Origin of the sequence: Nonomuraea fuscirosea (assembly GCF_003001935.1) — a bacterium.
Taxonomy (GTDB): domain Bacteria; phylum Actinomycetota; class Actinomycetes; order Streptosporangiales; family Streptosporangiaceae; genus Nonomuraea; species Nonomuraea fuscirosea.
On sequence record NZ_PVNG01000010.1, the window covers coordinates 167,685 to 225,056 of the forward strand.

The 57,372-nt window shown below is 70.4% G+C and carries 51 protein-coding genes and 1 pseudogene (2 of these 52 running past the window's edge); 28 read left to right on the forward strand and 24 right to left on the reverse strand.

Annotated elements, in window-relative coordinates:
* From B0I32_RS23725 to B0I32_RS23765, 9 genes are all read left to right on the forward strand, one after another.
* Positions 1-91: the end of an organic hydroperoxide resistance protein gene (locus tag B0I32_RS23725; RefSeq protein ID WP_106243139.1), read on the forward strand. It extends 338 nt beyond the left edge of the window; 91 of the gene's 429 nt are visible here — the last part of the coding sequence; its start codon lies off the left edge, out of view; the stop codon is at positions 89-91.
* Between the two features lie 110 nt (positions 92-201).
* Positions 202-858 carry a TetR/AcrR family transcriptional regulator gene (locus tag B0I32_RS23730; protein WP_106243573.1) on the forward strand — a complete coding sequence of 219 codons (657 nt, stop codon included), beginning with the start codon at positions 202-204 and terminating at the stop codon, positions 856-858.
* Positions 859-949: 91 nt separating this feature from the next.
* Positions 950-1,765 (forward strand): alpha/beta fold hydrolase, encoded by an 816-nt coding sequence (locus B0I32_RS23735; protein ID WP_106243141.1) that lies wholly within the window; start codon positions 950-952, stop codon positions 1,763-1,765.
* A gap of 5 nt (positions 1,766-1,770) precedes the next feature.
* The gene (locus tag B0I32_RS23740; RefSeq protein ID WP_106243144.1) at positions 1,771-2,637 is read left to right on the forward strand and encodes a VOC family protein; all 867 of its coding nucleotides are present in this window, start codon (positions 1,771-1,773) and stop codon (positions 2,635-2,637) included.
* Positions 2,638-2,887: 250 nt separating this feature from the next.
* Positions 2,888-4,210, forward strand: coding sequence for an MFS transporter (locus B0I32_RS23745; RefSeq protein WP_219911983.1), 1,323 nt, complete (start codon positions 2,888-2,890; stop codon positions 4,208-4,210).
* Entirely contained in the window at positions 4,207-5,025 is an 819-nt protein-coding gene (locus tag B0I32_RS23750) for an alpha/beta fold hydrolase (RefSeq protein ID WP_219911984.1), read from the forward strand. Before B0I32_RS23745 ends, B0I32_RS23750 begins: the two co-directional genes overlap by 4 nt.
* The gene (locus B0I32_RS23755) at positions 5,022-6,653 is read left to right on the forward strand and encodes an FAD-dependent monooxygenase (protein ID WP_106243148.1); all 1,632 of its coding nucleotides are present in this window, start codon (positions 5,022-5,024) and stop codon (positions 6,651-6,653) included. The genes B0I32_RS23750 and B0I32_RS23755 overlap by 4 nt, the downstream gene beginning before the upstream one ends.
* 24 nt (positions 6,654-6,677) lie before the next feature.
* Positions 6,678-8,780, forward strand: coding sequence for a hydantoinase/oxoprolinase family protein (locus B0I32_RS23760; protein ID WP_106243151.1), 2,103 nt, complete (start codon positions 6,678-6,680; stop codon positions 8,778-8,780).
* An 11-nt stretch (positions 8,781-8,791) separates the two neighbouring features.
* The gene (locus tag B0I32_RS23765) at positions 8,792-11,116 is read left to right on the forward strand and encodes a hydantoinase B/oxoprolinase family protein (protein WP_106243153.1); all 2,325 of its coding nucleotides are present in this window, start codon (positions 8,792-8,794) and stop codon (positions 11,114-11,116) included.
* Between the two features lie 105 nt (positions 11,117-11,221).
* Here B0I32_RS23765 and B0I32_RS23770 read toward each other — a convergent pair whose 3' ends face one another.
* The 3 genes from B0I32_RS23770 to B0I32_RS23780 form a co-directional block, all read right to left on the reverse strand.
* Positions 11,222-11,665, reverse strand: a complete 444-nt coding sequence (locus B0I32_RS23770; protein ID WP_146178285.1) for a hypothetical protein — start codon at positions 11,663-11,665, stop codon at positions 11,222-11,224.
* A 62-nt stretch (positions 11,666-11,727) separates the two neighbouring features.
* Positions 11,728-12,018 (reverse strand): hypothetical protein, encoded by a 291-nt coding sequence (locus tag B0I32_RS23775; protein WP_106243157.1) that lies wholly within the window; start codon positions 12,016-12,018, stop codon positions 11,728-11,730.
* A 194-nt stretch (positions 12,019-12,212) separates the two neighbouring features.
* Positions 12,213-13,820: an N-acyl-D-amino-acid deacylase family protein gene (locus tag B0I32_RS23780; protein WP_106243159.1), complete on the reverse strand. Its 1,608-nt coding sequence runs from the start codon at positions 13,818-13,820 to the stop codon at positions 12,213-12,215.
* A 248-nt stretch (positions 13,821-14,068) separates the two neighbouring features.
* Between B0I32_RS23780 and B0I32_RS57815 the strand changes: the two genes are divergently transcribed.
* The gene (locus tag B0I32_RS57815; protein ID WP_181307700.1) at positions 14,069-15,499 is read left to right on the forward strand and encodes a hypothetical protein; all 1,431 of its coding nucleotides are present in this window, start codon (positions 14,069-14,071) and stop codon (positions 15,497-15,499) included.
* 20 nt (positions 15,500-15,519) lie between these two features.
* On the opposite strand, the gene B0I32_RS23790 is transcribed toward B0I32_RS57815, so the two are convergent.
* From B0I32_RS23790 to B0I32_RS23805, 4 genes are all read right to left on the reverse strand, one after another.
* Entirely contained in the window at positions 15,520-15,993 is a 474-nt protein-coding gene (locus B0I32_RS23790) for a hypothetical protein (RefSeq protein ID WP_106243161.1), read from the reverse strand.
* A 180-nt stretch (positions 15,994-16,173) separates the two neighbouring features.
* A complete protein-coding gene (locus tag B0I32_RS23795) occupies positions 16,174-16,521 on the reverse strand; it encodes a hypothetical protein (RefSeq protein WP_146178286.1) in 348 nt (115 codons plus the stop codon).
* On the reverse strand, positions 16,518-16,967 hold the full coding sequence (locus tag B0I32_RS23800) for a hypothetical protein (protein ID WP_106243165.1): 450 nt from the start codon (positions 16,965-16,967) through the stop codon (positions 16,518-16,520). The genes B0I32_RS23795 and B0I32_RS23800 overlap by 4 nt, the downstream gene beginning before the upstream one ends.
* A gap of 75 nt (positions 16,968-17,042) precedes the next feature.
* Positions 17,043-17,546, reverse strand: coding sequence for a cupin domain-containing protein (locus B0I32_RS23805; protein ID WP_106243168.1), 504 nt, complete (start codon positions 17,544-17,546; stop codon positions 17,043-17,045).
* 128 nt (positions 17,547-17,674) lie between these two features.
* On the opposite strand from B0I32_RS23805, the gene B0I32_RS23810 reads away from it, so the two are divergent.
* The gene (locus B0I32_RS23810; protein ID WP_106243169.1) at positions 17,675-18,727 is read left to right on the forward strand and encodes a helix-turn-helix transcriptional regulator; all 1,053 of its coding nucleotides are present in this window, start codon (positions 17,675-17,677) and stop codon (positions 18,725-18,727) included.
* 32 nt (positions 18,728-18,759) lie between these two features.
* Here the strand turns inward: B0I32_RS23810 and B0I32_RS23815 are convergent, their stop codons facing one another.
* A complete protein-coding gene (locus B0I32_RS23815) occupies positions 18,760-21,642 on the reverse strand; it encodes a helix-turn-helix transcriptional regulator (RefSeq protein ID WP_106243172.1) in 2,883 nt (960 codons plus the stop codon).
* A gap of 119 nt (positions 21,643-21,761) precedes the next feature.
* Between B0I32_RS23815 and B0I32_RS23820 the strand changes: the two genes are divergently transcribed.
* On the forward strand, positions 21,762-22,691 hold the full coding sequence (locus tag B0I32_RS23820) for an MBL fold metallo-hydrolase (RefSeq protein WP_106243174.1): 930 nt from the start codon (positions 21,762-21,764) through the stop codon (positions 22,689-22,691).
* Between the two features lie 9 nt (positions 22,692-22,700).
* Positions 22,701-24,194: a carboxylesterase/lipase family protein gene (locus B0I32_RS23825; RefSeq protein WP_106243176.1), complete on the forward strand. Its 1,494-nt coding sequence runs from the start codon at positions 22,701-22,703 to the stop codon at positions 24,192-24,194.
* 47 nt (positions 24,195-24,241) lie between these two features.
* Here the strand turns inward: B0I32_RS23825 and B0I32_RS23830 are convergent, their stop codons facing one another.
* The gene (locus tag B0I32_RS23830) at positions 24,242-25,570 is read right to left on the reverse strand and encodes an FAD-dependent oxidoreductase (protein ID WP_106243179.1); all 1,329 of its coding nucleotides are present in this window, start codon (positions 25,568-25,570) and stop codon (positions 24,242-24,244) included.
* Between the two features lie 75 nt (positions 25,571-25,645).
* Complete coding sequence (locus B0I32_RS23835; RefSeq protein ID WP_106243182.1) at positions 25,646-26,185, reverse strand: PadR family transcriptional regulator; 540 nt, start codon at positions 26,183-26,185, stop codon at positions 25,646-25,648.
* Positions 26,186-26,443: 258 nt separating this feature from the next.
* On the opposite strand from B0I32_RS23835, the gene B0I32_RS23840 reads away from it, so the two are divergent.
* From B0I32_RS23840 to B0I32_RS23865, 7 genes and pseudogenes are all read left to right on the forward strand, one after another.
* A complete protein-coding gene (locus B0I32_RS23840) occupies positions 26,444-28,129 on the forward strand; it encodes a serine/threonine-protein kinase (protein WP_146178287.1) in 1,686 nt (561 codons plus the stop codon).
* 443 nt (positions 28,130-28,572) lie between these two features.
* Positions 28,573-29,567, forward strand: a pseudogene (locus B0I32_RS23845) (winged helix DNA-binding domain-containing protein).
* Between the two features lie 75 nt (positions 29,568-29,642).
* The gene (locus B0I32_RS23850; protein ID WP_106243187.1) at positions 29,643-30,032 is read left to right on the forward strand and encodes a TraR/DksA family transcriptional regulator; all 390 of its coding nucleotides are present in this window, start codon (positions 29,643-29,645) and stop codon (positions 30,030-30,032) included.
* A gap of 262 nt (positions 30,033-30,294) precedes the next feature.
* Positions 30,295-31,533, forward strand: a complete 1,239-nt coding sequence (locus B0I32_RS23855; RefSeq protein ID WP_106243190.1) for a hypothetical protein — start codon at positions 30,295-30,297, stop codon at positions 31,531-31,533.
* On the forward strand, positions 31,534-31,974 hold the full coding sequence (locus tag B0I32_RS60035) for a Zn-binding domain-containing protein (RefSeq protein WP_245955991.1): 441 nt from the start codon (positions 31,534-31,536) through the stop codon (positions 31,972-31,974).
* A complete protein-coding gene (locus tag B0I32_RS60040) occupies positions 31,965-32,192 on the forward strand; it encodes a hypothetical protein (protein ID WP_245955992.1) in 228 nt (75 codons plus the stop codon). The genes B0I32_RS60035 and B0I32_RS60040 overlap by 10 nt, the downstream gene beginning before the upstream one ends.
* Positions 32,193-32,465: 273 nt before the next feature.
* On the forward strand, positions 32,466-33,038 hold the full coding sequence (locus B0I32_RS23865) for a hypothetical protein (protein ID WP_146178288.1): 573 nt from the start codon (positions 32,466-32,468) through the stop codon (positions 33,036-33,038).
* 100 nt (positions 33,039-33,138) lie between these two features.
* Here B0I32_RS23865 and B0I32_RS23870 read toward each other — a convergent pair whose 3' ends face one another.
* Both B0I32_RS23870 and B0I32_RS23875 read right to left on the reverse strand, forming a co-directional pair.
* Positions 33,139-34,758: a caspase, EACC1-associated type gene (locus B0I32_RS23870; RefSeq protein WP_106243195.1), complete on the reverse strand. Its 1,620-nt coding sequence runs from the start codon at positions 34,756-34,758 to the stop codon at positions 33,139-33,141.
* On the reverse strand, positions 34,745-35,128 hold the full coding sequence (locus tag B0I32_RS23875) for an effector-associated constant component EACC1 (protein ID WP_146178289.1): 384 nt from the start codon (positions 35,126-35,128) through the stop codon (positions 34,745-34,747). Before B0I32_RS23875 ends, B0I32_RS23870 begins: the two co-directional genes overlap by 14 nt.
* Positions 35,129-35,349: 221 nt before the next feature.
* Here B0I32_RS23875 and B0I32_RS23880 point away from each other — a divergent pair, with 221 nt between their 5' ends.
* Positions 35,350-35,742, forward strand: a complete 393-nt coding sequence (locus B0I32_RS23880) for a hypothetical protein (RefSeq protein WP_146178290.1) — start codon at positions 35,350-35,352, stop codon at positions 35,740-35,742.
* A gap of 25 nt (positions 35,743-35,767) precedes the next feature.
* On the opposite strand, the gene B0I32_RS23885 is transcribed toward B0I32_RS23880, so the two are convergent.
* Both B0I32_RS23885 and B0I32_RS57820 read right to left on the reverse strand, forming a co-directional pair.
* Positions 35,768-36,706 carry a cytochrome d ubiquinol oxidase subunit II gene (locus B0I32_RS23885; RefSeq protein WP_106243202.1) on the reverse strand — a complete coding sequence of 313 codons (939 nt, stop codon included), beginning with the start codon at positions 36,704-36,706 and terminating at the stop codon, positions 35,768-35,770.
* 53 nt (positions 36,707-36,759) lie between these two features.
* A complete protein-coding gene (locus B0I32_RS57820; RefSeq protein ID WP_181307702.1) occupies positions 36,760-37,971 on the reverse strand; it encodes a cytochrome ubiquinol oxidase subunit I in 1,212 nt (403 codons plus the stop codon).
* Positions 37,972-38,130: 159 nt separating this feature from the next.
* Here B0I32_RS57820 and B0I32_RS23895 point away from each other — a divergent pair, with 159 nt between their 5' ends.
* On the forward strand, positions 38,131-39,318 hold the full coding sequence (locus B0I32_RS23895) for a cytochrome P450 (RefSeq protein ID WP_106243204.1): 1,188 nt from the start codon (positions 38,131-38,133) through the stop codon (positions 39,316-39,318).
* Here the strand turns inward: B0I32_RS23895 and B0I32_RS23900 are convergent.
* From B0I32_RS23900 to B0I32_RS23910, 3 genes are read right to left on the reverse strand one after another with little or no spacing between them, the layout of a single operon-like run.
* Positions 39,308-40,411, reverse strand: a complete 1,104-nt coding sequence (locus B0I32_RS23900; protein ID WP_106243206.1) for a pyridoxal-phosphate-dependent aminotransferase family protein — start codon at positions 40,409-40,411, stop codon at positions 39,308-39,310. The two genes, B0I32_RS23895 and B0I32_RS23900, sit on opposite strands and share 11 nt — an antisense overlap.
* Entirely contained in the window at positions 40,408-40,719 is a 312-nt protein-coding gene (locus B0I32_RS23905) for an antibiotic biosynthesis monooxygenase family protein (RefSeq protein WP_106243209.1), read from the reverse strand. Before B0I32_RS23905 ends, B0I32_RS23900 begins: the two co-directional genes overlap by 4 nt.
* Positions 40,707-41,075, reverse strand: coding sequence for a TcmI family type II polyketide cyclase (locus B0I32_RS23910; RefSeq protein ID WP_106243211.1), 369 nt, complete (start codon positions 41,073-41,075; stop codon positions 40,707-40,709). Before B0I32_RS23910 ends, B0I32_RS23905 begins: the two co-directional genes overlap by 13 nt.
* 106 nt (positions 41,076-41,181) lie before the next feature.
* On the opposite strand from B0I32_RS23910, the gene B0I32_RS23915 reads away from it, so the two are divergent.
* The 3 genes from B0I32_RS23915 (at position 41,182) to B0I32_RS23925 (ending at position 45,260) form a co-directional block, all read left to right on the forward strand.
* Positions 41,182-42,354, forward strand: coding sequence for a sensor histidine kinase (locus B0I32_RS23915; RefSeq protein WP_146178292.1), 1,173 nt, complete (start codon positions 41,182-41,184; stop codon positions 42,352-42,354).
* Positions 42,351-43,007: a response regulator transcription factor gene (locus B0I32_RS23920; protein ID WP_106243580.1), complete on the forward strand. Its 657-nt coding sequence runs from the start codon at positions 42,351-42,353 to the stop codon at positions 43,005-43,007. The genes B0I32_RS23915 and B0I32_RS23920 overlap by 4 nt, the downstream gene beginning before the upstream one ends.
* A 129-nt stretch (positions 43,008-43,136) precedes the next feature.
* Positions 43,137-45,260 (forward strand): MMPL family transporter, encoded by a 2,124-nt coding sequence (locus B0I32_RS23925; protein ID WP_106243215.1) that lies wholly within the window; start codon positions 43,137-43,139, stop codon positions 45,258-45,260.
* A 7-nt stretch (positions 45,261-45,267) separates the two neighbouring features.
* Here the strand turns inward: B0I32_RS23925 and B0I32_RS23930 are convergent, their stop codons facing one another.
* The 6 genes from B0I32_RS23930 to asnB all read right to left on the reverse strand — a co-directional run bounded on the left by B0I32_RS23930 (position 45,268) and on the right by asnB (position 51,684).
* Positions 45,268-45,948, reverse strand: coding sequence for a hypothetical protein (locus tag B0I32_RS23930; protein ID WP_146178293.1), 681 nt, complete (start codon positions 45,946-45,948; stop codon positions 45,268-45,270).
* Positions 45,949-46,025: 77 nt separating this feature from the next.
* Positions 46,026-47,042, reverse strand: a complete 1,017-nt coding sequence (locus B0I32_RS23935) for a methyltransferase (RefSeq protein WP_146178294.1) — start codon at positions 47,040-47,042, stop codon at positions 46,026-46,028.
* Positions 47,043-47,052: 10 nt separating this feature from the next.
* Positions 47,053-48,063, reverse strand: coding sequence for a methyltransferase (locus B0I32_RS23940; RefSeq protein WP_106243223.1), 1,011 nt, complete (start codon positions 48,061-48,063; stop codon positions 47,053-47,055).
* Positions 48,064-48,077: 14 nt separating this feature from the next.
* Positions 48,078-48,848: an ABC transporter permease gene (locus tag B0I32_RS23945; protein ID WP_106243224.1), complete on the reverse strand. Its 771-nt coding sequence runs from the start codon at positions 48,846-48,848 to the stop codon at positions 48,078-48,080.
* Complete coding sequence (locus tag B0I32_RS23950; protein WP_106243227.1) at positions 48,845-49,834, reverse strand: ABC transporter ATP-binding protein; 990 nt, start codon at positions 49,832-49,834, stop codon at positions 48,845-48,847. Before B0I32_RS23950 ends, B0I32_RS23945 begins: the two co-directional genes overlap by 4 nt.
* Positions 49,834-51,684: an asparagine synthase (glutamine-hydrolyzing) gene (gene asnB, locus B0I32_RS23955; protein WP_181307704.1), complete on the reverse strand. Its 1,851-nt coding sequence runs from the start codon at positions 51,682-51,684 to the stop codon at positions 49,834-49,836. Before asnB ends, B0I32_RS23950 begins: the two co-directional genes overlap by 1 nt.
* Before the next feature lie 152 nt (positions 51,685-51,836).
* Between asnB and B0I32_RS23960 the strand changes: the two genes are divergently transcribed.
* The 3 genes from B0I32_RS23960 (at position 51,837) to B0I32_RS23970 (ending at position 56,022) form a co-directional block, all read left to right on the forward strand.
* Positions 51,837-52,772 carry an isocitrate lyase/phosphoenolpyruvate mutase family protein gene (locus tag B0I32_RS23960; RefSeq protein WP_106243232.1) on the forward strand — a complete coding sequence of 312 codons (936 nt, stop codon included), beginning with the start codon at positions 51,837-51,839 and terminating at the stop codon, positions 52,770-52,772.
* Positions 52,711-53,943: a phosphonopyruvate decarboxylase gene (gene aepY / locus B0I32_RS23965; protein WP_106243234.1), complete on the forward strand. Its 1,233-nt coding sequence runs from the start codon at positions 52,711-52,713 to the stop codon at positions 53,941-53,943. The genes B0I32_RS23960 and aepY overlap by 62 nt, the downstream gene beginning before the upstream one ends.
* Before the next feature lie 93 nt (positions 53,944-54,036).
* Positions 54,037-56,022, forward strand: a complete 1,986-nt coding sequence (locus B0I32_RS23970; protein WP_219911988.1) for a KedN5 family methylcobalamin-dependent radical SAM C-methyltransferase — start codon at positions 54,037-54,039, stop codon at positions 56,020-56,022.
* Positions 56,023-56,026: 4 nt separating this feature from the next.
* Here the strand turns inward: B0I32_RS23970 and B0I32_RS23975 are convergent, their stop codons facing one another.
* Positions 56,027-57,372: the 3' portion of an FAD-dependent monooxygenase gene (locus B0I32_RS23975; protein ID WP_106243236.1), read on the reverse strand. Its footprint extends 169 nt past the window's final position; 1,346 of the gene's 1,515 nt are visible here — the last part of the coding sequence; its start codon lies off the right edge, out of view — the gene reads right to left on this strand; its stop codon occupies positions 56,027-56,029.

The window sequence follows — 57,372 nt, forward strand, 5'->3', positions numbered from 1 at the left end:
CGCGCTCGTCGACGGCGCCCACGCGATGTGCCCCTACTCCAACGCGACGCGCGGCAACATCCCGGTCACCCTGGACGCGACCGTCGCATGAAACCCCGGTGGCCGGGCCGACGCGGACCCCGTCGGCCCGGCCACCGGCTCCACCCCGCACCCGGTGATCACCGTTGGGTGCCGCCGTCCGAGCGGATCTATCATGGCCGCATGGTCAGGGAATCCGGCTCCGCGCCGGCCGCTGCCGGTCTGAGCAGCCGCGAGGTCATCTTGAACGCGGCGCGCACCCTCATCGGCGAAAAAGGGTACGACGGCATGGCCATCTCCGACCTGTGCGCGCAGTCCGGGCTGCCGCCCAGCTCGATCTACTACCACTTCGGCAACAAGCTCGGCGTCCTGGCCGCACTCCTTGAGCGCACCTTCGACGAGTTGCACGCCCTTTTCCCCAACCCGTCCTCGTTCGACGACCTCGCGCCTTTGGAGCGGCTCGAAGCGTGGTTCTCGGCCGCGTGCCGTTCGCTCGACCGGCGGCCCGACTACCTCCGGCTGCTCGTCGCGATCAGCGTCGGGCCGCAGAAGGACGCCGAGGTGGTGCGCAGGACCGTGCGCCGCATCCGCGACTACGCCCACGCGTCCTGGGTCGACGCGCTCACGCCCATCTTCGCGCCCGAGGGCGGCGAGGCCGGCGAGGCCCTCGTGCAGCGGCTGGCCATTCTCGGCCGCGCCCTGACCGACGGTCTCTCGGTGACCAACAGCTTCGACGAGATGACCTACAGCTCGCAGGTCACGCCCTTCGTCGCCCTGGTCCGCGGCCTCGCGGAGCACCGCGACGGCGCGCAGCGGCTCTTCGGCGACGGCGAGGCCTGACCTCCGGAAATCGGTGGCGAAGTCACTCTTGATAACACCGCCGAAATTTGTATAGTGAACGCTACATACAGGCGGACAGATTGGAGGCGGAGTGACGAGCACGTTAGATGTCGGTGACCTGCGCCTGGCCTACACCGAGGCCGGCGCCGGCGCCCCGGTCGTGTGGCTGCACGGCTCGGGACCCGGCGCCACCGGTATGAGCAACTTCGGCGGGAACCTGCCCGCCTTCGCGGACTACCGCAACATCGTGATCGACCTGCCGGGCTGGGGCGACACCCCGCGGCCCGAGCTGGACGAGCCGCTGATCTTCCACGCCGCCGAACGGGTGTGCCGGGCGATGACGGCGCTGGGGATCGAGCGGGCCCACCTGGTCGGCAACTCCTACGGTGGCGCGGTGGCGATGCGGATCGCGATGCGCCATCCGGAGCGCGTGGACCGGCTCGTCCTCATGGCGCCGGGCGGAGTCCTCCCCGCGGACGCGCCGCCCTGGCCGGTCGGCCTGGACCGCCTCTTCGCCTACATGGCCGCGGCCAAGCCGTCGCGCGAGGCGATGGCGGAGTTCGTCCGTCTCATGGTCCACGACGAGAGCCTCGCGACCGAGGAGCTCATCGACGAGCGCTACGAGTCGAGCCTGCGCGCCCACCCCGAGCTGCCGATCCCGCCGAACTTCGGCGACCTGACCCCCGACCTGGGCCTCATTGCCGCCCCCACGCTGCTCGTGTGGGGCAGGGAGGACCAGACCGTCCCGCTGACCTGGGCGCCCAGGATCCTCGACGGGATCCCGGACGCGGAGCTGCGCGTGCTGCCGCACTGCCGGCACTGGGTCCAGTACGAGCGTGCGCCTGAGTTCAACCACATCGTCCGCGAGTTTCTGCAGGGCGGAGCAGCCGCCGCATCGGAGGAATGACACCCGTGGGTATCAGGAAGCTTGGCTACGTCGGCCTCAACGTCACCGACGTCGAGGCGTGGACCGACCTGCTCGGCCGTACGCTGGGGATCGGCGTCACCCTCGCCAAGTCCGGCACCGACGAGGTCGCCCTGGCCGAGCTCGACGAGTTCAAATACCGCGTGGCCCTCTACCCCTCCACCGAGGACAGCCCGCGCGAGCTGGGCTGGATCGTCGACACGCCGGCCGAGCTCGACCGGCTCACCCGGCGGCTCACGGACGCCGGCTTCACCGTCGCGGAGGGATCCGCGGAGGAGCGGGAACTGCGCGGCGCCACGTCGCTGCGCTGGTTCACCGACCCGGTCGGCTACCGCGTGGAACTCGCGGTCGGGGAGGCCAAGGTACGCACCGCCGCCGCCCGGCCGCCCGGCGGCCCCGGCACCACCGGCCTCGGACATTTCGTCCTGGCCGGTCCCAGGCTCCAGGAGATGCGCGAGCTGTACGAGTCGGTGCTGGAGTTCAAGCTGACCGACTACCGCGCCCCCGGCCTGTTCTTCTTCCGCTGCAACCGGACCCACCACAGCATCGCCCTGGCCGGCGCCGAGACGGCGTCGATCCACCACCTGGAGTTCGAGCACGGCTCCATCGACGACGTCGGCCGGGCCTACGACCGGGCCAAGGCGAACGACGTGCCGATCTCGATCAGCCTCGGCCGGCACATGAACGACAAGGCGATCTCCTTCTACGTCAAGAACCCCAGCGGCTTCCACCTGGAGATCGGCTGCGCGGGCATCGAGGTGGGCGAGGACTGGGTCCCGCACGACTTCGGCCGCCCGGACGTCTGGGGACACCACCACGCCGACGCCAATCCCTTCGCCGCACCGAAGTCGTGACCCGCACGGCCCCGAGCCGTCCGACATCCTGACCGCGACGCGGCCCGACGCTCATCCCCGCCGGTAGACCCGGACGCCCCTGACGTCCTCGGCAGAGCCGGCGCACCCCCACCGTTGTAGAGCGAACGCTACATACACAGCCTGAGGCGCCGTACGGGCGCCGGTCCAGGCTTACTCGGGGGCTTTTCGACCATCGCGCAACCAAGCGAGGTTTCCCTTGAACGTTCTCGAGCAGGTCAAGAACTCACCGATGAGTCCCGCCCAGATCAGGGCGGTCGCGCTGTGCCTCGTGATCAACCTGGTGGACGGGTTCGATCTCCTGGTGACCTCCTACGTCGGGCCGACGATCACCCGCGAGTGGGGCCTGTCCTCCTCGGACGTGGGCGTCCTGCTGAGCGGCGGGCTGGCCGGCATGGCCATCGGCGCGCTCTTCCTGGCGCCGCTCGCCGACCGCGTCGGCCGCCGCCGGCTCACCCTCGCCTGTCTCGCCCTGGCCTCGGCCGGCATGCTCGCCGCCGCCCTCACCCAGGACTTCGGCCAGCTGCTCGCCACCCGGCTGGTGACGGGCGCGGCGGTCGGCGCGATGGCGGCCAGCCTGCCGGTGCTCACCTCGGAATTCGCGAACAACCGGCGCAGAGGGCTGGTCGTCGCGCTGATCACCACCGGGTACGGCATCGGCTCGGTCATCGCCGGCGTCGCCTCCAGCCTGCTGATCGGCTCGTACGGCTGGCGCTCGGTCTTCGTCTTCGGCAGCGTCGTCACCGCCGTCCTCTTCCTGGTCGGCCTGCGTGCTCTGCCCGAGTCGATGGACTACCTCGTCGCCCGCCGCCCCGGCGACGCGCTGGAGCGGTTCAACCGGATCCTGGTGTCGATGGGACGCGCCCCCGTCGAGACCCTGCCGGAGCCCGCGTCCCCGACGAGGTCGCGCAAGGTGGCGCTCGACTCGCTGTTCCGCGGCCGCAACGCGGTCAGGACGGTGCTGGTCTGGCTGGCCTTCACCGCCGCCCAGCTGATCTTCTACTTCGCCAGTTCGTGGACGCCCGGCCTGCTGCTGGAGGCGGGGATGTCCAACCAGCAGGGGATCAGCGGCGGTGTGCTGTTCAGCCTCGGCGGCGTCACGGGTGCGATCCTGCTGGGGGTGCTGGCCTCCCGGGTCGAGCCGCGCCGGCTGACCGCGGCGTACTTCGTCGCCGGCGCGCTCATGCTCATCCTCTTCTCGGTGTCGCTCGGCACGCTGGCGAGCGCGCTGGTCGTGGCGGTGCTGGTCGGGCTGTTCCTCAACGGGACGGTGTCCGGGATCAACGTGATCGTGCCGAACCTCTACCCGGCCGAGTCCCGCGCGACGGCGCTCGGCCTGGCCGTCGCCGTGAGCAGGCTCGGGGCCGTGCTGGCGCCGCTGATCGCCGGGTTCCTGCTGCAGGCCGGCTGGACGCCCGGCTCGATGTTCCAGGTCTTCGCGATCCCGGCCGTGCTCGGCGCCGTCGCCACGATCCTGCTCACCCGGTTCGAACGTACGACGAGGGACGCCCCGGCCGAGCCGAGGCCCGTCGAGGGCGCGGCGGCCGAAGCATGACGCCGCAGGAGGCAGGCCGGTCCCGTCCGGGTCCCGTCCCCGGCACGATGCCGGAGGAGGGCGCGGGTCCCGTGCTCGTGCTGCTGCACGGCGGCGGGCCGGGTGTGGACGCCGCGAGCAACTGGGCGGCGGTGCGGACCAGGCTCTCGGCCCGGTTCCGCTGCCTGGCCCCCGACCTGCTCGGCTTCGGCACGCAGGTCGGCGGCGACGGCACGGCCGGCCTCCGGGGACCGCGGGCCTGGGCGGCGGCCCGCGCCCGGCAGGTCCTCATGCTGCTCGACCAGCACGGTCTCGACCGCGTGCACGTCGTCGGCAACTCGGCCGCGGGCGGCGCCGCGGCGCTGGCCCTGCTCGCCGCCGCGCCGGACCGGGTCGGGCGCGCGGTGCTCATGGGCGGCGCCGGCACGGGCCCGCTGCCGCGTACCGTCCCCTTCTACGACGAGCCGACGCGGGCGTCCATGCGCGCCACCCTCGGCCGGTTGGTCGCCGACGAGAGCGCGCACCGCGACCTCCTCGACGACCTGGCCGGCGTACGGCTGGCGCAGGCCCTGCGCCCCGGCGCCGAGGAGGCGTTCCGGTCGATGTTCGCCGAGGTCACGGACGGGACGCCGCCCGTCGATCCCGGTACTATCGCCACCCCGGTCCTCGCCCTGCACGGGGAGCGGGACCGGGTCCAACCGGTCGAGGTCTCCGAGCGGCTCGCCGCCGCCCTGCCCGACGGCCGCCTTGAGGTGGTGGCGGGGGCGGGGCACTGGATCCACGTCGACCGGCCGGATGAGTTCTGCACCCTGGTAGGGGAGTTCCTGAGCGCATGACACCGCAACCCACCACCCCCGGCGATCCGGCCGGCGTCCTCGTCGTCGGCGCCGGCCCCACCGGGCTGACCCTCGCCATCGACCTCGCCCAGCGCGGCGTGCCGTGCCACGTCGTGGAGGCCACGGAGGAGCGCGGCGCCAACCCCCGGTGCAACACCACCTCCGCCCGGTCGATGGAGATCTTCCGCCGGCTCGGGCTGGCCGGCGACATCCGCCGGGCCGGCCTGCCCGAGGACTACCCGACCTCGATCCAGTACCGGACCAGCCTGCGCGGCGAGCCGATCTTCCGCATCGACCTGCCGTCGGCCGGCGACGTGCTGGCCGGCGCCGGCCGGGACGGCTGGCCCACGCCGGAGCCGCAGCACCGCGTCTCGCAGCTGTTCCTCGAACCGATCCTGGAGCGGCACGCGAGCCGGCACCCCCTGATCACCCTCGACCGCGGCACCCGGCTGGTCGGGTTGCGGCAGGACGACGAGCACGTGGAAGCGGTCGTGGAGTCCGGCGGAGCCCGCCGCACCCTCCGCTGCGCGTACGTGGTCGGCTGCGACGGGGCACACAGCGCCGTCCGGCGCGCGCTGGACATCCGGTACGAGGGCATCGACGCCATCCAGCGCTTCGTGTCCACCTTCGTCCGCTCACCCGAACTGGGCCGGCTGGCGGCCGAGGACCGGGCGTGGACGTACTGGACCTACGGCCGCCGGCCCGCCGCGCTGATCGCCATCGACGGCGGCGAGCTCTGGCTCAACCACGCCGCCTTCCCGCCCGATCACGACACCGAGGCCGAGGACCCGCTGCGGCTGCTGGAGGAGGCCGTCGGCGGTCCGGTCGAGCACGAGGTGCTCGGCGTCGTGCGCTGGACCGGACGCCGGCTGGTCGCCCAGCGCTACCAGGACGGCCGGGTGTTCCTGGCCGGGGACGCCGCCCACATCTGGATCCCCGTGGGCGGGTTCGGCATGAACGCCGGCATCCAGGACGCGGCCACCCTGGGCTGGATGCTCGCCGCCGTGCACCACGGGTGGGCGCCGCCCGGGCTGCTGACCGCGTACGAGAAGGAGCGCAAGCCGGTGGGGGAGCAGTTCGCCGGCGCGGTGGGGGCGGCGGCGCGCAAGTCGTTCGCGGACGTCTCGCCGGACATCCACCTGCCGGGCCCTGAAGGTGAGCGGGCCCGCGCCGAGCTGGCCGGGCGGCTCGCGATCACGGAGCCGCACCGGTACTCACCCGACGGCTTCAGCTTCGGCTACCACTACGCGGGCTCGCCCCTCGTGGTCGGCGGCGCGGAGCAGGCGGCCATCACCATGGGCGACTACCAGGAACGGGCCAGACCCGGGTTCCGGCTGCCGCACGTCTGGCTGGCCGACGGCCGGTCGGCGCTCGACGTGCTCGGCCGCGGCTTCACCCTGCTGCGCACCGACCCCGCCCTCGACGTCACCCCCTGGACCGAGGCCGCTCACGACCTCAAGATGCCTTTCACCGTGGCCGACCTGCCCGGCGACCACCCCGAGCGCTATCCCACCGCGCTGCTGCTCGTACGCCCTGACCAGCACGTCGCCTGGATGGGCGGCGCGGACGCCCGCCCCCGCGAGCTCCTGCGCACGGTCACCGGGCGCGTCATGGCCCACCAGCGGTAAAAGATCACCAGGAGAGAAACGCACATGCCATACGCACTGGGCATCGACGTGGGCGGCACGTTCACCGACGCCGTCGCCTCCGACGGGGCCGGCCGCATCGTGTCGGCCAAGACGCCGACGACCCCGCCGAACCGCGAGGCCGGCGTCATGCGCGCGATCGAGGACCTCGCGGACGAGCTCGGCATCGGCGTCGGCGAGCTGCTGTCGCAGACCGACTACATCGCCCACGGCACCACGGCCTCGATCAACGCCCTCGTGCAGGGGCAGGTGGCCGACGTCGGCCTCATCGCCACCAAGGGGCACCGGGACGCGATCTACATCATGAACGCCGAGGGCCGCACGCTCGGCCGGTCGGCCCACGAGATCCAGGACACGCTGCGGCAGCGCAAGCCCGCACCGCTGATCCCGAAGTACCGGGCGCTCGAAGTGACCGAGCGGATCGACTACGCGGGCACGGTCCTGGTCCCGCTGGACGAGGACGAGGTCCGCCAGGTCGCCCGCACCCTGGTGGAGCAGGGGGTCGAGGCCATCGCCGTCTGCCTGCTGTGGTCGTTCAAGAACGGGGCGCACGAGCAGCGGGTCCGCGAGCTGATCCACGAGATCGCCCCCGGCATGTACGTCACGCTCTCCTCGGAGGTCAGCCCGCGCATCCGCGAGTTCGCCAGGACCTCCACGACGATCATGAACGCCCAGGTGGGGCCGCGGCTGCGCACGTACCTGCTGCCGCTGCAGCGACAGCTGGAGGAGCGCGGGCTCAAGGGGCCGCTGCTCGTCATGCGGAGCGAGGGCGGCACCATCACCGCCGACCGGGCCCCCGAGCACGCCATCACCACGGTCGGATCCGTCCTGTCCGGCGGCGTCGTCGGCGGCATGCGCCTGGCCGAGCAGCTCGGGCACCGCAACGTCATCACCACCGACGTCGGCGGCACCACATTCCTGGCCGGGCTGATCGTGGACGGGGAGCCGGTCATGGCGCCGGGCTCGATCGTCAACCAGTTCCCGATCAACGCGGCGACGATCCGGGTGCACACCATCGGCTCGGGCGGCGGCGCCCTCGCGTCCGTGGACGAGGGCGGCAACCTGCGGCTCGGCCCGCAGAGCGCGGAGGCCGTCCCCGGCCCCGCCTGCTACGGCAACGGCGGCACCCGGCCCACGAACACCGACGCCAACCTGGTGCTCGGCATCCTGAGCGAGCGCGGGCTGCTCGGCGGGCGCAAGCCGCTGCGGATGGACCTGGCCCGCGAGGCGATCCGCGAGCACGTGGCGGAGCCGCTCGGCCTCACCGTCGAGGAGGCCGCCATCGCCATCCACGAGGTGCAGAACGCGCAGGCAGGAGACCTCCTGCGCCGGGCCGTCGTGCAGGCAGGTCACGACCCCCGCGACTTCGTCGTCTACGCCTTCGGCGGAGCGGGACCCGCCCACTGCGCCGGCTACTGCCAGGACCTGGGTGTCAGCGAGGTCGTGGTGCCGCTCGGGCCGGTCGCCTCCGCCTTCTCCGCGTACGGGCTCGCCGCCTCGGACGTCGTGCTGAGCGCCGAGCTGTCGGACCCGTCGTCGTTCCCCGTCCATCACGCGGTGCTGGAGTCGCACTTCGCCCGGCTGGAGGCCGACCTGCAACGCGGCCTCGACCAGCAGAAGGTGAAATTTCATGACGTGACGCTGCAGCGCGAGGTCGATCTGCGCTACTCGATGCAGGTCACCGAACTCGCCACGGCCGTCCCCGACGCCTTATTCACCGAGCACACCGGTGAGGAGATCCTGGAACGCTTCGAAACACAGTACGAGCGCATCAACGGCAGCGGCGCCGGCTACCGCGAGGCCGGCGTGCAGGCGATCACCTACCGCGTCCGGGCCAAGGCCGGCCTCGGCTTCCCCGTCGCGCTGCCGGAGATCCCCGCGGCAGACGGCCCCGACCCCGCCGAAGCGCTCCTCGAGGAACGTTCCGTCTGCCTCGACTCGCGGCTCGGCTTCGTGCCCACCCCCGTCTACGACTACGCCCGGCTGCGCGCCGGCCACGAGCTCGTCGGGCCGGCCGTCGTCGACGTGCCGACCACGGTGGTCGTCGTCCCCGCCGGCGTCACCGGCCGCGTCGACCGCCTCGGCAACCTCGTGCTGAGCTACCAGTGAGGACACGTTCCATGGCATCAAGGATCCCCGGGGCGGACGAGTTCACCAGCAGGCCCCTTCCCCGCGCCGAGCTGCTCCGGCAGATCTCGCCGGCGCTGTCGCTGCACCAGGTGGACGACGATGGGGACGTCGACGCCCTCACCTACGAGGTCGTCCGGCACCGGCTCTGGGCCATCACCCAGGAGATGGGCGAGACCCTGCGGCGGATGTCGGGCTCGCACGTCGTCACCGAGTCCAACGACTTCAACTTCTCCATCTGCGACGAGCTCGGCGAGCAGGTGCAGGTGGGGACGTACAACATCGGGCTGATCGGCTCGATGGACCTGGCCATCGTCTGGACGCTGCGCAACCGTAGCGACAACCCCGGCATCGCCGAGGGCGACATGTTCCTCTGCAACGATCCGTGGATCGGCGGCGGGCTGCACCAGAACGACGCCGCGATCCTGGCGCCGATCTTCCACGAGGGCAAGCTGTTCGGCTGGACGACCGCCATCGCCCACCAGGTGGACCTGGGCGGGCCCAGGCCCGGCTCCTTCAGCCCGTCCGCGCAGGACGTGTTCGGCGAGGCCGTACCGACACCGCCGCTGAAGGTCGTGCGCGGCGGGGTGCTGCAACGGGACGTCGCCGACGCCTGGGTGCGGCGCTCCCGGCTGCCGCACCTGGTGGGGCTCGACCTCCGGGCCAAGATCGCGGCCAACAAGAACGCGGCCGAGCAGATCCTGCGGCTCATCGCCAAGTACGGCGCCGACACCGTCAAGATCGTCATGCGCCGGATGATGGACGACGCGGAACGCCGGCTGCGGGCCAAGCTGGAGACCCTGCCCGACGGCACCTGGACCGCGGTCGGCTACCAGGAACAGTCGCAGACCGGCGACCGCGGCCTGCACGCGATCAAGGTCGCCATGACCAAGGAGGCCGACCGGCTCGTCTTCGACTTCCGCGGCACCGCCGGGCAGACCGGCATCATCAACTGCCCGTACCCGGGATTACGAGCCGGGATCGTCTTCACCATGCTGCCCCTGCTGGCCGGGGACATCCCGTGGGCGGCCGGCGGGCTGATGCGCTGCTTCGAGATCATCACCGACGAGGACACCATCACCAACGCGTCCTTCCCCGCCGCGGTCGGCAAGGGGCCGTTCGGGCCGGCGTGGGGAGCGGGCAACCTGGTCGCCGAGGTGCTGGCCAGGATGCTGGACGCCGAACCCGAGCATCGCGGCGACGTACAGTCGATCTGCAACGGCACCACGGACCTGTGCGTCGTCTCCGGCGTCGACGAGCGCGGCGGGGGCGCCAGGAGCTTCGTCTCGCCGATCTTCGACGTCATGGCCGGCGGCTACGGCGCCCAGGTGTACCACGACGGCGTCGACACCGGCGGCCGGCTCATCATCCCCTCCGCCCGGGCCCCTGACGTCGAGATGACCGAGTACCTCTACCCCCTCGTCGCCCTGTGGCGCCGCGAGCAGACCGACTCCGGCGGGCCCGGCCGGCAGCGGGGCGGGATGAGCGGCTCGGTCTGCTACGTGCAGCACCCGTCCCAGACGGGGACGATGTCGCTGGTCGTCTCCGGCACCGGCAAGGTCGCGAACCAGAACGTCGGCCTGGCCGGCGGCTACCCCGGTAACTCCCAGCTCGACCTGGTCGTACGCGGCATCGACGTGCCCCAGCTCGCCGACACCGCCACCATCCCGGCCGGCCTGGACGAGCTCGGCGGCCGGACCGAGGTGCTGCCCTGCGAAGGCGAGTCGACCCTCGGCCCCGGGGACGCCCTCTACCTGCACTGGCAGGCGGGCGGCGGCTACGGCGACCCCCTGCTGCGGCCGGCCGGGCAGGTCCGCGAGGACGTGCACCAGGCTCGTGTCTCGGCGCGGGCGGCGCGAGAGGTCTACGGCGTCGTGCTCGACGAGGACGGCGACGTGGACCCGGCCGCGACCGACGAGACCCGAGAGAAGCTGCGGCACCGCCGCGCGTCCGACGCCGGTCTGTCCGGCACCCGGCTCACCCCGATCGGCGCCCCCGACCTGGCCACGGCTCGCCGGCTCGACGACAACCTCGCCGTCGTGGAGTCACCGTCACCGGACGGCGGAACCGTCGTGTGCGTGCACTGCGGCACGTGGATCGGGCCCCTGTCGGGGGGCGCGTTCGTCACGGGCCTGGCCCGCCGCGACTCGGCCCCGGCGGAGGCGGGGCCGCACATCTGGCCCGATCCAGGGGAGTACGTGGACGCGGAGGTCGTCTTCCGGCAACTGTTCTGCCCCGGCTGCCTGACCGCGGTGCACTCCCGCGTCGTCCCCACCGATCATCCCCTGCCCGCCGACGAGTACCGGAGCTGGACGTGAGGTCGCCCGCTCGCGCCCTCGGGGCAGGAGCGGAGACGCCGGCCCGCGACCACTGAACTGGGCGGCCCAGCTGTGCGCGCATCACCATGCCGCGGCTCGGGCCGCTCAGCCCGGTTGCTCACTCCGCCGTCGCACCCAGACCACCCTTCCTCCTCCTGCCCGGCCGGAGGCGGCGTCAAGTTCGTCGCGCTCGCTTTCCCGTGGCTCCCAATCCACATAGGGAAAGAACACCGCCCGCCAGCACAGCTTGATGAGCAGGATCTCGCCATAGAGGGGAATGAGACCCAGCAGCGAATCGCGCAGCCGGTAGGAGGAGAACCGGGACAACAACCCGATCCCCACCACGATGAAGAGTCGCGCCACAGCCAAGCCCGCCGAGTCCGCGATCCAAATGGGCTCTCCCGCGAGCGTCCGCTCGTACAGGGGGTCCACAAATGCGCGTTCGAGTGATCGAGCGAGAGCGTATCCTCCTACGAACATGCCCGCAGCCAGCAGCCACCGTCCCAGGCCGGCGCATCGCCTGCCTTCTCCGCACAGCCTGTCCGCCATTCCCCACAACCGTCTCCTCCACTCACGGGCAAAGCCATGGAGTCAGCATTCATCGCAGTCGCTCAGCGGGATTGCACCGCCACCTCCATGGGCGAGGTGGGGGACCGGTCATAAACCCAGACCTCCACCGTCCGCCCGGCACTCGCCTTGCTGACGCCCGCGACACAATAGGAACAACGGTCGGTGGGCGCGTCCAGCACCTCCCACGCGTCCTCGCGAAACGGCTCCAGCAACCGGTAGCCCGACACGGCGCGACCCGCTTCGAAGAGAAGGTAGGCATCGCTGGACCCCGCATCGCACCCGTTGTTCTCGGTCACGGTTCGGGCCACCTCGGGCGGCAGCAATCCGTCCACAGCGCTTCTGAGACCCGCGACTTCCGCCGCTGCCGTATCGGCACACTCAGTCGCTGGAACACGACCCACACCGCACCCGACGGAAGCCATCGCGACGCCCAATAGAGCGGCCAGGAGTAATCGTGGTTGAGCCCGCATGAATTCCCTTCCGAAGCGTGACTCCTACTCCGTAGCAGTATCGGGGCCGCGGGTCGTCAGCGTCCACGCCGGAGAGCGCGGCCGGGGAGGTTTCCGGTGGGTACGCCGTCCGCGAGCGCCGGCAGTCCGTTGACCACCACGTGCCGGACACCGGTGGCGTACCGGTGCGGCTCCTCGTACGTCGCGTGGTCGCCCACCGTCTCCGGGTCGAACACCACGATGTCGGCGTACTTGCCCGGCGCGAGCAGGCCGCGATCCCGCAGCCCGAGGTTGCCCGCCGGCAGGCTGGTCATCCGGCGTACGGCCTCGCCGAGGGTCAGCAGGGACTGCTCGCGCACGTACCTGCCGAGGATGCGGGCGAACGTCCCATAAGCCCGAGGATGCGTGGGCGCGTCGGCGTACGGCGCCTCGGTGGCGAAGGTCGGCGCGTCGGACCCGACGGAGACCCACGGGTTGCGCAGCGCGGTGCGCAGCACCTCCTCGCTCATCATGAAGTACATGGCGTGCAGGGTCGGCTCCCGCTCGACCAGCCGCAGCAGCGTCTCCACCGGCTCGATGCCGTCCCGGTCGGCCGCCTGCCGCAGGCTGAGGCCGCGATACTCCGCCGCCGGCCCGTTCGGGTCGGGGAGCAGCATGACGCCGTCCGCGCCGCCCGCGGCCAGGAAGAGGTTCTCCCAGCGCTCCGACGGGGTCGTCACCCCTTCGCGGATGCGGGCGCGTTCGGCCGGGTCGGCGAGCCGGGCCGCGAGGGCCTCGTGGCCGCCTTCGTGGAAGTGCGGCGGGATCGAGGAGCCGAGCTGGGTCTGCCCGGCGAGATAGGGGTAGATGTCGGCGGTCACCGGCTGACCCGCCGACCGGGCGGCCTCGACGCGTTCGACGGCCCGCGCCATCGTGGGCCAGTTGTGCCGTCCGGCGGCTTTGAGGTGATAGATCTCCGCGTGCACCCCGGCCCGGCGGCCGATCGTGATCAGTTCGTCCACGGCGTCCAGGAAGTGATCGCCCTCGCTGCGCAGATGTGAGATGTACGAGCCGCCGTACCGGGCGACGACCTCGCAGAGCGCGACCAGCTCGTCCGTGGAGGCGAAGCAGCCCGGCGGATAGATGAGCGCCGACCCGACCCCGAGGGCCCCGTCGGCCATCTCCTCGTCCAGCACGCCGCGGACGCGGGAGAGCTCGGCCGCGGTCATCGGCCGGTCGTCCGAGCCCGCCCCGATCATGCGCAGATTGTGCGCGCCGACGAAGCTCGCCACGTTCTGCGCCACCCCCTTGCCTTCGAGATGGGCGAGGAACTCCGACAGGCGGCCCCACACCAGCGGCGGATCGTCCGGCCCGTTGCCCGCTTCGAGCTCCGCCCGCACCTCCGGGGTGTGCGGCCCGATCGAGGTGCCCTCGCCGAAGATCTGCGTGGTGACGCCCTGGTAGAGGTCGGACAGGCCGCGTCCGTCCTGCTCCAGGGTGAAGTACGCGTGGCTGAGCACGTTCACGAAGCCAGGCGCGACCACCAGCCCGGTCGCGTCGAGCACGGGCACGTCCGGTCCGGCGGCGCCCGCGCCGGGACGCACGGCGGTGATCCGATCACCGTCGACGAGAACGTCGGCCACCCGGCCGGGGCCGCCGCTGCCGTCATGAACCGTGCCACCGCTGATCACCAAGGTCGTCGTCATACCAGCATCCTGCGACGACGACCCGGTCCAGCAGTTCATCGGATCCGATGAACCCGCCCCCGACCTTTGGTGGCCACCGACGAAGCCCGGCACGACCGCCATCTCCGTCGCTAAAAGATATTCATGCGAATTCGGCTGGGCGAAGCCACCGGATAAGGCCCGTCGAATCGAATATTCCTTTTACCGGCGGACGGGGGAGCGGCCATTCTGAGAAAGGCCATTTGTGCGGGGCGGGTGGAGGTCAGGCGATGGCTCGGCTCGGTAGGTTTCTGCTGGCAGCTCTGCCGCTCCTGGTGCCGACGGGCTGCACGGGGGAGGGCGACGATCGTCCTGGTCAGCCGGCGGAGTTCGCCTGGCAGTGCGAGGTGAGCAACCGCGTCACCAGCGGTCTGCTCCAGGTCGACGCGGGGATCCTGACGTTCTCCGCCTCGCTGGAAAAGGGTTATGCCGTGCTCAAGGATCCCGAACGGGGGAGGCGTACGCACGCGGCGGCTCTGTCGTACAAGCTGAGTGCGGGCCCGCGTTTCGTTCCCGCGTTCACCCCCTGGCTCGACGGCGGCACCTGGATCAGCAGGATCGGCCCCGGCCTCGAAGGCTCGATCGCGGCGGGCGCGGCGGCGACGTTCGTGTACGAGCGGCCGACCGCGAGCGCGGCCCGCGAGGTCCTGAGCCAGGTCGTGCCGCCGGACGGCTGGAATCGCGCGGCGATCGGCCTGAGCGCCAGGGCGGCCGGGTCGGCGTCCCTGGGCGCGGGGCCGATGGCGGGCGTGGAGGTGGGCGGCGAGGCCGAGACCGCCGCCGAGGTGATCCTCTACCCGGATAAGGGGTTCGCGGTGACGCGGGCCTGGCGGGGCACGGTCGGGGCGGGATCATCAGGAAACGGACCGTCGCTGCTCGGCCTGCGCGCGGGCTGGAGCGGCAGCCTGGCCGTCTCCTACAGTCTCTTCTTCGACCGCGAGCTGCGCGCCCGCCAGCTCACCGTGGTGACCGAGACCGTCACGGGCGACACCATGCAGCGCACCACCCGGCTGCTCGGCCTGGGCCGGCGCGCCCGCGAACTGGTCGAACGAGCACTGCCCGAGATGCTGGTCAGCCCGCTGCTCGCGGCCTCGCCGCCGTCGGCGGGAACGTTCCTCACGGTGACGGCCGAGCCGCTGCTGGCGCGGATGCGGAGCAACGGCACCACGGTGCGGGCCACGTACTCGGTGGTCGCCGACTCCAGCGAGTACGGACTGGAGTTCGTGGCGTTCGGCGGGTCGCTACAGCGCGGGGTGACCAGGGCGAAGCTGACGAAGATCTCGTTCACGAAGGCCGGCCAGGAGCTCACGCACGGATGCGGCCTGGTCGAGGTCGCCCCGGCCCCGGTCCTGCCTCCGGTCGTCACCCGGCCGACCCTGCCGCCGAAGTGCGTACCCGCACCCACCACACCCCCGCCCACCCCGATCCCGACCACCTTCATCGAGACCCCCACGGACACCGTCACACCCTCCGCCCTGGACGATCCCTGCGCGTCCCCCTCGCCTACGCCGTCCCAGACCCCGACCGACCCGATCCCCACCGACCCGACTCCCACGGAGACACCCACCATCACGCCGACCCCGGCCCCGACCCCGACCCCAACGGAACCACCGCCGACTCCCAGCCCGTCGACCGAGGCCCTGGAGAGCCCGACACCCTGAGCAGAACACCTGCCCGCTGATCAACCCACCTCGTGCACCCAGGGCCGACCCGCCGGGGGCGCGGGGATGTGCGGCCGCTCGCGGGCGAGGACCGCGCCGAGCACCGCGGCGAGGACGGGAATGCCGGCCACGACGGCGACGACCACTGTCCAGGGAGTCTCGAACGACACCCGTGCCGGATCCTCCCATCCGCCACGCACCGTCAGCGGCCACAGCAGCGTTATCCCGGCAGCACATCCGAGGACCGCCCCGAGGACTGTGCCACACAGGGCACTGACACCGGCCCGGAAGGCGCAGAACAACCGGAACGCCGCGTCCGTTCCCGTGCCGATCCGCCTCATGACCTGGGCCTGCCGCGAATTCGCGACCCTGCCGAAGCCGGCCGCCTGCGCGCACCCGACCGCGGCGAGGAACGCCAGGGTGGCGACGGACCGCCACCAGGTCGAAGCCTCGAAGCCCCGCTCGACGTAACCCCTGGCGACCGCGTCGTCCAACCGGTCGTCGAGGCGCCGCTGCTCCTCGGCCGTGGTCCGATGCAGGGTGGGGTCGAGGATCAGGTCCCTCCCGGACGATCTTCGAGGAGACGAACACCCCCTCGTCGTGCAACCGCGCTCGCGTGCGAACAGGCTTCTCTCGTGCGAAGAGGAGGGACGGATGTCGTGGTTGACTCCGGATTAGCGGTTTCGTCGTTCGGATGCCTTGGGGTGGCCGGCTGCGACCTTGGTGAGCCAGATGGTCGTTTCGGTGTCGTCGATGGCGTACCAGATGCGTCCTCCGGAGGTGACCTCGTATTGCCACTGCTCCAGATTTCGGTTGTCGTGCTTGACGGTGCCCAGCGATCCGGACAGTGGGTGTTGCCGGTCGTCGACCCTGCGTGGGTCGTCTGTGAGGTCGAGCCAGCATCGGTCGCAGTTGCCGGGCACCTGCGAGCGTAGTTCGGGCCATGCCTTCCAGGCTTTGGCGCTGGCGGCTCGTACGATCCAGCCGGTTGGTCGGCGGATCTCTTCGCCGCGGCCGCTCACTCGGCGCCGTCGATGGGCTGTCCGCCGCTGCCGTCGAAGGGATCGGTGAGGTCGCGGGCGATCTCGGGGTCGCTCCAGGCCAGGGCGGTGGACGTCCATGACCGGCGGGCCCGGGCGTAGGGCAGGAGCTCCCCGGTGTCGGCTCCGGCGAGCAGGTGGGCGAGAAGTTCGCGGACGCACTGCAGCCGCTCGTGCTCGGGAAGCCAGGTGAGCCACGGAAGGTCCTCGGCCAGGGCCTCTTCCGCCAGGACCCGGTTGGAGCGGACCACGATGGTCATGGAACGGGCCAGCGTGAGGAGTGCGGCGCGGGCTGCCTGGTAGCGCTCGTCGCGTACGAGCCAGACGTTTTCTGCGTCTCGACGTTCGAGCAGCACGTCGGCGACGTCGAGCTCGGGGAAGACCTCGTTGCGGTCACGAGCCAGCGCGCTGAAAGGGAACGTCTTCATGCGTCCAGATTACCCTTTGAGTGCATCACTAATGCAACACTAATGATGAACAGGACTCCGTCCGGGAGACCATCCCTAGGTGAGATAGGCGGCGGGGATCATGTCGTCGGTGGTGAGGGGTGGGCCGAGGATGGTCTGGCCGTGGTCCTCGGCTGCCGCCGCGAGGTCGGCCGGGGTGATCGACCAGCCCTCCGGCCTGGGGCGGGAGAGGTCCCGGCCGGCGGCGCGGAAGAAGCCCTCCATGCCCGCCGGCGTGCTGATGGCCAGCATGTCCACCGTCGGTGAGGTGAGCCGGTACGCGTGCGGGACCCGGCGCGGCAGGTACGCGACGCCGCCTTCGGACAGCTCGTAGCGGTGTTCGCCGGCCCAGAAGACGCCGCTGCCGGACAGGAGCACGATGATCTCGTCCTCGTCGGCGTGGACGTGGACCGGTGAGGCGGAGCCCTCGGTGGCCGCCGTGCGGAACATCGTCAGCTGCCCTCCGGTGTGCCGGGCGTCCAGCAGGATCTGCATGATGCCGCCGCCGAGCCACTCCAACTGCTCGTGGTCAGCGGCCTGGGCCAGGTACGGGATGGTCACAAGGGTCCTTTCGTCATGACGTGCCGCGGGGCACGAACCGCTGCCACGGTAAGGGCGGCGACCCCGGTTCCGGCATCCCAGAATTGTGGGATCTCGGCACCCGGCACGGTCGGTAGGCTGACAGGGAGATGAGGCTTTCTGTCACCCAGCGTGAAGCCGTACGCGACATCGTGGCGATCTGTTCGCTCGACCTTGACTCGCGGGCGTTGCGCGCCAGGATCGCCGACCGGCTGCGTCGCGTGATCCCCCAGGACGCGTTCTGCTTCGGCACGATCGATCCGTGGACGCTGCTGATCACGGACGAGGTCTCCGACGGCATCCCCTCGGCCGCCGCCGCGCCGGCGGCGCGCAACGAATACCTGGTCGAGGACGTCGACAAGTTCGCGGTGCTGGCCCGGTCCAGCCGGACCGTGGCGATCCTCGGCCAGAGCACCGGCGGGGATCCTGAGGCCAGTCACCGGCTCCGGTCGGTGTTGCCCGTTATCGACGCGCGGCACGAGCTGCGGGCCGTCTTCGTGGCCGACGGCAGGTGCTGGGGCGCGGTGGCCCTGTTCCGCAACGGCGGACGACCCGACTTCACCCAGAGTGACGCCGACCTGGTGCAGGCTGTCTCCGTTCCCGTCGCGGTGGCGCTCCGGCGCGCCGCGTGCCGCCCTGGTGCGGCGGTGGGGGTGAGCACCGATCCGGGCGGTCCCGGAGTTCTGCTCGTGGACCGAGGGGGAGGGGTGCTGGCGGCCAACGAGGCCGGCCGCCGGAGGCTGGACGACCTGTCACCGCACCGGATGGCCGTGCACGAGGTGGCGGCCGCCGCCCGCGCCGGTCACGGCTCCGCCGCGCATGCCCGGGTTCGGTCACGTACCGGCCGGTGGTTGTCGTTGTGGGGCTCGCCGTTCGACGGCGGCCACGAAGGGGACGTCTCGGTGGTCATCCAGGTGGCCCCGACCTCGGAGATCTCGCAACTGCTGATGCTCGCCTACGCCCTCAGCCCGCGCGAGCGGGAGGTGCTGCAGCGGGTGATCGCGGGCATGCCGTCCGCCGGGATCGCCGCCGACCTGCACATCTCCGCCAGCACCGTGCAGGACCACCTCAAATCTCTCTTCGCCAAGGTCGGCGTACGGAGCCGGGGCCGGCTCGTGTCGCACATCCTCGGCGAGCACTACCTGCCCCAGGCCGTCCGCTGACGTGCGTCGGCTCGTCAGCCCCGAAGAGCCCGTCATTCCCGGGGTACGCCGCCCGCGTCCACCACGTCGCGCAGCTGAGCCCGGGTGGTGACGCCCAGCTTGGGGAACACGCGGTAGAGATGCGACCCGACGGTGCGCGGCGACAGGAAGAGCCGCTCCCCGATCTCGCGGTTGGTCAGGCCACGGGCGGCGAGCCGGACGATCTGCCGCTGTTGCGGGGAGAGCTCGGCCAAGCCATGGGGGTCCGGCACGGCGACGTCCGTACCGGCGGCCCGCAGCTCGGCCCGCGCGCGTTCGGCCCACGGGCGCGCGTCCAGCCGGGCGAAGACGTCGTGCGCCGCCGCGAGGTGCGGTCGCGACTCGGCGATGCGGCGCCGCCGCCGCAGCCATTCGGCGTACTCCAGCCGCGTCTGGGCGTGCTCGAAGGGCCGCTGCTCCAGCGCCGGTTCCTCCAGCGCCGCCAGGAAGGCGCGCTCGGCCCGCTCCGGGGCGGCGAGCAGCGCACGGCTGCGTTCGACGAGGGCGTGCAGGCGGGCGGAGCCGCCCTCGGCCAGGGCCCGGGCCGAGCGTTCGACGATCTCGGCCGCCTCGGCGTGGCGGCCGGTGCGCGCCGCCGCGGCGGCCAGCTCAGGCAGCGCCGGGTAGGAGGCGTGGTAGTGAACGGGATCTCCGCCGCGATCGAAGAGCGTCCGGTACTGCTCGTACGCGCTCTCGTAGTCACCCTCGGCAGCGGCGGCGGCCGCCGTGGCGCGGCGGGCGTGCACGGCGACCGATCGGCTCTCCAGCGGATCGACCAGGCGCAACGCCCGCTCGGCGAGGGCGCGGGCCTCGACCGTGTCGCCCTGGGCGGCCAGCACCATGGCGTCGGTGGCGAGCACGCACGCCGCCGCGTGGTCGAGCTTCCCGGCGGCCAGCGCGCCGATGTCGGCGCACACCTCCCGCGCCTGCGCCCATCGGCCGTACTCGAAATAGGCGAGCGCCGCCACACCGGCCAGCCCGTCGGGGATCGGCCCCCTGGTCCGCCATGACCGCACCGCCTCGTCGAACGTCCGTACGGCCAGGGCGATCTCGTCCAGGATCCAGGCCGCGACGGCGAGCGCGGTCAGCCGTTCCGGATGGTTCCTGGCCGCGGCGATCATGCTCGGCAGCCGGGGGACGAGCCCGCGTCCGCCGCCGAACGGGTCCGCCACCATCCGCACCCAGTCACGCATCGGGTCGTCGGGCAGGCGTGGCAGGATCCGGTCGATCTCCTGCCGATGGGACGCTTCGCCGGAGTAGAAGCGCAGCACGGCGGCGGCGGCGAGCGCGTCCAGCGCGGTCGCCGGGTGCGTGGCCGCCGGGTCGCCGGCGATCCCGATCAGCTCGGCGAAGACCGCGTTGTGCCGCCGGGTCAGCGCGGTCAGCCGGCCGACGCGCAGGGTCGCGGCCGCCAGTGCGTTGGGGTCGTCGGTACGGGCGCGTATCCGTTCGGCCAGCTCCTCCACCCAGGCCAGTCGGCCGGTGAGCACGGCCAGGCCCGCCGCGTCGACCAGCAGCCGGGTGCCGTCGCCGGGTACGGGGCTCAGCTCGGCGGCGCGGGCCAGCGCCTGCGCCGCCGCCGCGTAGCCGCCCCTGCGGCGGGCCCGGTCCGCCGTACGCTCCAGGGCGGCCGACACCTCCGCGTCCGGGTACGGCGTGGCGGCCGCGAGATGCCAGGCGCGCCGGTCAGGTTCGTCGCCGAGGACGTCGGCGAGTGCGCGATGGGCCTGCGCGCGGGCGTCGAAGGGCGCGGACTGGTAGACCGCGGAACGGACCAAAGGGTGCCGGAACCGCACCTGCCGACCGGCCCGGCCGACCAGGCTCGCCTGTTCGAGGGTGAGCCAGGTTTTGTCGTCGGGGTCGGGCAGCAGCGCGAGGACCGCGTCGGGGGGATCCGCCACGTCGGCGGCCGCGAGCAGCAGCAGCGTACGGCGGCACACTTCGGGCAGCTCCGCCACCTGGGCGGCGTAGCCGGCCGCCAGCCGCTCACCGACCGGCAACGGGCCGTGGTCGTGGGGTTCGAGGCCGCGAGAATGGGCGGCTTTCGCCAGTTCCAGCAGCGCCAGCGGGTTGCCGGCCGCCTCGGCGAGCACCCGGTCGCGGATCCCGGCCGGCAGCTCCGGCGCGCGCAGGTCGAGCAGCCGCCGGGACGCCGCGTCGTCGAGCGGGGTCAGCGTGATCGCCGGGAACGCGTCGTCGAGCGGCTCCAGCCTGATCGCCGGGAACGCGTCGTCGAACCCGGGCAGCGGCTCGCCGTTGCGTACGGCGACCAGCAGGGCGACCGGATCGTCGTCCAGCCGCCAGGCCACGAAGGACAGCACGCCGGCGGAGGCGGCGTCGATCCACTGGGCGTCGTCGACCACGAGCACCACGGGCGTCCGGTCGGCCAACCGGGACAGCAGGGTCAGAACCGCGAGTCCCGTCAGCAGGGGCTCGCCGGAAGCCTCCGCGAAGCCGAACGCCCCCAGGAGAGCCAGGCGCTGCCGTTCGGGCAGCTCGTCCGCCTCGTCCAGCACGGGCCGCAGCAGCTGGTGCAGTCCGGCGAAGGCGAGATCGCGCTCCGACTCGCGGCCGGTGGCGCGCAACACGCGGTGACCCGCGTGAGCGGCGCGGCGGGCCGCGTCCTCCAGCAGCGTGCTCTTGCCCACCCCCGGCTCCCCGATGACGAGCAGAACGCCGCCGCCCACCTCGTCGGCCGCGAGTCGGACGCCGCCGTGTGGCGCGTCGGCTCCGAGCAGGGCGTCTCCGCTCGGCACGTCGGCCCCGAGCCCGGTGACCCGGGCGAGCCGTCGGACCTCGGCCTCCCGCCCGACGATCGACGGCTCAGGCCCGAGGGCCGACGGCTCACCTACGGCGGGAAGACCCGCCGCGTGCCCGTGCGCACGTCCTCCCGCCATCACGCACCTCCCGCGTCGAGTGCAGTCGTCTGACGGATACCGATGGGCCGCCGTCGCCGCGCACGATGGTCGGGCCGAGGCGTTCTCCGGCATCCCACCCGTCGAGCGGAGGAATCTCCATGGCCAGCGAACCCGTCGACCAGATCACCCTGGGCGAGGTCACGATCACCCGCGTCCAGGAGTACTACGGACCGGTCGAGATGACGCCCCAGCAGTTCTTCCCGGAGTCCTCGCCGCACGCCTGGGAGCGGAACTCCTCCTGGCTGGCGCCGCACTTCCTCGACCCCGAGACGGGAATCGTCAACAGCGCGATCCAGACCTGGCTCCTGCGCAGCGAAGGCAGGACCATCCTCGTCGACACCGGCGTCGGCAACCACAGATACCGACCCTACGCGCCGGTCTGGAGCTACCTCGACACCGGCTTCCTCGCCAACCTGGCCCGCGCCGGCGTCCGGCCCGAGGACGTCGATCTGGTGATCAACACCCACCTCCACGTCGACCACGTCGGCTGGAACACGTTCCAGGACGGCCGCGCCTGGGTCCCCACCTTCCCGAACGCCACGTACCTGATGCCGAAGCCCGACTTCGACTTCTGGAACCCGGTCAACAACCACACGACGGTGTTCGGGCGGGGCAACCAGAACGTGTTCGAGGACAGCGTCCTGCCGGTCCACGAGGCGGGTCTCACCGAACTGTGGGACGACTCGTACCAGATCGACGCGAACCTGCGCCTGGACCTCGCGCCCGGGCACACGCCCGGATCCTCCGTGCTCACCCTCCGGTCGGGCGCCGACCGGGCGGTGTTCGTCGGCGACATGATGCACAACCCCGTGCAGTTCGTCGAGCCGGACGTCAACAGCTGCTTCTGCGAGGACCCGGCGGCCGCCCGCGCCTCCCGGGCCAAGGTCTTCGGCTGGGCCGCCGACAACAACGCCCTGGTCATCCCCGCGCACCTGGGCGGGCACGGCGCGGCCGAGCTGATCCGGGAGGGCAGCGGGTTCGCCGTCAAGGGCTGGGCCCCGTTCTCGCCGTACTCCGACCACCACTGAGGACACCTGATGAACCAGCACGTGGACGTCGTCACCGCACAGGGCACCGTGAGGGGACTGCGCGGCGACGACTCCGTCGTCTTCCTGAACATCCCGTACGCCGCGCCCCCGGTGGGCGCCGGCCGCTTCCAGGCGCCGCGCCCGCACGATCCCTGGACGGGCGTACGGAACGCCACCGAGCCGGGACCGAACGCGCCCCAGGCCGAACGCCGGCTCGGCCGCATCGATATGTCCCCATATTTCGGCCCCGGCTGGATCCCCGGCGACGACTACCTGACCCTCAACGTGTGGACCCCCGAGACCGCCGCCGCCGACGCGCGCCTGCCCGTGATGGTCTTCGTGCACGGCGGCGGCTTCGTGGCCGGCTCCACCCGGTCTCAGGTGTACGACGGCGCCGCCTTCGCCCGCGACGGAGTCGTCCTCGTCACCCTCAACTACCGGCTCGGCATCCCGGGCTTCCTCCACCTGCCCGGCGCGCCCGACAACCGGGGCCTGCTCGACGTCGTCGCCGCCCTGCGCTGGGTCCGCGAGAACATCGCCGCGTTCGGCGGCGACCCCGGGACCGTCACGCTGTTCGGCCAGTCCGCCGGCGCCACGATCGTGGCCGCGTTGCTGGCCAAGCCCGAGGCCGAGGGCCTGTTCCGCCGCGCGATCGTCCAGAGCGGCAGCGGCCTGGGGGCCTTCACCACCGAGCAGGCCACCCGCGTGACCGCCGCCGCGGCCGCCGCGCTGGGCGTCGAGCCCGGTGCCGAGTCCTTCGCCGACGTCCCCGACCGGCGCCTCGTCGAGGTCATCTCCGAACTGTCGGGCATCGACCTGCGCACCGCCACCCACCACGACCCGCTCATCGGCCTCAGCCCGTTCAGCGTCGTCCTCGACCAGCAGCCCGCCGAGGCCGTCGCCGCCGGCCGCGGGGCCGCCGTGGACCTGCTGACGGGCACCACCACCGAGGAGGGCAACCTCTACCTGGCACCGTTCGGAACCCTGTCCTCCTCGACCGACGCGGACGTCACGGCCGCCGCCGCCCGCTCCCACCGCGAGCCCGCCCGTCTCGTCGAGACCTACCGCAGGGCACGCCCACTCGCGTCCAGCGGCGAACTCCGCTCGGCGATCATGGGCGACGCCCTGTTCGGCCTGGGCACCCGCCGACTGGCCGACGCGCACGCCGGCCATCGCACGTCCGCCACCTACGTCTACAGCTTCGCCTGGCGCTCGACGGCCCTGGACGGCGAACTCGGCGCGGCCCACACCATGGAACTACCGTTCGTCTTCGACACCGCCACCCTGCCCGAACTGCACGGCCCTGAGTCCCTGCTAGGCCCGGACGAACCACCCGCAGCCCTCGCCACCCGTACGCACACCGCCTGGATCACCTTCGCCAGAGCCGGAGACCCCGGCTGGAACCGCTACGACGCGACCCACCGCACCACGAAGATCATCGACAAGAAAGAGACCCTGGCGGACGACCCACGCGGCACGGAACTGGAGGCGTGGCCGGAATGACCGGAAGGTCGCCACTCGGCACGCGAGGCCGGGTGGCGGGTTTCAGGTCAGCGCTCGCCGAGCACCGCTCGGCCGAGGGGTGGGACGGCGCCGCAGGTGCGGAAGAACCAGCGGGTCATCGCCCGTCGCAGCGGGTTGCGGTCGATCGCGGCGTCGGTGTTGCGGACGACCTCCCGTACGGTGTCGAAGCCGTGGTGCAGCATGTCCGCCTCGTAGTCGTGCAGCGTCCGCGACAACGGCAGCTCGCCACGATCGGCGGCGATGAGCGCGGCGCAGAGCCGGTGGGCGTCGCGCAGGGCGGTGTTGCCGCCGAGTCCGCCGACCGGGGGCATCTGGTGGACGGCGTCCCCGAGTCCGGTGACGTTGCTCGTCCGCCACGGCCTCAATCGTCGCGCGGCTCTGAACTCGGTCTGGTAGAGGGTGTCGGGGGTCGAGTCGGCGAGCAGCCGGCGCAGGTCGGGATGCCATCCGGCGGTCCGCCTGGCCAGCAGCGCCCGCACCGCGGCCGGATCGGCCTGCGCCTGCGCCGTGAAGCCCGGCAGCGCGTCGCGGTGCGCGATGAAGGCCCACAGCAGGTAGTCGTCGTCCTGGGAGTCCGCCAGCAGGCGCTCGGGCTCCAGTCCGAGCGCGCGTACGCGGTCGCCGAGCCGGGCGTTGATCGCGGCCGGGTTCTCGCGCCTGCGGAAGACCGCGGTGAACAGGAAGTCCTGGCGGGGCCAGAACGCGTTCATGCCGGTGAGCAGCTCCTCCGGCAGCCAGCGCCGGTTCTCCTCGGTGAGGAAGAGCTTGCCGGCCATGGCCGTCGCCGGCAGTGTGGTGCGGTCGGCCTCGGGGTGGAGCTGTCCCCACACCCGGGAGCCGGCGCCGTCGGCCGCGACGAGCACGTCGGCGGTCGCGGTGGTCCCGTCGGCGAACTCCGCTGTCACCGTCCCGTCGTCCTCCTGGGCGAAGCCGGTGCATTCCTTGCCGAACTGGACGACGTCGTCCAGGCCGGCCAGCAGGAGTCTGCGCAGGGTGACGCGGCTGACGGCATGCCGGCCGGTCGTGGGGTCCAGCGGATCCGGCTTCCGGCCGTTATGGCTTTTCTGCCCGATGCGTACGAGCGGCCGCATCTGCTCGTCGCGGAAGCTGATCCCGGGCCCCGGATCGCCCGCGGTGGCCACCAGCACCTCCCACAGGGCGGGCGGCAGGCAGGCGTGCAGGGCGGTGCTCCCGGTGGATTCGAGGTGCAGCCGGAAGCCCTGGAGCCGCGAATCGGCTGATCGGTCCCGTTCGTACACGGTGACGGTCAGGCCGGCTCGCCGCAGTCCTTGGGCGAGGCAGAGCCCGCCGATCCCGCCGCCGATCACGGCGACGTGCCTGATTCGAGAAGACATGCATGCTCTCCTTCCGATGGGGGCGCGCCCGGGGAGATGGGGCGCACCCGCGCTGATGGGGGCGCGCCCGGGAGGTCATTCCTCCAGGTGCGTGAGCTCCGCGAGCAAGCGCTCGTGCCAGGCCAGCTCCGTCTCCAGCCGCATCAGCGTGTAGTCGAAGGCGACGGCCTCCAACCTGGTCAGGTGCGGCTCGGCCTCGACACGCAGGTTGCGCCAGAAGCCGAGCTGGGTGGCGTAGGAGTCGCGCCGCAGCTGTACGGCCGTACGCAGCTCGTCGGGGCCGATCTCGCCGCTGTGCAGGAGCACCAGCTGGATCGCGTCCGGCCGCAGCCTGGTGTCGGCCAGGACCGTCCTGATCAGCGCGACGAGCTCGGTGCGGCCCTTGGCGGTGATGCCGTACACCGTACGGGCGGGGAGGTTGCCCTCCTGCTCCGTGCGAACCACCTCGACGACGCCTTCGTCCGCCATCCGGCGCAGCGCCCCGTACAGCGACCCGGGCTTGATGTCCGCCCACAGCTCGACCCGGTCCATCTGGGCGGCGGCTCGGATCTTGTGCCCGTGCATGGGACCGCCGTCCGCCAGGGCGCCGAGGATGAAGAGACGCGTTGCTCGCATATGACTACTCAAACACGAGTACTCGCGCCGCGCAAGGTGGTCGGCTGAGTGGACACGTACGGGGTGAACGGGAGGCCAGGTCGTCAGTGCCGCGATCAACAGAAAAGAGCCCGCCCCGCGGGGCGAACTCTTATGGGGCGATCCTGTGCCCGAGGCCACAGCCGTCGAAGATCATGGGCCACTTCGAACGCAGAACCTTATCAAGCACTTTCATGTTGTGGGTACTTCGCGGCATAAGTCATCTTAGGATCGGCCATTGTGACGTCCAATGGACTGCATCCCGCTTCCGCACTGGAAACGTCCGACCCCGTGCAGATCGGCCCGTACCGGATTGCCAGCAAGCTGGGGCAGGGTGGCATGGGTACGGTCTACCTCGCCGAGGGGCCGTCGGGGCCGGTCGCGATCAAGGTGATCAACCGCCTGCTCGCCGTCGATCCGGAGTTCCGCGCGCGGTTCCGGCGCGAGGTGTCGGCGGCGCGCCGGGTGCGGCGGTTCTGCACCGCGCCGGTGCTCGACGCGCAGTTGGACGTCGAGCCGCTGTGGGTCGTCACCGAGTACGTCGCCGGGCCCGACCTGGGGCGCATGCTGCGTGAGAACGGGCCGCTGGAGGGCTCCAACGTGGAGGCGCTCGCGGTGGGCGTGGCGACCGCGCTCACCGCCATTCACGACGCCGGGCTGGTGCACCGCGACCTCAAGCCCGCGAACGTGCTGCTGTCACCCCTCGGCCCGCGCGTGATCGACTTCGGCATCGCCCGCGCCCTGGACGCCGGCGACCGGCAGACCGCCACCGACCTGGTCTTCGGCACCCCCGACTACATGGCGCCCGAGCAGGTGCAAGGGGAACAGGTGGGCCCGCCGGGGGACATCTTCGCCTGGGGGTGCGTGGTCGTCGCGGCCACCGTGGGCGCCTCGCCGTTCGCCTCCTCGAACCTGCCGCACGCGATGTACCGAGTCGTCCACGACGAACCCGATCTGCGGAGCCTCGATCCCGGTCTGCGCCCGATCGTCGCGGCGGCGTTGAACAAGGATCCTGCGCAGCGTCCCACCGCGCAGGAACTGCTGGCCGCGCTGGTGCAACGTCCGGACGTCGATTCCGCCCAGGTCGCCGGCAGCGTACGCCTCGACCTGAGCCCGCTCCGCAGGGAGAACCGCGAGAGCCGCGAAGGCCGGGAGGCCCGGGAGAGCCGGGGCCAGGCCCGGTCGGCGCGGCACCGCTTACCGGAGGGGAGCAGACGGCGCAGGCGGAGGGACGTGCTGACCGGAGCGGCCGCGGCCCTGGTCGTGAGCGCGCTGATCGCCGCGGCCGTGATGGTGTGGATGGTGAACTCGGCCCCGGAGACGCCTCCCCGGGGCGAGATGGTGTACCGCGAGACGTTCGCCGCCGACAATTCGGGCTGGAACAACGAGGGCACCCGGGTGGACACCGGTCAGGGTTACACGGGTGACGGCCGGTACACGATCAGGCTGAAGCGCGGTGCCGGGCACCGGTGGAGCCCGGCGCCGGCGAAGAAGGGACTTCCGGACCGCGCGCTGGCGTCGGTGAAGATGAACTTCTCGGACGCCGGCTCCGACACCTGGAACGGGGTCTACTGCGAGTACTCCAAGGACGACCAGGTCGCCAACGACATCGTGTACGTCCTGGAGGTCCGCGGCGACGGGCACGGGAAGATCGCCAAGGTCGTCGGCGGCGTCCCGCGCAACATGACCAGCGACATCCCGCTGCCGGAGGGCGTCGCCAGGGGGAACGCCCTGCTCCGCGCCGAGTGCGTACGCGGTGCCGGCCAGGTCGATCTGGCGTTGTGGGCCGACGACCAGCTCGTCATCCGGCTGGCCGACACCGAGGCGAACAAGGCCGTCGGCCCGCCCCGCTTCGGGCTCTTCGTCGAAAGCGTCTCCGAGACCCGCACCTATTTCGACGACTTCGTCGTCGCCCGGCTCCCCTGACGCCGGACATCGCCTCCCGGCGGCGCCTTTCCACCGACACCGGCGTTCGTCCTCGCCTGCGGCGAGAAGGTGCTCGGCACGGATCCCGGACCCGAGATGCTGGCTCAGCACCCACAGCGAGAAAGCGGCCCTCCCTAGCGGCCCTCCCTAGCGGCCCTCCCTAGCGGTCGGGGCGGTCGAACCCGGTCGGCGGGGCCGCGGGTGGCCTGACGTACACACAGGGTTCAGGCCCGGCGCCCATAAGACCCACCCGCACCTCCCTGGGCGGGACGGCAGGCGACTACGTCGGCGGGATTGTCGGTGGCGAAGGATACGGTTGATCGGTGGAACTCTCCCCCCAACAAGTGCTCGGCCTGCGGATGTCCAGCCTGCTGCTTCGAGCGTCGCCCGGCGATGCCGGGCGGGCGACGAGCGTGGTCGAAGTGGTGACTTGGCTGGGGGCGATGCAAGCGCAGGACCTGGCCAGCGGCCTGTGGTCGTTCGGCGTGCGCCTGCCCGGACTCACCGCCGCCGATGTCACCGACGCGCTGGAGCGGCGTGAGGCGCTGCGCACCTGGCCGATGCGCGGCACCATCCATTTCGTCCCGTCCCGCGACGCCCGCTGGATGCTCGAACTCATGGGCGTCCGGGCACTGAACGGCGCGGCGAGGCGGCGCGAACAACTCGGCCTCTCGGAGGAGACCGCCGTTCAGGCCATGGAGGTGCTGGGCGCGGCTCTGACCGGCGGCGGGCGGCTGACCCGGTCGGAGTGCCTGGCCGCGCTGGCCGACAAGGGCATCGACACCAGCGGCCAGCGCGGCTACCACCTGCTGTGGTACGCCAGCCAGCGCGGCCTGCTGTGCATCGCCCCCAACATCGGCAACGAGCAGAGCTTCGTGCTGCTCGACGAGTGGGTTCCCGACCCGCACCGGCCGGAGCGCGACGAAGCGCTGGGCACCATCGCCCTGCGCTACTTCCGCGGCCGTGGACCGATCACAAGGCAAGACTTCGCGGGCTGGACCGGCCTGACCGCGGCCGACGCCAAACGCGGCATCGCCGTGGGGCCGGCGACGCGCTGGCCAGGGTTACCGTCCACGGCGTGGAGACCTACCTCGACGCCGCGCTCCTCGACACCACCCCTCCCCCGGCCGGCGACGACGAGCTGCTCGTGCTGCCCGGGTTCGACGAATACCTGCTGGGCTACAAAGACCGCTCACTCATGGTCGCCGACGAGCACAAGGCGGCCATCATCCCCGGCAACAACGGGATCTTCCAGTCCACCGTGGTACGCGCCGGCCGGGTCGTGGCCATCTGGAAACGCACCCTCACGAAAAGCCGGGTACGGATCGCCGTGCAACCACTCGCACCACTCCACGGAAGCGACCGGGCAGAGGTTGAGCGGGCGTTCGAGCGGTACGCGCAGTTCGTGGAACGCACCCCAGAGGTGCGCTGGCCGTGACCCGGCGGCCGAGCTCCGGGGCGTGCGGCTGGGGAAGGGCCGCGACTAATCTGATGGGGAAGGTGAGGAGCAGTGATGACCGAACATCATCGGGACGCCGCGCTCTCCCCCTCCGAGCAGGCGACCATACGCGAACTACTCGACGCCGACCGCCGCAGCACCACGGACCGCATCGCCCTGCTGGGCCGCGACCGGGACGAGATCGTCACATCGTCAGCGCTGACGGCCTCCGACGACGAGCATGACCCCGAGGGCACATCCACGGCGTTCGAGCGGGCCCACGTTCAGGCCCTTCTCGATCAGACCCTGGCACACCTCGCCGAACTGGACCTCGCTTCCGAGCGGCTACGCGATGGCACCTACGGGACCTGCGCGAGGTGCGGGCAACGCATCCCCATCGAGCGCCTGCAGATCCTCCCGGCCATCAAGACCTGCGTGAACTGCGCCTCCCGCCGCTCCCGATAAGGCCACGGGCATCGACTCCGTGCTCGGCAGTGAGTGATCCGGTACGGCTCGGCCCGGTCGTGCCTCCGGCGTAGACGAGGTGCCGCAGAACGCGGACAGGCCAGGGGCGTTGAAGGTAGCGTGGGGCGCATCGAGGGCCTCCGCCGGACGGTGAGCGTGGAAATCCCCGTCCGGTAAGTGCTCGACACACACCCCGTGATCGCCGCTCGCATCCCGACTCCACCCTCAACAGCGAAGAGTCGCTTCATTTCAGGAGCCGGTGATGGATAACGAGATTCAACTGATCAGTGACGGCGATGGCCTGGCGGTCATCGGGCACCCGACCGCTGTCGAACGCTTCCTGGTCTCTGAGGGACTGCCGTCGAAGGACCTCGGACTGCAACGGCTCGGATCTGTTCTCGGTATCGGAGCTGGAGCCCTACAGGCAGGTTCCGAGATCGCCGCCAACTCAGGTCGCTGGGTGCAGCTGACCAAGGAGTCCGCGCAGCTTGTCAAGAAAATCGGGCTGATGGAAAGCAAGACTCCAGGCGTCAGCCACGCAATGGTGGGGCAGCCGGGCTCGATCAAATCATGGCTCCAGATCGCGAAGGGGCCCGGATCGGTTGGGCCCAACCCGGCGCTTCTGGCTACTGCTGCAGCGGTTATGGCGCAGCTTGCGATGCAGCTGGCCATGAACGAAATCACCGACTATCTCGTCACGATCGAAGAGAAGGTCGACGATGTGCTGCGCGGCCAGAAGGACGCCGTGTTGGCCCGCATGATCGGCGTGGGCTTCGTCATCGAGGAGGCCATGACCATCCGAGAGACGAGGGGCCGGGTCGACGAAGTCACATGGTCGAAGGTGCAGACCGCGCCGGCGACGATCGCAGAGACTCAGGCGTATGCGTTGCGTCAACTCGACGCGCTCGCGGAAAAACTGGGAGGCACAACCAAGCTCGTTGATCTCGCCAAGGCGGCCAAGGAAGCAGAGGCCAAGGGACAGGAGTGGCTCGCTGTGCTGGCTCGCTGCTTCCAACTGCAGGACGCGATCGTCGTGCTTGAACTCGACCGGGTGCTGGACGCGTCTCCGGGGGAGTTGGACGGGCATCGCCTCGGATTGCGGGCCGCCAGGAAGGACCGGCTGGAACTCATCTCACGAAGCACCGACCGTCTGATGGCCCGCATGGATGCGGCTGCTGCCACGGCCAACACCAAGGTGCTGATGTATCCGGCCAAGGCCCCGGCCGTAGTGCAGTCGAGCAATCATGTCTCGCGCGCCATCGTCGACTTCCACGGGCGGCTCGGGATCGGGCGCGTTCGCAAGTCATCGCAGGCGAGACGATGGGCGGACGCGGCCAAAGAGGTGAGAGACCAAGCGCTCGAAACAGGAGCAGCTGGCGTCGATGCCGCAAGGTGCCTCGGCAACGAGACCCTCGACCTGGCCAGATCGGTGACGGGCAAGCTCACCAGCGGCATCGCTGAGCGAGCGCTCCGTCGGCGCGGAGACGACGAGAAAGGCTGAGTGCCGCTCCAAGCCCACCTGGGTGTCGGCGAGCGAGATGCCAGGCGAGGGCATCTCCTGCGGCTGCCCGAGGATCTGCTCTCCCGCTGGGAGGAGCAGGTGGAGAGCTCGGACGCCCTGCGGCTGCACAAGGAGGCGTACGGCCGGTTCTGCGAATACCGCCACTCGGCTCGCACCGGCCAGCCGTTCAACGAGGAGACCCGGTACAACACCTGGCCGCTGCCTCGTTACTACGCGCTGCACACGCTGTCGCACCTGCTGATCCGTACGATCGCGCTCGAATGCGGCTACAACTCGGCCAGCCTGGCCGAGCGGATCTACGCGGGCACGGAGGACGACCCGCGCAGTGGGAACCTCATCTATACGGCCGTACCGGACGCCGAGGGCACCCTGGGCGGCCTGGTGTCCCTCGCCGAGCCCGACGAACTCTGGTGCGGCTGACCCGCCGCGCGCTCACCGAGGCCAGGAGTTGCTCCTCCGATCCTCTCTGTGCCGAGCGGCTGCCTCGCAAGCCGGAGGACTTCCTGCAGGGCGCGGCCTGCCACGTGTGCCTGTTCGTCTCGGAGACCACCTGCGAGCGCGGCAACCGGTTCCTCGACCGCAGGTTCGTGGTGCCGATCGGCGATCCGGCCCTCGCCCTCTGCCGCGACCTGCCGTGAGCGGCGTCCACCCTCGTTTCGAGAAGATCGCGGCGGATGCGGTGGAACGCCTCGGCTCGGTGGATCTACGGACTCTGGCCGACCGGATCGCCGAAGGAGGCCCGGCGTCCGGGATCACGAATGCCGTGCCGCTGTCAGGCTTCCCGATGTCGCACAGCGCATTCTGTCCGCGCAGCTGGCCCTGAGCATGCCGAACGAAGAGACGGCGCTCTACCTACATGGGATGGCTTCCGGCTACGACCGGCATCGAACTACTCCCACGGTGGAGTCAGTGTGGACCGGCCTGCCACGCATGCCGTGCCCGTCCGATCCACCGCGCAGGTACTCATCGACGTCGCGGGCGAGGCGTCGCACGAGCTGGTCGTGGCCGGCGCGGCCGTCTACAACGTCCTGACCCAATATCTCATGAAGAAAATCCCGTCCAGATTCGAGTTCATCCGGAGGGAAGCCGACGGAGAGCGCGGAATCAGGATCGGCAACTTTCATGACAACGAGTCGAAGGACCTGTGGCGCGGCGTCGAGTGGACACAGACCTTCGACGGCGAACAGCATCCGTTCCACAAGGAGTACTTTGTCGTGGAACGCCTCAAATGGGATCGTGGCAAGGACGGCGACCGGCGCCTGACCACCGTCTTCATCGCGGCGGGCACCTGCTCGGCGGCCACAGCGGAGGCCCTCCGCCTTCTCGCCGACTGGCCGGCCCTCGCCCGATCGTTCGGCGACAAGAACTTCGGCCTCGTCCGGGAGATCCACCTCATCGCGACGAACGAGCTGGACGGCCGCTCACGTGAGATGGCCCCGCCGCACGAGGGCGCTGGTTTCGAGTTCCGCTACGGCGAGCACTGATCGGCCCGCACGGTCTCGTCCGAGCGACTACGTAGTCACCCGGCTCCCCTGACATCCAGGCAACCGGGCCTGGCGCAGAGCGCCCGTCATCGCGGGCCGCTCAGCCTGCTGCGCGCGCTCGGCACGACATTTCGTCGATCTCTTCAAGAGTGGGTTGCCCATCGACATAATCCGATTTCGAAGGCAGGCGTTCCATGAAGTGATTCCGCCAGTCCTTGCTGCCGACGTATTTCTGCAAGGCGATGCGGAGGCGTTCGCACGTATCGTGGTCGCCCTTGCTGATCGCGAATCCCGTGGATTCGCGTGGGCCGAACCTGATGTCCGCGACGAGTTGGATGTCATCTCGCTCCGCCAGCTGGATACCGGCGAGCGTCAGCCGGTCTCCGACGATCGCGTCCACGGCACGCCGACGCAGCCAGGTGAGGCAGTCGGCGAAGCCCTTCTGCAGGTAGATCTGTGCCCCGTTCACGGTCTTCTCCAAGGAGTCGGCTGTCGTCGACCCGGCGATCGTGCATACGCGTCGCCCGGAGAGGTGAGCAGGTTTTTCGATGCTTTTTTCGCCGCGACGAACCAGCACGCCCAGTCGCGAGGACGCGAGCGGACCGACGAAGTCGGCCACTGCTTCTCTGGACGGGATGATGCCCAGCGTGCCGACGATGTGGGCCCCGCCACTCATCAGCGTGCTCATCGCCTGTTCTCGGGGGACCTTGTTGAAGGCGATCTCTTCCTTGAAGCCGGCAAGACGAAGCAGCCCCTTGATCGCGTCTTCGTTGTAGCTCGATCTTGCTCCGTTGCGGCGATTTCCTTCGTCCTGCCAGACTCCCGCCACTATGCGCGGGGCATCGAGGAACGAGCCCGGCTCCTGAGGTACGTAGGTGCTGCCCTGGAGCAAGGCCAGCGGCAACATCGCGAGCAGGGCACGGCCGGTCTTCGCCGCAGCGCTCGGCGGCTTCTTGGGAGAAGTGGCCGGACGGGACTCTTGCCGAGGTCGGATCGGCCCCCGCGTCACGGTGAGATTTCCGGCGCTGCCGACGGAACGGCGTTGCGGGCGGGGGAAGCCCCGGCCGACCAGTTCCCGGTCGACGTGGCGGTGGATCTCGTCCAGGGTGAGCGGGCCGGGTTCCCGTAGCGCGTTCAGCAACGCTCCGGTGAATGCGGTGTTCCGGGCACCGAGTGGAGCGTGGGAGAGGGAATTGGCAGGCGTGGACGTCAGGGTATAAGTGCCCGTCAGATCGAGCTGCCCCAGGGCGAGGCGCCGCCGGTCGCTCATGACGGTGACGGCCTGGCCGGAGAAACAGCAGTCCAGGAGGAGCACGCGGGCTTTGGCGCGAGCGCTGCCGACCATGCGTTTGACCAGGTCGACGTGAACGGCGGAGAAGCCGACGTGTTCGGCGTTCGTACCGGTCAGAGCGAAATGCAGGGCTCCGGTCTCGTCGAGGACCCCGTGCCCGCAGTAATAGACCAGCAGCAGATCCTCCGCCTCGCGGACGGCGGCGGTCAGGGCCACGCCGACGGCGGCCTGATCCGCCGGATCGGCCAAGGTCTGACAGTGATCGGCTTCGAAGAGGCCATGAACGGGATGCGTCAGCACCTGCCGCAAATCTTCCAGATTCGTGCGTACGGCCGGGATGTCAGGCAACTCCGGGTCGTGAAAGGTACCCGCCCCGATGAGCACCGCCCGGCTGCCCCCGCCATCCAGCAACGGCTTACGACTCACCATGCCGCTCGACAGCCGCCGGGAACTGCTCCGCCACCTCCCGCAGCACCGCCGCCGGATCCGCGGCACGACGGACGTCCACCTCGACCCGCCGCCCGTCGGCGGTGGTGACGGTGACCTTGACGTCGGCGCCGCGGGAGGTGAGCCAGGTGCACACCGACTGGATCAGCACCGCCACCGCACCACCGGAGCCCACCGCCACCGTCAGCAACTCCACCGCCGAGCCCATCTCACCCGGCTTCGGCGCCCGCCGCTGAGGCCGTACCCGCCCGCGCAGTTCATCCTCGGAACCGAGCCAGTTGAACAACCCCACCGCGTGGGTCTCGGCTTCCGCACCCTCGACAACCACCTGCAGGTCCACAGCATCGGACATCTCAAGCACGAGGTAACGTCCTTTGAATTACGGCTTTTGGTATCCATCATGCTAGCGGCCTGGATGCGCTCCGCCTTATCTTGCCGTTGATGAAACGGCTTGCGCCTCGAATCAACTGCGCCGCAGCTCCCCGTCCTCTCAACGAGCACTCAACAGATTCTCAACATCGCCCCGCGCACCATATGGACAGCCAGTCGGCCAACAGAACAAAAGGAGGCACCATGCGATTCGCGGCCAAGGCGGTAGGAATGCTGGTCACGACCGGCGCGATCATGACTGCGGCACTCGTGAACGCGTCGGCCGCGTCGGCCGTCCCGCCTCCGTGTGCCGGGTACGCCACCTCCAACCTGGACGGCGGCTACGGCGTGATGAAGGGCTCCTACAACCTCAAGAAGGGGCCCTACGCGGGCCACTGCGCGAACGTGGCCAGGCTCGGCAGCGGCCGGGTCATGTACTTTCACTGCTGGGTGAAGAACCGGCACGGCCACCTCTGGGTCTTCGGCCGGGTGAAGGGGACGAGAACGTACGGCTGGATGTCGATCGACAACTTCCGCACCATCCGTCACACGAACTACGAGACGTGCCGGGCGAACGCCGACCGCGATCACCTGTAGAACCACTCCTCGTGCTATGGACGCGTCAGAAGAAGAGGACAGTCCTCGCATCCACACGTTGCCGGAAGGTCCGCCACATCCACACCTGCGCGCCCGCCAGCAGGGGCAGCAGGATCAGCGCGAACCCGCCGAGCACCCGCAGGGATTCCGCTCCCGCCGCGGCCTGGGCGAGCTCCGGTCCGAGCCGCACGCCGACGAGCACGGTGACGCTGGTGATCGCAGTAGACGTCAGCGCCACCGCACGGCCGTAGGATTCCGCGCGGACAGCCGTCCGAGCTGTCCACAAGGCCGCAGCGCCGGCTCCGCCGACCGCGACGGGGACGGCGACGGGGACGGCGAGCGGGAGGCTCTCGCCTGGGAGGCCGCCGATCAGGAATCCGGTGAGCGGGGCGAGCGCCAGGAGGACCGCCGCCGGCCCCAGCAAGCGAGACGCCAGGGCCTGCGCGTCCACGGCGAGCTCGGCCGGTGATCTCAGGGCCGCGAACACGGCACCGTGCGCGGCGAGCAGTACGACCGCCACCGTGGCCCACACCAGCGTGAACGGCCCCGTCCCGTGCAGCGCCGCACCCACAGCCGCTCCCCAGAAGGCGGCGAAGGCGACGCTCGCCACGTTCAGGACGCGATCCCAGGCGACCCGCCAGCGTACGGAGGCAAGCCTGCTCCGGAACCAGATCGACGCGTCCCGCGACGCCCAGATCAGCAGACCCGCCACCACCATCAGGTAGAGCCCTTCCGACAGCCGGGCCTCGGCAAGGGGGAACGCTCCGGCCAGCACGCCGCCGGCCACGACCAGCCAGACCTCGTTGCCGAGGAAGAACGGGCCGATCACGGTGAGCAGGGTGCGCCGCTGCTCACTCGTCCTCCCCATGCGGTGCAGCAGCATGCCCACGCCGATGGCGAACCCGTCCGTCACCGCGTAGAGGTTCAGGAACAGCATCAGCAGGATGATCCAGAGAAGGTCCATGGGTTTCCTCGCCCTCAGAACTCGCCCTCAGAACTCGCCCTCAGAACTCGCCCTCAGAAGCGGAGTGGCCGGACCTCGGTCTCGCCGGCCGCCGCTCCGAATGTCGCGGCGCTCACTCCGCGCCGGGCGAACTTCGCGATCAACCAGTAGTCCATGACGGCCAGCGAGGCGAGCACCGTGACGAAGCCGGCCGACGACAGGGCCACCGCGGTGGGTTCGAGGTCGGACACCGCCTGGTCGGTTCTCAGCACACCCCACACCACCCAGGGCTGGCGGCCCACCTCACGAACCAGCCAGCCCATCGACACGGCCAGAAAGGGCAGCGGCAGCATCCCGATCAGCAGGTAGAGCGGGAAGCGCATCCGGAAGATCCGGCCGCCGATGGTGAGGAGGAGGAAGAGGAACGTCCCCCACGACACGACGTAGGCGACGTCCTTCATGATCTCGAAAGGGACGATGATCCAGGACGGTGGCGCGAGACTCGCGTCACCCGATCCGCCGAGCGTCCCCGACATGGCGGCCAGCTTCATCGGCTGGTACCGCTCGACGACGTTCTCCTGGACGAAGCCCCAGTGGATGGCGGAGAACCCGCCGAGCGGGGCGACGAGCAGACCCCAGCGCAGCGACCGCCGGAAGACGCCGGCGTCGGCGCCACGCCTGAGCAGATGCCAGGAGCTGATCCCCGCGACGAACAAGGCGCACGTCAGCAGCGCGGCGGAGATCAGATGCAGGAACGCGTCGGTCAGGGCGGGGTTGGTCAGCAGCGCGCCGGCGTCCGTCAGGCGCGCCTGCCCTTCCCGCATCTCGTAGCCGACCGGGTGTTGCAGGAACGAGTTCGCCACCATGATCCAGAAAGCGGTGACGTAACCTGCCGCGGCGACCAGCCAGATGAGGCTCAGGTGAACCAGGGCGGGCAGCCGGTTCCAGCCGAAGATCCACATGCCGAGGAACGTCGCTTCGACCACGAAGCCGATCAGGGTCTCCAGCGCCAGCGGGACACCGAGGACGTCGCCGGTGACCTTCACCAGCCCGCTCCAGTTCAGCCCGATCTGGAACTCCATCACCAGGCCCGTGATGATGCCGACCGCATAGTTGATCACATAGAGCGTGCCCCAGAAGCGCGTCATCCGGAGGTAGACGTCCTTGTCGGTGATCACGTGCATCGTCTGCATGGCTGCTACGAACACCACCAGACCCAGCGAAAGAGCCACGAACAGAAAGTGGATCGACGCCGTGGCGGCGAACTGCAGTCGAGACAACAGCAACAGGTCCATCATCACCCCGTGGCTCTCCGTCCGGACGACGGTGCCAGTGAGGACTCGTATCGCGTTGGTGTCCCGCTGGTGCCGCTCTCCAACGTCCCTCGAAGGCGACGCGATCAACCGTGGCGAGGATGAGATCCTCCGTACCGGTAGGAGTGCCGCATGACCACGTATGCGTTCCCCTTCACGTCCCAGCTCCCGGGCGAGCCGGCTCCGGAGTTCGACCTGCTCAGGACCAGGCAGCCGGTCGCTCGGGTGCGCCTGCCCACCGGCGACGAGGCGTGGCTGGTGACCGGGTACGAGGACAACAGGGTCGTCCTGAGCGACGTACGTTTCAGCCGGGCGTTGACCACCAGGCCCGACGCGCCGAGGCTGCAGCCGATTCCGTCGGATCCGTCCGCGCTGGTCAGCATGGATCCCCCCGACCACACCAGGTTGCGCAGGCTGGTGCAGCCCGCGTTCGGCAACCGTCGCGTAGCGGCCCTCCGGCCGGTGATCGAGCGCAAGGTGGAGGACCTGATCGACGACCTGGCCGAGGAGGGGCCGCCCGCCGATCTGGTGTCGCGGCTGGCCGGCCCCCTGCCCATCGCCGTGATCTGCGAACTCCTGGGTGTTCCCGCCCGGGACAGGAACAAGATCTCCGGCTGGGTCGGCGTCATGCTCAGCCTGACCCGGTTCCCACCGCCTCAAGTGGCCGGGGCCAGGGCGGAGCTGAAGGACTATCTGGCCTCGCTGGTGGCCGCCAAGCGCGACGAGCCGGCCGACGACCTGCTCAGCGAGCTGATCGCGGCCCGCGATTCGGGCGGCCGGCTCAGCGAGGAAGAGCTGGTGATGATGGGCACGACTGTGCTCGCCGGCGGATTCCTCAGCACGGCCAGCGAGATCGCCCTGTCGTTCCTGTGCCTGTTCCGCCATCCCGACCAGCTCGCCCTGCTCGTCAAGTGCCCGGAGCTGCTGGACGCCGCGGTCGATGAGCTCTTGCGCTACAACGCCCTGACCACGGGAGGCGGGCTGTTGCGGATCGCCACCGAGGACGTCGAGCTCGGTGGCGTGCGGATCCGGGCGGGAGAGGCCGTGCTGCCCGCCATCTCGGCGGCCAACCGTGATCCCGGCGTCTTCCCCGACGCGCACCGGTTCGACGTGACACGCGCGGAGAATCCGCACCTGACGTTCGGCCTGGGCTTGCACTACTGTCTCGGCGCGCGGCTGGCGAGGAGCGAGCTGGAGCTCGCCCTGGCCGTCACGCTGCGCAAGCTTCCCCGGCTGGGCCCTGCCGTGCCCGTGGACCGGCTGCCCGTTCAGGACGGGCAGCTCATCCGCGGCCTGGCGGAGCTGCCCGTCACCTGGTGACGGCGGCGATGGCGTCGGCGAGACTCCGCTCCAGCTCTTTCAGCCGGCGCCGGGGGATCTCGCCCATCGTGCAGATGCGGAAGTACTCACCGGACAGGTGGCCCTGGCCGGCGTAGACCACGTAGCCACGTGTCTTGAGCTCGTCGTGCAGAGCCCGGTAGGACACTCCTCCGGGCAGCCGCAGCATCGTCACGGAGCTGGACCGGAACGGCTCGGCGACCAGAATCGGCAGGCCGAGCCGATCGAACTGGTCGCGCACCAGCGCCGCGCGCTCCCGGTACAGCCGGGTGCGGGCCGCGAAGCCGCCGGCCTCCTCGTACTCGGCGATCGCCGCGTCCAGGGCATAGCAGGCCTGCACCGCAGGGGTGAAGGCGACCTCGCCACGACGTTGGCTCGCCAGGTGCGGAGCGGCGTCGAGGTACAACGATCTGGACGGCACCTCGGCGACGCGTTCCACAGCTCTGTCACCGAGCAGGACGAACGACACACCGGGCACGCCGTGCAGGCCCTTGTTGGCTGTGCCGCAGATCACGTCGGCGGGCACCCGCGCCAGATCCGGTTCCTCGATGCCTGTGCCGCTGATGGCGTCGACCACGAAGAGCGCCTCTCCGGCGGACGCCGTCGCGGCGCCGATCTCCTCGATCGGGTTGATCAGGCCGGTGGTGGTCTCATGGTGTACGCACGCCACGGCGTCGATGTCGTCGTGCTCGGCCAGGGCCGCCCGCACCGCCGCGGGATCCACCGGTCGCGTCCACTCGCTCCTGACCTCGTGGCAGGTGATTCCGTGGACACCGGCGATTTTCGCCAGCCGCTCGCCGTAGACGCCGTTGTTGACGACGAGGGCCGAGCGGCCCCGGCGTACCGAGCCGATCAGCGCCATCTCCATGGCCGCGGTGCCCGAGCCCGTCACGAGCACCGTCTCGTGCGTGCCGCCGAGATTCAGGCAGCGGGGCAGTGCCACGCGGATCCGCTCCAGCAAGTCCGCGAACTCCGGCTCGCGATGGCACAGATCGCCCCGCAGCAGGGCGTTTCGCACCCGCTCGGAGGTGCCCGCCGGGCCCGGCGTCAGCAGGGTGAGTGCGCCGTCGATCACTCCGCGGCTCCCTTGCCCCGCAGGTGGGTGACCAGGCGCATGGTCGTCATCGTCGAGCCGGCCCGGAACCGGTCCAGCGCGCGCCGGTTGTCCACATGCTCGGCGCTGTGCTCGAACTGCCGGAAAGCGGCCTCGTCCCGCCAGTCGGTGACCACGTAGTACACCGGCTCGGTCTCGTCGCCCCTGAGCAGCCACTGATCGAGGTTGGTGCTCCTCGCCGAGACTCTTTCCGCTATGTCTTCCCAGGTCCGCTCGAACCCGGCCTCGGTACCTTCCTTGACGGCGAACCGGAGGATCACCCGGAACATGCCGCCTGCCCTCCGCAGCCGCAGGCTCCGCCACCGGGCGCGGACCAGGTGTAGAACGGCTCCGCCATGGCGTCCTTCGGCTCCTTCCAGTTCGGGTCGAACGGACTGATGTACTGGCTGAGAGCCTGGTTGATGTCACGGTAAAGGGAGTGGCCGCGCGCGCTGTACAGTGGCGCGGTGATGTCCTGATCAGCCTCCACCAGATGCATGTACAGGCCATGGAAACGGAAGAGCGTGCGCCGGGAGACACCGATCATGTGCGGGAGCTCACTGGCGTCCGAGGCGGCGAAGGCGGCAGCCACCTCGTCCGCCTGGTCCGGGTTCATCCGTGCGACGATCAGGGTTCGGTGAGCCATCACCCACTCCTTAGGAAGTCGTACCGGCGCTGTGATGGTGTCAAGCCGCCTTCAAGCGGGACTCGAAGGCGTATGGAGCGGCCTGGTTTACGCTCAAGGCGTGGTGATGCTGCGCAGGGATTTCCTGGCGGAGACGGTGCTCGTCATCGGCATGGCCGTCATGACCATCCTCGGCTCCGTCATCGCGGGCCTCAACCAGGACGGCAGGCCCGTGGACTGGACGGCCTGCGCTCTGCTGGCGGGCGCGTGCCTGATCTTACCCCTTCGGCGTCGCCGGCCCGTGGTGACCCTGCTGGTCACCCTCTCCTCGCTGGTGGTCTATCACGCCCTGGCCTTCCCGTACGGGTCGGCCGTGGTTCCGGCCCTGATCGCCACGTACAGCGTGATCGCGGAGACCGGAAGCCGGCTGCGGCCCGTCGGTCTGATCGCCGCGGCGTTCCTGGTCCTATACCCTGCCGCGGGGTTGCCGCTGGGCGTCTACGACTCGGACTACGCGGCCGGAACCGTGCTCGTCTGGGCGGTCGTCGTCGGCGGGGTGGTGGTGCTCGCCGAGCTGACCAGAATGCGCAGGGAGCAGTTGGCCATGGTGAAACGCCAGATGGAGGAGGCCGAGCGGCTCCGGGAGGAGGAAGCGCGCAGGCGTACGGACGAGGAGCGGATGCGCATCGCCCGTGAGATCCACGACATCGCCTCGCACACGATCTCGGTCATCGCGATTCAGTCGAGCGTCGCCAAGGAGGCCCTGCGTGATTGCGCCGCGTGCCCGGACTCGGCGCGCACGGCTCTGGACATCATCCGGGACGCGAGCAAGGAGGCCATGAACGAGATGCAGGCGGCGATCGGAGTGCTGCGCGCGACCGCCGGCGAGTCCGAGCCGATGCCCGGCCTGGCGCAGGTCGAACGCCTGATGACGTCGGCTGAAGAAGCCGGGCTCGAGGTGCTGCGGACCGTGCGGGGCACGGCCAGGCCGCTGCCGCCGGTGGTGGACCTGACGGCGTACCGGATCATCCAGGAGTCGCTCACCAACACCCTGCGTCACGCGGCGGCCCGGAGCGCGGAGGTCGATCTCGCCTATGACGAGCGGGGACTCACGTTACGGGTGAGCGACGACGGCCGGGGACCGACGGGCGGCACGGGTTACGGCCTGGTCAGCATGAGAGAGCGCGCGAGCACCGTGGACGGCTGGGCCGACGCCGGCCCCCGCGCGGGAGGAGGCTTCGAGGTGCGTGCCTGGCTGCCCGCCCCGCTGGAGGACTCCGGTTGGCGGGGATCCGCATGATCCGGATCGTGCTGGCCGACGACCAGCCCCTGGTCAGGGCGGGCCTGCGGGCTCTGCTGGAGAGCACGTCCGACATGGAGGTCGTGGCGGCGGCCGCCGACGGCGAAGAGGCGGTCAGCGTGGTCAGATCCAGCCTGCCCGACGTGGTGCTGATGGACATCCGGATGCCGGGAACGGACGGCTTGGAAGCCACCCGCAGGATCCGGGCGGACCCGGAGCTGGCCGGCACCCGCGTGCTCATCCTCACCACGTTCGAGTTCGACCAGTACGTGTTCGAGGCCCTGCGGGCCGGCGCCAGCGGTTTCCTGGTCAAGAACATCGAGCCGGATCACCTGCGGCAGGCGGTGCGTGCGACCATGCGCGGTGAGAGCCTGCTCGCTCCGAACGTCACCAGGCGCCTCATCGAGCGGTTCGTGCGGCCGGCCGGTGACGGCGCGGAGGGGCTGTCGGCGCTGACCGATCGCGAGCGCGACGTCCTCGCCCTGGTGGCCGAGGGACTGTCCAATGCCGAGATCGCCGAGCGGCTCTTCCTCAGCCCGGCGACGGTCAAGACCCACCTGCACCGCATCATGACCAAGCTGGACGCGCGCGACCGCGCCCAGCTGGTAATCCAGGCGTACGAGGTGGGGCTGGTCCGGCCGCGCTGGTTGTGACCCCGTACACCCCTGGGCGTACTCCGCCTACTCCTCTCCCCGGCCGGGAACCCGCTCACGGGTGGACGCCCCCGCGGAACCTCCGGGCCTAGCGTCGGAAGCGTCCCTTCCCCCCGCACGGAGTGAGTGATGCGACGGCTGTCGGCGTTCGTGCTACGGCACAAGATCTGGGTCATCCTGTTCTGGACCGTCACGGCGGTGTTCGGCGGCTGGGCCGCCTCGGTCGTCCCCGAGAGGCTGGCCAACGACTACTCCTTCCCTGACGAACCGGCGTTCAAGGCCAACACCGCGATCGAGGAGATGTACGGCAACGGCGGGGCGACCGAACCCCTGGTAGCGGTGATCCGCTTGCCGGCGGGCCAGACGGGCAGCTCACCGGCTGTCACGGAAGGCATGGAGCGGGCGACCGCGGCCCTCTTCCAGGAGGCGCGGGTACGGCTCCTGCCCCGCCCCGATGACGGCGACCTGCCGTACGCGCTGGCCCTGCTTCCGGAGGAGAGGTGGGGAGAGCCCATCGAGTACGGCCCCATCGTCTCCGAAGCGCTGCGAGCTTCCCTGCCCGCGGGCAGCGACGTCAGGATGACGGGCATCAAGGAGCTCGAAGACCAGGTCGAGGGAGTCACCACCGACAGCGTGGTCATCGAGACGCTCATCGCCGGGGTCGGTGCGCTGGTCGTGCTGCTCTGGGTGTTCGGCTCGGCGCTGGCCGTGCTTCCGCTCGTCGTCGCGACAGTGTCGATCATGGTCTCGTTCCTCCTCACCCTGGGTCTGACCGAGATCACCGACGTGAACGCCACCATCCAGTACCTCATCGCGCTGATCGGGCTGGGGGTGGCGGTGGACTACTCGCTGCTGCTGGTCAACCGGTGGCGGGAGGAACGGCGCGTCGAGGGGACGTCACCTGACGAGGCCATTCACCGGGCGATGGAATCCGCTGGACGGGCGGTGGTCTTCAGCGGCCTCACCGTCGCGGGCGGCCTGGGCACCCTGATCGTGCTACCCGTGCCGTTCATCCGCAGCATCGGACTCGGGAGCATGCTGATCCCCCTGGTCAGCACTCTCGTGACGCTGTCGCTGGTGCCGGTGCTGCTGTCCTCGATCGGGCAGGTGCTGGAATGGCCACGCCGAGGTCGCGGCATACCGTCGGGCGCGGCGTGGCGGCGGTGGGCGGGGCTCATCGTCCGCAGGCCCCTGATCTCCCTGCTCGTGGGCCTGGCCGTGCTCTCCCCGCTCCTGATCGCCGCCACCACGATGCGGCTGGGCGATCCAGTGTCCACGGCGCTGCAGAGCGAGGGCAGCGCCGGTACGGCTCTGACCGAACTCGAACGCGGCGGGGTGCCGCGCGGCGTGCTCACGCCCATCGAGGTCCTGGCGCCGGCCGGCGTCGCGCCGGAGACGGTGGCCCGGCGACTGGCGACCGTGGACGGCGTGCACGCGGCCGTCGCTCCGGACTCACCCGTCTGGCGGCAGCGCGGGACCGCGATGGTCAGTGTGCTGCCGGAAGCCGAGACCAGCACCCCCGCCGGACAGGACACGGTGGAGCGTGTCACCGCGGTCTCCCGGAACTTCCCCGGCGTCCAGATCGGTGGGCGTGGCGCGCTGACGATCGACTCCGCCTCCGCCCTCTACCGCAACTTCCCGTACATGCTGGCCGCCATCCTGGTGTTCACCTTCATCGTGCTGTCCCGTGCCTTCCGCTCCGTCGTGCTGGCCGGCCAGGCGATCATCCTCGGCATGATCTCCATCGCCGCCTCCTATGGCATCCTCGCCCTGGTCTGGCAGGAGGGTCACGGCTCCGGACTTCTGTGGGGGGTCGAGGCGACCGGCGCCATCGCGCTGTGGGTGCCGCTGGTGGTCTTCGCCTTCCTGTTCGGCCTGTCCATGGACTACGAGGTGTTCCTGCTGGCCAGGATGCGGGAGGAGTACGACGCCACGGGATCGACCCGCACCGCCGTTCTCACCGGGCTCGGCCAGGTGGGGCGCCTGGTGACGAGCGCGGCGCTGATCCTGTTCCTGGCCTTCGTCCTGCTTTCCACGATCCCGGTGGTGGACCTCAAGATCGCGGCTACCGGACTGGGCGCGGGCATCCTGCTCGACGCGACCGTGCTGCGCGCCATCCTCGTGCCCGCCCTGGTGGCTCTGACGGGCGCGGCCACCTGGTGGTTGCCCCGGTGGATGGCCACGGCGCTCCGCACGCGAGGGACGGTCTCCCGGCCGGGCCCGATCAGAGAGGACACCCGCATCGACGGCTGAGTGACCGTCACACCTGCGATCGGCGCGCCGACCTCGTCATGAGGACCCCCATGACGAGCATCCAGATCATCAGCAGACCGCTCGGGCCGACGAAACCGGCGAGATGCGGGATGGCGTCGAAGCCCAGGTAGTAGGTGATCCCGGCCGTCGTGACGAACAGCCCCACCAGGAAGGCGGCCCAGCCGAGCCAGCGCGGGAAGGCCCGGCCCACGGCCACGGCCAGGCCCATCAACGAGAAGGGGACGCCCACCAGCCAGATGATGGAGGCGACGAAGGTGGCCTGGAGCACGCGGTACACCGCCGCCGCGATCAGGAAGGCGTCCTGTTTCCCGGTGCCGGAGGCGGCGGCCCACGTGTCGGCGACCACCTTGAGCACGTACCCGTCCAAGGCGGTGTCGATGACGTAGATGATGAACCCGACGAGAACCGCACCGGTGGCGATCCTGGCGAGGATCGCGCTCCATCCTTCGGTGAGCACGCCGGCCAGGCCGGCGAAGGCGATCGGCCAGAGGGCCACGGCGAGGATGGCCAGCAGATGGATGGCGTGCCACTCGGGATGCGCGGCGACGTGCGGAACGGCGTTCTCCGCCCCGCTCGGCAGGTCTCTGTGTAACGCGCCGGCGGCCAGGTAGCCGACCGCGCCGAGGACGGCGCACACGCCACCCAGCCTGACAGAAATCGTGCTCATGGCGGCCATGGAGTTCATCCTCTGTTGCGGACGGTTGACGGATCTGTCATGAACGCTAGGAAACCCGGCCGACCGGGTCAACGATCATCCGGCTTCCGACCGGTCACCAGAGACTCGAACTCGCCCAGCGGCTGGGCGCCGGTGTCGACGAATCCCGCGGCCGTGAGCCAGGATCGGCACTGCTCCGTCGTGTACCCTCCGCCGCCGGGCGTGATCAGCATCATGTTGAGGCTGACGAGCAGGCTCGATGCCTTGCCCCGGCGGTCGGGGTCGATCATGTGGTTGGTCACCAGGACGGTGCCGCCGGGACGCAACGCGTCGAAGGCCTGCCGCAGGAGCGCGGCCCGCTGCTCATCGTCCCAGTCGTGCAGGATCGCGCTGAACAGGATGGCGTCGGCCCGCGGCAGCGGGTCGGTGAAGAAGTCGCCCGCGTGGAAGGACACCTTCTCCCGCATCCCGAGCCTGGCCATCTGCTCCTCGAAGGCGGGCTCGGCATGAGGCAGGTCGAAGACCGTGGCCCTGACGTGTGGATTCTCCCGCACGACATGGGCCGCGGCGGTGCCGCTGCCGCCGCCCGCGTCCACGAAGTCGACGATCCCGCTCCAGTCGAACTCGCGCGCCAGTTCAGGGTTCTTCATCGCGCCCAGGTAGTCGAACCAGGACATGAGCGAGCGCCACACCTCCTGACCGCGGTGGGCCGAGGCGAACATGTCGCTGCCTCCTCTGACCAGCACCTGCGATTCTCCGGTCTTCAGCGCCCCCGGGAGTCCCTCCCAGCGCCGTCTCGCGCCCTGGAAGAACCGGACGATGCTGGTCGGCGCGTCGCACCTGAAGTACTCCTCGGCCAGCGCGGAGTTGGCGTACCGGTCCCCTTCGCGCCGCAGCAGCCCCACGGCCACCAGCGCGTCCAGGAAGTCGGGCAGCAGCCTGGGGTGCAGCTCCAGTTCGGCCCTGATCTCCGCCACCGTGGCGGCGCGGCCGGCCAGCAGGTCGAACAGCCGCAACTCCATCGCGGTGAGCAGGGACATGTATCCGAAGAAGGAGATGCCCAGCTTCCAGATGGCAGAGCGGTCCAGGGTGTCGTCGAACGCCATGGTCACTACCTCACTTGTCCTTGTGTCCCACGATGAGGGATTCGCCCTGGGCCAGCGGCCGAATCTCGACGCGGGCGAAACCCGCCTGACGCAACCACGAGCGGCAGTCCTCCATCAGCGGCACCCGCCCGTCCTTGGACACGAGCATGATGTTCAGGCTGACCATGAAGCTGGCCACGTTCGCGGACCGCGCGTCGTCGAGCATGTGGTTGGCCGCCAGGACGACGCCGCCGGGGCGGAGCGCCTCGTACGCCGAGCGCAGCATGGCCAGCCGCTGCTCCTCGCTCCAGTCGATGAGCATCCCGCCGAACAGGACGGCGTCGGCCCGCGGCAGCGGGTCGGCGAAGAGGTCGCCCGTCTGGAAGGACACCTTCCCCTGCGTGCCGAGCCTGGCCATCTGCTCCTCGAAGGCCGGCTTGGCGTTGGGCAGGTCGAAGACCGTGGCGCGGACGTGCGGGTTGTCCCGTACCACGTGCGCCGCGGCGGTGCCGTTGCCGCCGCCGGCGTCCACGAAGTCGGCGATCCCGCTCCAGTCGAACCGGCGCGCCAGGGCGACATTACGCGCGGAGGCCAGGTAGTCGGCCCAGGCGAAGAACTTGCGCCAGTCGTCCTTGCCCTGGCGCAGGTTGTCCATGGTCGCGCCGGCCGGTTTCATCGTGACGAGCGGCTCGCCCGAGCGCAGCGCCTGCAAGAGGTTCTGCCAGCGGAACTGCGCGCCCTTGACGTACCTGATCACGTTCGTGGCGGCATGTTCGCGCAGGTAGTGATCGCTCAACCGGGTGTTGCCGTAGCCGCCCGCCTCGCGCCGCAGCAGGCCCACGGCCACCAGCGAGTCGAGGAAGTCGGCCGTCAGCCTGGGGTGCAGGTCCAGTTCGGCCCTGATCTCCGCCTCGCTCAGGGTACGACCGGCGAGCAGGTCGAACAGCCGCAATTCCACGGCCGCGAGCGCGGTGGTGTAAGCGAAGTACTGGTGGCTGAGGCCGAGGATCGGCCCGGCATCGATCGGATCGTCGAAACTCATGAGGTGTGCCTCCTTCAGACGGACCGCTGGTAGGAGCGGAAGGCGTTCACAGCGGTCAGGACGGATACGGTGCAGACGGCGGTCAGCAGGCCGAGCCTGAGCCAGACAGCCGGCCAGTCCGGCTGGGCGCTCAGTGCCGTCCTGCTCGCGTCCACGACCCAGCTGACCGGGTTCAGCGCGGTCGGCAGCCATGAGGCCATGAGGCCTTCCGGCATGAAAGCCGTGGACAGGAAGGCGAACGGGAAGATCAGTAGCTGGATGACGGTGATCTGCACTTCCCGGCTGCGGACCCGGAGCGCGAGCGTGTTGGACAGGGCCGCGACCGTGAGCGCCAGCAGCACCACCGCGGCCGTCATCACCGTCAGGCCGACCGGCCCGCCCGGATAGCGGACCCCCAGCAGCAGGGCCGCGGCCAGGAGGACGAGGGTCTGCACGACGGCGATCAGCGCCTGTGGGATCAGGTTGCCGGTGATGATCGCGACGCGCCTGACCGGCGACATCAGCAGCCGGTCCAGCACACCTCGTTCGAGGTCCATGAGCATGGTCAGGCCGGCCCACGCGCTGCCGAACATGGCGCCCACGGCCGCCATCCCCGGAGTGAGGAACTGGGGGTAGCTGGCCGCCGGGAATCCCGGCAACCGGGCCACTCCACTGAGCAGGCCGCTGAGGAAGACCATCCAGATGAGCGGCTGGGCGAGGGTGGCGACCAGATACCAGGAGCGGCTGGTGAACACCCGCAGCTGGCGCGTCGAGAGCAGGAGGGAGTGCTCCGCCACCGCCTTCATCGGTGGCCTCCGGCGTGCCGGAAGTAGATGTCGTTCAGCGACGGGCGGCTCACCGAAACCGGCCCCGTGACCGAGTGAGCCGTCAGCACCTCCAGGACCGAGCCGAGCGCCCGCGCGTCCCCCTGAATGTCGGCCCGCAGCTCCGCCCCGGTCCACGCCACGTTCCTGACCTGCGCGAGCCGCTTCATCGCGGCCTCGACCTGCCGCGCGGTGGCGGGGTCGGTCAGCCGCACCGCGACCACGTCGCCGCTGAGCTCCTCCTTCAGATCCTGCGGTGACCCTTGGACGACCACGGCGCCCTGGTTCAGGATCACCACCCACGAGGCGAGCCGGTCGGCCTCGTCGAGCTGGTGCGTGGTGAGCAGGACGCTCATCCGCCGGTCCCGGCACAGCTCGGTGACCAGTGACCACAGGCCTTCGGCCGCCACCGGGTCCACCGCGGCGGTCGGCTCGTCCAGAACCAGTACGGCCGGCTCGTGGACGAGCCCCATGGCGAGTTCGAGCCTGCGCCGCATACCGCCCGAGTAGGTGCGCACCAGGCGTCCGGCGGCGCTGCCCAGGTCCATCCAGTCCAGCAGCTCGTGCAGGCGGGCGCGCAACCTGTCGCCACGTAAGCCGTAGATCCTGGCTTGGAGCCGGAGGTTGTCGTATCCCGTCGCCGACGGGTCGGAGGAGTAACTCTGGCTGACCACCCCGATCCTGCGCCGCACCTCGGCGGGCCGCGTGCGGACGTCGACGCCGTCCACGCCGATGCTTCCCGCGTCGAACCCCGTCAGCGTGGCCATCGCCTTGATCAGCGTGGACTTTCCCGCTCCGTTGGGGCCGAGGACGGCCGTGATCTCACCGCGGGCGGCGCTGAAGGAGATCCCGTCCAGCGCCCGTACCCCGCGCGGGTAGGTCTTGACCAGGGACCGCACCTCGATCGCGGCCGGATGGGCAGCGGGAGCGGCCCTGGCCGGCGCGACGGTTCTCGGTTCGCCCGCCATCAGACGAGCCGCACTCGGTATCCGCCCAGCCAGGCATCGAGCTGCAGGACCATGTGGATGTCGGTGCGATCGCGCCACGCCCGCTCGGGCCGCGGCGGCGAATCGAGCAGTTTCCTGGCCGCGGCGACGTCGATCAGGTCCAGTGCGGGGCTGCCGCCGTCCTTGATCAGCGTGGCCAGCCTTTCCCGCATGGCCGCGCCGCCGTGCGGACCGGCCCCGATGGGGAAGGGGCTCGGCGTCCTGTTCAGGATCGGCTCGGGCAGGTCGTCGCGCAGTGCCGCGGCCGCCACGTTCAACGGCCCGCCGTCCGCACCCTTCATGTCGTACGGGATGTTGAAGCAGTACTGGATCATCTCGGGCGTGCAGTACGGCCAGCGGGCCGACAGGCCGGCCGTCTGGGTGAGGCCGGTGTCGAAGACCGTGACGTATTCGTGCCAACCGTACAGGCTGAGATACCGCAGCTCGCGCGCCCTCCTGGCGGGCCCGGTCTCACCCTTGAGCACGGGCACGGCCTCGACGGTCTCCCGGTACCTCCTGGCGCAGTAACCGGGCAGGTCGAGCCGTTCCAGCAGGTCGGGCGCGAGCAGGCCGGTGCCGATGCCGCTGCGGTGGGTCCGGCGCTGGGTGAAGGAGATCCAGGGGAAGGTGGCGCTGCCGGTGCTCTGTTCGTCGCTCATGCCCAAGGCGCCGCCGAACATCAGCCCCGCCTGCTGTCCGCTCAGCACGACCGGCGCGCTGGAGCTCACCGTCCGGCACAGGTGGCGCAGGGCGATGGCGAAGTCGCTGGTCGGTGTCGGGCGATCCTGCTGTGCGGCGACCATCGTCCGCTGGAGTACCGGGTCCTCCAGTTCGGCCCTGTCGACCACGATCTCCGTGTGGTCGGTGCCGAACTCGCGGGCGATCATGGCCGCGTGAGGCGCGTCCCGCGACACCTGGAGCAGTCCTGGCCCCGTCTGCGTGCCGGCGAAGTCCAGGGTGAAGGTGCGCAGGGCGGGGCCGCCTCTCTCGCGTATCGCCCTGGTCGCCAGCGCCACCAGCGCGCTGGAGTCCACACCGCCCGACAGCAGCACGCCGACCGGGACGTCCACGTCCAGCCGCGCGTGGACCGCCGCCTCCAGCAGCTCGCGCCAGGTCGCGGCGGTACGGGCCGCGGAGTCGGGATGCGGCGCGGCCTCAAGGGTCCAGTACCGCTGTTCCTTCACTCCTCCGGCGGTGATCCTGACCAGGTGCCCCTGGTTGAGCCGCCGCATGTCCTTGTAGACCGACCTGCCGGGAACGACGGTGAAGGACAGCGCGTCCCGCAGCCCGTCCTCCTCCACCACGGCGTCGATCTCCGGATGGGCCAGCAGCGCCTTGGGCTCCGAGCCGAACAGGACGCCGGTGGGGGTCGGCTGGTAGTAGATGGATCTCAGCCCCAGCCTGTCTCCGACCAGCAGCAGTTCCTCACCGCGCACGTCCCAGATCGCGATCGCGAACACGCCGTCCAGCCTGCTCACGCACTCGGTCCCCCACTCCAGGTACGCCCTGGCCACGACCTCGGCCTCGCCAGAGGTGCGGAAGTCGTGCCCGTGCCCTTTCAGCGCGGCCCGCAACTCGCGGTGGTTGTGGATGTCGCCGTCGAGGGCGATCACGACCAGCGGGCGCCCGTCCTCCTCGACGACGAAGGGCTGAGCGCCGCCCTCCACGTCGACGAGAGCGAGCCGGTGGTGCCCGATGACGGCGCGGGGGGAACTCCAGATCCCGTATCCGCCCGGCCCTCGCCAGGCGACCCGGCCGGCCATGGTGGCGACGATGTCACGGGCGGGTGTGAGGTCACGCTGGTAGTCGATCCATCCGGCCATCCCGCCCATGTGAAAGTCCTTCCTTCTTGCCGAGGCTGAGCAGAGCATGCACGGGCGGTCTAGAGAGCCGGTCGAGGAACGCTCGGTTCGGATCTCGACCGAGACTCGAATCGAGCGAATGACAATGACCCGGCCAGTCATCGCCCTCGCGAGGAGGAACCGTGTCGTCACCCCATTCCGACCGCCGTGCCGTTCAAGGTCAGGGAGCCCGGCTCCGTGAACTCCTGCGAAACCCGGCGGTGTTCCCGCTCCTCGGCGTGCACGACGGACTGTCCGCGCGCATCGGGGCCGACTGCGGGTTCCCCGCTCTGTGGGCATCCGGGCTGGGCATGTCCACCGCCCTCGGCGTGCGCGACTGCGAGGAGGCGTCGTGGACGGAGCTGATCCAGGTCGTCGAGCACATCACCGCGGTGACGGACGTGCCCGTGCTGGTGGACGGCGACACGGGCCACGGCAACTTCAACACCGCACGACGCTTCGCCTGCCGGGCCGAGCGGGCACGCGCGGCCGGCATCTGCCTGGAGGACAAGGCCTCGCCCAAGATGAACTCCTTCGTCGGCGACGCCCACGCCCTCGCCCCCGTCGCCGAGATGTGCGGGAAGATCGCCGCATGCCGGGACGCCGTGACCGACCCCGACTTCGTGATCACGGCCAGGGTGGAGGCCCTGATCGCGGGGGCCGGCATGGAGGTCGCGCTAGAGCGGGCCACCGCCTACCAGGCGGCGGGCGCGGACGCCATCTTCATCCATTCGAGGCAGCCGACGGTCGCGGAGATCGCCGAATTCTGCGCCCACTGGAATGACCGGCTGCCCTTGATTCTGGCGCCCACGACTTACCACACCACGCCCATGAGCCGATTCCAGAGCCTGGGCATCAGCGGTGTGATCTGGGCCAACCAGGCGTTGCGCGCGGCCACGGCCGCCATGCGGCGCGCTTGCCTGGTCCTGCGCGAGAACGGGCCCACGGAGCTGGACGACTCGATCAGCACGCTCAAGGAGATCTTCACGCTGCTGGAGTACGAGGAGCTCGAACGCGATGAGCAGCACTACGCGGAACTGCTCACGAAGCTCAACGGCTACGCCGAGCTGGGGGCGTGAGGCGGTGCTCGACCCCACCGCGTTCCTCTCCGCTCTGAGGCGACGAGGGGTGACGGCGTTCACCGGCGTCCCCTGCTCCCATGTGGCGTCGCTGATCAACGCGGTGGCGAGCTTCCCCGAGGTCGCCTACGTCCGGGCCACCCAGGAGGGTGAGGCGCTGGCCATCGCGGCGGGGCAGTGGCTGGCCGGCTCGACCGCGTGCGTGTTCAGCCAGAACTCCGGTCTGGGCAACATGGTGAACCCGCTGACGTCACTCACCCATCCCCATCGCATCCCGGTGCCGCTGATCGTGACCTGGCGGGGGGAGCCGCAGCGTCCCGACGAGCCACAGCACGTGCTCATGGGCGAGATCACCCGCGACATGCTCGACCTGCTGCGGATCGGCTGGCAGGTGTTGCCCGCGGAGGCGGACCGGGTCGACGCCACCCTCGACGAGGGATGGAGGCAGATGGAGGAGGGCGGCGTGCCGTACGCGTGGGTGGTGCGGCGTGGGACGTTCCTGTCCACGACGCTGCACGAGCCCTCTCCCGACAGGACCCGGACCGAGTGCGTACGGTGGCCCGCGGTCGCACAGGGGCGAGGCCCCACCAGGACCGCCGCGCTGAACCGGATCCTGGAAGTGGTGCCCGACGACGCCGCGATCGTCTCCACGACCGGCATGACCAGCCGCGAGCTCTTCACCCTCGCCGACCGCCCCCAGCACTTCTATCTGGTGGGCGCGATGGGGTCGGCGGCGGCGGTCGGGCTCGGCGCGGCGCTGAGCACCTCCCGGTCCGTGGTGGTGATCGACGGCGACGCCGCCGCCCTGATGCGGCTCGGCACACTCACGGCCGTCGGCGCGTGCCAGCCGCGGAACCTGGTGCACGTCGTGCTGGACAACGGCGTCCATGACTCGACGGGCGGCCAGCGCACGCTGGCGCACCAGGCGGACCTGCCCGCGATCGCCATGGCCAGCGGCTACCAGTACGTCCACGGCTGCCGCAGCCTCGACGAGCTGGGCCAGGCCCTGCGAGCCGCCGTGCTCGGATCAGGCCCGGCCTTCATCCATCTGTCGATCAGGCCGGGATCCCCGGCCTCGCTGGGGCGGCCGACCGTGCATCCCGCCGACGTCGCCCGGCGCTTCAGGGATTTCCTCACGCACGCCCCAGCAAGGCCTTCCACCCAGACTTGAATGACCCTCTAATCGGTGCGCTCACCATCACGTCATCACTCGCAGGCACATTCAAGAGGAGCACGCGTGGTGGCCGATCAACGCAATCTATCTGTGTATCTCCTGCAACAGGGCGTCTGGGACATGCCGCTGGAGTCGATGCCACTCGCTTCGGGCTACCTCAAGGCCATGGTGTCGTCCGACGACTATCTGCGCTCGCGGGTGGACGCGACGATCCACAACTTCCGCGGCGGCGTGACGCTCATGAAAATGGCCGTCGAGGTTTTCAACGCCGGCGCGCCCGACGTCATCTGCTTCTCGGTGCTCGGCTGGAACTACCAGAAGTTCGGCGCGCTGGCCGAGACCTTCAAGCAGATGAACCCGGACGGCTGGGTGATCTTCGGCGGCACCCATGTCGCCAACCAGGCCGAGCGGACGTTCAGGATGTTTCCCGAGGTGGACGTCATCGTCAACGGTGAGGGGGAGGAGGTGTTCGTCGAGTTGCTCAAGGCTCGGCTGGCCGGCGTCCCGGCGACCGACCTCGGCGGCATCGGCGGCATCTCGTTCATGAACGCCGAGGGAGAGGTGGTCACCACACCGCCCAGAGAACGGATCAACGACCTCGACATCATCCCGTCCCCCTTCCTGAGCGGCGCCATCGAGCTCACCGACGCCGCAGGCCGCTTCAGGTACGACGTCGCGCTCATGGAGACCAACCGCGGTTGCCCGTACAAGTGCTCCTTCTGCTACTGGGGCGGCGCGGTGGGCCAGCGGGTACGGGCGTTCTCCCGCGAGCGGCTGCGCGCGGAGCTGGAACTGTTCGCCGGTCACGGAGTGCACACGGTCGTGCTGTGCGACGCCAACTTCGGGATGCTGCCGATCGACGCGGAGTTCGTGACGGACCTGCTGGCGGTCAGGGACCGTTACGGCTATCCGCGAGCCCTGGAGACCTCGTGGGCGAAGAACAAGTCCAAGGTCTTCTACGACATCGTCCGCACCATGAAGCGCGAAGGACTGCGCAGTTCCTTCACCCTCGCCCTCCAGACGCTCACCGACGACGCGCTCCAGTTGATGAACCGGCGCAACATGAAGGTCAACGACTGGGAGGACCTCGCGGAATGGCTGGATCGGGAGGGACTCGACGCCTACGCCGAGCTGATCTGGGGCGCGCCGGGCGAGACGCTGGGGACCTTCTTCGAAGGCTACGACCGGCTCTCGCGGCACGTCTCGCGGATCGCGGTCTATCCGCTCCATCTGCTGCCCAACACCGAATACGCGGAGAAGAAGGCCGAGCACGGGATCGTCTCGGTCCGCGGTGACCATGACGACTTCGAGTACATCCTCGCTCACAACACCGTCTCCTTCTCCGACAACGAGCTGATGAAGCGGTTCCTGTTCTGGAGCCGCGTCGTCGCGGAGAACGCGGTCCTCCGGCATACCTGGGTGGGCCTGCGTGAGATCGGCGGGGTCTCCCAGTCGCGGGTGCTGCGCACGCTGGACGCGTGGGTGTCGAGCACCGACGATCCGGCCGCGGTCCCGCTCCAGGCGGCGGTCACCGCCGCCACGGAGGCCAACAGCGACGTCGCCTACGGCGACGCGGTCAAGTATCTGTTCGGCGACCCCGAGGCGCGCCGGCTCCTGCGTCGATGGTGGGACGAGGCGGTCACGCCGCTGCTGGAACCGGAGTCACGACCCGTGCTGGAAGTGATCTTCGACTACGACCTGCTGACTCAGCCCTTTTACCACCATCCCAAGGCGGGCACGCCCGCCGAGGTCCTCCCGACGCGCTCGGTCCGGGGCGAGACCTATTTCGTCCGTGAGGGCCTCGTCCTGAGCTATGACGCGCCGGGCATCATCCGTGAGCTACGGGCCGGCGAGAAGCCCCACATCGAGCCCGTGCGAACCGCGGTGACCCTGTACTACCGCGCGGGCGCGGAGAACTTCATCGGCTCCACGAACCACGAGGAGGTCGTGCACTTCGTCGGCATGCCCGAGGAGGAGGCCCTGGCCGCCGCGGCCGCGGGGGCGGCCGAGGCGCCGGCCGCCCCGATGGCCGGGGCGGTGACCGCCCTGCTCTCCGACAGGGGAAGCTGCGCGTAACCGGTCACGCGCCCAGCGACAGCACTCGCTTCACGGCCTGGTCGAGCGACTCCTCCAGATCACTCCGCCAGGCCACGAAGCCGTCGGGGCGCACCAGCACCGCTCCATCGCCGCCCAGGCCGTAGACCTTCTCCCAGCGGTCTTCGGCGTCGAGGAGTTCCCCGGCGAGCACGTGGACGTCGAGGCGGACGGACAGGCGCCGCGCGGTCCGGTGCGCCGGGTCCCGCCAGCCGCCGCCCTGCGGCCCGGCGAGCAGGACCAGGTCGCGACCGAACAGATCGATCACGGACAGGAGATCGCCCCGCCGCTCGAGCACGAGATGCGGAGCACGAGCGCCGGGGGCGGCGCTCGGCCGGTGCGGGTCCTCCGGCGCCGCGCCGTACCGGTAGCCGAAGGTCATGGTCAGCTCGTCCAGGCCGTCGAGCGGCGCCGCGCCTCCGGTGACACCCCTGCCCGCGGCGATGCGCCGATGGCTGTAGGCCACGGTCAGATCTCCGACCGCCCGGCGCTCGGGGTCGTAGGTGTCGAGCAGGCCGGCTCCGGCCCGGCCGTGGAGCACGTGGGCGAGCTTCCACGCCAGGTTGTACGCGTCCTGCATGCCCAGGCTGGCGCCGAAGCCCCCGACCGGAGGCAGGACGTGCGCCGAGTCCCCGGCCAGGAAGACCCTGCCCACCCGGTACCGCGCGGCCGACCAGGCCGCCAGTTCCCACGGCATGGCGGCGATGATCTGGGCGTCGAAGGCCGGGTCGCCCACCGCCCCGCGGATCAGGGAGAGGCACCGCTCGCCGGTGAAACTCCTGTCCTCCGGCCGGCACCGCACGATGAGGGTGCCGATGCTCAGGGTGTCGTCGTGCGCGAGGATGCCCTGCACCTCGGGGTTGACGATCTGGCAGACGGCGAAGCGACGGCCGCGCAACGGACCGCTGAGGTCACCGCGGAACAGGATGCTCATCTGGTTCGCCAGCACGCCGGGGCCGGTGCGGGCGATGCCCAGGCGCTCGCGGACGCCGCCCTGGGCTCCATCCGCGGCGATGGCGTACCGGGCGCGTACCGTGCGATCCGGCAGCCGCGCGAGGACCCCCTCGTCGTCCTGCTCCAACCCGATCAGCTCGGTGCCGAACGACAGCTGGGCGCCCAGTTCTCGCGCTCGCGCGTACAGCAGCGGCTCGACCCGGTCCTGGCTGCTCAGGCACCACCGCGACGGGCTGATGTCGCGCAGGTCGGCGCGCAGCGGCAGGGTGACGCTCTCGAACTCCGGCCCCATCAGCGACTCCACCCGCGCTCTGGTGACGAAGTCGGCGAACCCGCCGGTGGCGGCGAGCAGTTCCGCTTCCAGGCCGAGTGCCCTGA

Bases quoted from the DNA above. Each gene is read 5' to 3' on its own strand.
- B0I32_RS23925 (WP_106243215.1), top strand. From the start codon at position 43,137: ATGCGACGGCTGTCGGCGTTCGTGCTACGGCACAAGATCTGGGTCATC.
- B0I32_RS23745 (WP_219911983.1), top strand. From the start codon at position 2,888: ATGAGTCCCGCCCAGATCAGGGCGGTCGCGCTGTGCCTCGTGATCAAC.
- B0I32_RS23730 (WP_106243573.1), top strand. From the start codon at position 202: ATGGTCAGGGAATCCGGCTCCGCGCCGGCCGCTGCCGGTCTGAGCAGC.
- aepY (WP_106243234.1), top strand. From the start codon at position 52,711: ATGAGCAGCACTACGCGGAACTGCTCACGAAGCTCAACGGCTACGCCG.
- B0I32_RS23820 (WP_106243174.1), top strand. From the start codon at position 21,762: ATGGCCAGCGAACCCGTCGACCAGATCACCCTGGGCGAGGTCACGATC.
- B0I32_RS23920 (WP_106243580.1), top strand. From the start codon at position 42,351: ATGATCCGGATCGTGCTGGCCGACGACCAGCCCCTGGTCAGGGCGGGC.
- B0I32_RS23910 (WP_106243211.1), bottom strand. From the start codon at position 41,075: ATGGCTCACCGAACCCTGATCGTCGCACGGATGAACCCGGACCAGGCG.
- B0I32_RS23780 (WP_106243159.1), bottom strand. From the start codon at position 13,820: ATGACGACGACCTTGGTGATCAGCGGTGGCACGGTTCATGACGGCAGC.
- B0I32_RS23810 (WP_106243169.1), top strand. From the start codon at position 17,675: ATGAGGCTTTCTGTCACCCAGCGTGAAGCCGTACGCGACATCGTGGCG.
- B0I32_RS23895 (WP_106243204.1), top strand. From the start codon at position 38,131: ATGACCACGTATGCGTTCCCCTTCACGTCCCAGCTCCCGGGCGAGCCG.
- B0I32_RS23825 (WP_106243176.1), top strand. From the start codon at position 22,701: ATGAACCAGCACGTGGACGTCGTCACCGCACAGGGCACCGTGAGGGGA.
- B0I32_RS23950 (WP_106243227.1), bottom strand. From the start codon at position 49,834: ATGGCGGGCGAACCGAGAACCGTCGCGCCGGCCAGGGCCGCTCCCGCT.
- B0I32_RS23935 (WP_146178294.1), bottom strand. From the start codon at position 47,042: ATGGCGTTCGACGACACCCTGGACCGCTCTGCCATCTGGAAGCTGGGC.
- B0I32_RS23880 (WP_146178290.1), top strand. From the start codon at position 35,350: ATGCGATTCGCGGCCAAGGCGGTAGGAATGCTGGTCACGACCGGCGCG.
- B0I32_RS23755 (WP_106243148.1), top strand. From the start codon at position 5,022: ATGACACCGCAACCCACCACCCCCGGCGATCCGGCCGGCGTCCTCGTC.
- B0I32_RS23800 (WP_106243165.1), bottom strand. From the start codon at position 16,967: ATGAAGACGTTCCCTTTCAGCGCGCTGGCTCGTGACCGCAACGAGGTC.
- B0I32_RS23760 (WP_106243151.1), top strand. From the start codon at position 6,678: ATGCCATACGCACTGGGCATCGACGTGGGCGGCACGTTCACCGACGCC.
- B0I32_RS23850 (WP_106243187.1), top strand. From the start codon at position 29,643: ATGACCGAACATCATCGGGACGCCGCGCTCTCCCCCTCCGAGCAGGCG.
- B0I32_RS23915 (WP_146178292.1), top strand. From the start codon at position 41,182: ATGCTGCGCAGGGATTTCCTGGCGGAGACGGTGCTCGTCATCGGCATG.
- B0I32_RS23765 (WP_106243153.1), top strand. From the start codon at position 8,792: ATGGCATCAAGGATCCCCGGGGCGGACGAGTTCACCAGCAGGCCCCTT.
- B0I32_RS23930 (WP_146178293.1), bottom strand. From the start codon at position 45,948: ATGAGCACGATTTCTGTCAGGCTGGGTGGCGTGTGCGCCGTCCTCGGC.
- B0I32_RS23830 (WP_106243179.1), bottom strand. From the start codon at position 25,570: ATGTCTTCTCGAATCAGGCACGTCGCCGTGATCGGCGGCGGGATCGGC.
- B0I32_RS23770 (WP_146178285.1), bottom strand. From the start codon at position 11,665: ATGGCGGACAGGCTGTGCGGAGAAGGCAGGCGATGCGCCGGCCTGGGA.
- B0I32_RS23940 (WP_106243223.1), bottom strand. From the start codon at position 48,063: ATGAGTTTCGACGATCCGATCGATGCCGGGCCGATCCTCGGCCTCAGC.
- B0I32_RS23815 (WP_106243172.1), bottom strand. From the start codon at position 21,642: ATGGCGGGAGGACGTGCGCACGGGCACGCGGCGGGTCTTCCCGCCGTA.
- B0I32_RS23870 (WP_106243195.1), bottom strand. From the start codon at position 34,758: ATGGTGAGTCGTAAGCCGTTGCTGGATGGCGGGGGCAGCCGGGCGGTG.
- B0I32_RS23750 (WP_219911984.1), top strand. From the start codon at position 4,207: ATGACGCCGCAGGAGGCAGGCCGGTCCCGTCCGGGTCCCGTCCCCGGC.
- B0I32_RS23855 (WP_106243190.1), top strand. From the start codon at position 30,295: ATGGATAACGAGATTCAACTGATCAGTGACGGCGATGGCCTGGCGGTC.
- B0I32_RS23885 (WP_106243202.1), bottom strand. From the start codon at position 36,706: ATGGACCTTCTCTGGATCATCCTGCTGATGCTGTTCCTGAACCTCTAC.
- B0I32_RS23875 (WP_146178289.1), bottom strand. From the start codon at position 35,128: ATGTCCGATGCTGTGGACCTGCAGGTGGTTGTCGAGGGTGCGGAAGCC.
- B0I32_RS23945 (WP_106243224.1), bottom strand. From the start codon at position 48,848: ATGAAGGCGGTGGCGGAGCACTCCCTCCTGCTCTCGACGCGCCAGCTG.
- asnB (WP_181307704.1), bottom strand. From the start codon at position 51,684: ATGGGCGGGATGGCCGGATGGATCGACTACCAGCGTGACCTCACACCC.
- B0I32_RS57815 (WP_181307700.1), top strand. From the start codon at position 14,069: ATGGCTCGGCTCGGTAGGTTTCTGCTGGCAGCTCTGCCGCTCCTGGTG.
- B0I32_RS23905 (WP_106243209.1), bottom strand. From the start codon at position 40,719: ATGTTCCGGGTGATCCTCCGGTTCGCCGTCAAGGAAGGTACCGAGGCC.
- B0I32_RS23835 (WP_106243182.1), bottom strand. From the start codon at position 26,185: ATGCGAGCAACGCGTCTCTTCATCCTCGGCGCCCTGGCGGACGGCGGT.